The sequence below is a fragment of the Streptomyces sp. OZ13 genome (assembly GCF_052068155.1).
Lineage (GTDB): Bacteria > Actinomycetota > Actinomycetes > Streptomycetales > Streptomycetaceae > Streptomyces.
The window spans coordinates 227,823-282,144 of the sequence record NZ_JBQHCZ010000002.1; the positions used below are offsets into that span (position 1 = coordinate 227,823).

General features: G+C 71.9%; 54 protein-coding genes and 1 pseudogene (1 of these 55 running past the window's edge). 31 read left to right on the forward strand and 24 right to left on the reverse strand.

Annotated features, from left to right (window positions below):
• Positions 1-31: 31 nt before the first annotated feature.
• From ACTMTU_RS04650 to ACTMTU_RS04660, 3 genes are read right to left on the reverse strand one after another with little or no spacing between them, the layout of a single operon-like run.
• The gene (locus ACTMTU_RS04650) at positions 32-1,438 is read right to left on the reverse strand and encodes a lipase maturation factor family protein (protein WP_441262153.1); all 1,407 of its coding nucleotides are present in this window, start codon (positions 1,436-1,438) and stop codon (positions 32-34) included.
• 11 nt (positions 1,439-1,449) lie between these two features.
• A complete protein-coding gene (locus ACTMTU_RS04655) occupies positions 1,450-1,977 on the reverse strand; it encodes a DUF1990 family protein (RefSeq protein ID WP_441262154.1) in 528 nt (175 codons plus the stop codon).
• A complete protein-coding gene (locus ACTMTU_RS04660; RefSeq protein ID WP_441262155.1) occupies positions 1,974-2,801 on the reverse strand; it encodes a YndJ family protein in 828 nt (275 codons plus the stop codon). The genes ACTMTU_RS04655 and ACTMTU_RS04660 overlap by 4 nt, the downstream gene beginning before the upstream one ends.
• Before the next feature lie 143 nt (positions 2,802-2,944).
• Here ACTMTU_RS04660 and ACTMTU_RS04665 point away from each other — a divergent pair, with 143 nt between their 5' ends.
• Both ACTMTU_RS04665 and ACTMTU_RS04670 read left to right on the forward strand, forming a co-directional pair.
• Positions 2,945-4,066 carry a DUF6777 domain-containing protein gene (locus ACTMTU_RS04665; protein WP_441262156.1) on the forward strand — a complete coding sequence of 374 codons (1,122 nt, stop codon included), beginning with the start codon at positions 2,945-2,947 and terminating at the stop codon, positions 4,064-4,066.
• A gap of 52 nt (positions 4,067-4,118) precedes the next feature.
• Positions 4,119-6,191: a SpoIIE family protein phosphatase gene (locus tag ACTMTU_RS04670; protein WP_441262157.1), complete on the forward strand. Its 2,073-nt coding sequence runs from the start codon at positions 4,119-4,121 to the stop codon at positions 6,189-6,191.
• 25 nt (positions 6,192-6,216) lie between these two features.
• On the opposite strand, the gene ACTMTU_RS04675 is transcribed toward ACTMTU_RS04670, so the two are convergent.
• Positions 6,217-7,479 (reverse strand): cation:proton antiporter, encoded by a 1,263-nt coding sequence (locus tag ACTMTU_RS04675; RefSeq protein WP_441262158.1) that lies wholly within the window; start codon positions 7,477-7,479, stop codon positions 6,217-6,219.
• A 51-nt stretch (positions 7,480-7,530) separates the two neighbouring features.
• Positions 7,531-8,151 (reverse strand): DNA polymerase ligase N-terminal domain-containing protein, encoded by a 621-nt coding sequence (locus ACTMTU_RS04680; RefSeq protein ID WP_441262159.1) that lies wholly within the window; start codon positions 8,149-8,151, stop codon positions 7,531-7,533.
• A gap of 271 nt (positions 8,152-8,422) precedes the next feature.
• On the opposite strand from ACTMTU_RS04680, the gene ACTMTU_RS04685 reads away from it, so the two are divergent.
• The 3 genes from ACTMTU_RS04685 (at position 8,423) to ACTMTU_RS04695 (ending at position 11,216) form a co-directional block, all read left to right on the forward strand.
• The gene (locus tag ACTMTU_RS04685) at positions 8,423-9,439 is read left to right on the forward strand and encodes an aldo/keto reductase (RefSeq protein WP_441262160.1); all 1,017 of its coding nucleotides are present in this window, start codon (positions 8,423-8,425) and stop codon (positions 9,437-9,439) included.
• Positions 9,436-10,278, forward strand: a complete 843-nt coding sequence (locus tag ACTMTU_RS04690; protein WP_441262161.1) for an amidohydrolase family protein — start codon at positions 9,436-9,438, stop codon at positions 10,276-10,278. The genes ACTMTU_RS04685 and ACTMTU_RS04690 overlap by 4 nt, the downstream gene beginning before the upstream one ends.
• Before the next feature lie 77 nt (positions 10,279-10,355).
• A complete protein-coding gene (locus ACTMTU_RS04695) occupies positions 10,356-11,216 on the forward strand; it encodes an Fpg/Nei family DNA glycosylase (protein ID WP_441262162.1) in 861 nt (286 codons plus the stop codon).
• 53 nt (positions 11,217-11,269) lie between these two features.
• Here the strand turns inward: ACTMTU_RS04695 and ACTMTU_RS04700 are convergent, their stop codons facing one another.
• The gene (locus ACTMTU_RS04700; protein ID WP_441262163.1) at positions 11,270-11,938 is read right to left on the reverse strand and encodes a zf-HC2 domain-containing protein; all 669 of its coding nucleotides are present in this window, start codon (positions 11,936-11,938) and stop codon (positions 11,270-11,272) included.
• A gap of 184 nt (positions 11,939-12,122) precedes the next feature.
• Here ACTMTU_RS04700 and ACTMTU_RS04705 point away from each other — a divergent pair, with 184 nt between their 5' ends.
• The 5 genes from ACTMTU_RS04705 (at position 12,123) to ACTMTU_RS04725 (ending at position 16,812) form a co-directional block, all read left to right on the forward strand.
• Positions 12,123-12,938, forward strand: coding sequence for a LytR/AlgR family response regulator transcription factor (locus ACTMTU_RS04705; RefSeq protein ID WP_441262164.1), 816 nt, complete (start codon positions 12,123-12,125; stop codon positions 12,936-12,938).
• A gap of 130 nt (positions 12,939-13,068) precedes the next feature.
• Entirely contained in the window at positions 13,069-13,338 is a 270-nt protein-coding gene (locus tag ACTMTU_RS04710; protein WP_441262165.1) for a hypothetical protein, read from the forward strand.
• A 126-nt stretch (positions 13,339-13,464) separates the two neighbouring features.
• Positions 13,465-13,845 (forward strand): hypothetical protein, encoded by a 381-nt coding sequence (locus ACTMTU_RS04715; protein ID WP_441262166.1) that lies wholly within the window; start codon positions 13,465-13,467, stop codon positions 13,843-13,845.
• Positions 13,846-13,867: 22 nt separating this feature from the next.
• A complete protein-coding gene (locus ACTMTU_RS04720) occupies positions 13,868-15,601 on the forward strand; it encodes a sodium/solute symporter (protein WP_441262167.1) in 1,734 nt (577 codons plus the stop codon).
• Entirely contained in the window at positions 15,598-16,812 is a 1,215-nt protein-coding gene (locus tag ACTMTU_RS04725) for a sensor histidine kinase (RefSeq protein WP_441262168.1), read from the forward strand. The genes ACTMTU_RS04720 and ACTMTU_RS04725 overlap by 4 nt, the downstream gene beginning before the upstream one ends.
• A gap of 12 nt (positions 16,813-16,824) precedes the next feature.
• On the opposite strand, the gene ACTMTU_RS04730 is transcribed toward ACTMTU_RS04725, so the two are convergent.
• Positions 16,825-17,340, reverse strand: a complete 516-nt coding sequence (locus tag ACTMTU_RS04730) for a hypothetical protein (protein WP_441262169.1) — start codon at positions 17,338-17,340, stop codon at positions 16,825-16,827.
• A gap of 83 nt (positions 17,341-17,423) precedes the next feature.
• Positions 17,424-18,041, reverse strand: coding sequence for a sigma-70 family RNA polymerase sigma factor (locus ACTMTU_RS04735; protein WP_441262170.1), 618 nt, complete (start codon positions 18,039-18,041; stop codon positions 17,424-17,426).
• Between the two features lie 278 nt (positions 18,042-18,319).
• Here ACTMTU_RS04735 and ACTMTU_RS04740 point away from each other — a divergent pair, with 278 nt between their 5' ends.
• Positions 18,320-19,522, forward strand: coding sequence for a CapA family protein (locus ACTMTU_RS04740; protein WP_441262171.1), 1,203 nt, complete (start codon positions 18,320-18,322; stop codon positions 19,520-19,522).
• A gap of 25 nt (positions 19,523-19,547) precedes the next feature.
• On the opposite strand, the gene ACTMTU_RS04745 is transcribed toward ACTMTU_RS04740, so the two are convergent.
• Positions 19,548-20,009, reverse strand: coding sequence for a universal stress protein (locus tag ACTMTU_RS04745; RefSeq protein ID WP_441262172.1), 462 nt, complete (start codon positions 20,007-20,009; stop codon positions 19,548-19,550).
• Between the two features lie 151 nt (positions 20,010-20,160).
• On the opposite strand from ACTMTU_RS04745, the gene ACTMTU_RS04750 reads away from it, so the two are divergent.
• A complete protein-coding gene (locus ACTMTU_RS04750; protein ID WP_441262173.1) occupies positions 20,161-21,015 on the forward strand; it encodes a polysaccharide deacetylase family protein in 855 nt (284 codons plus the stop codon).
• 6 nt (positions 21,016-21,021) lie between these two features.
• On the opposite strand, the gene ACTMTU_RS04755 is transcribed toward ACTMTU_RS04750, so the two are convergent.
• A complete protein-coding gene (locus ACTMTU_RS04755) occupies positions 21,022-21,675 on the reverse strand; it encodes a class F sortase (protein ID WP_441262174.1) in 654 nt (217 codons plus the stop codon).
• Positions 21,676-22,266: 591 nt separating this feature from the next.
• Here ACTMTU_RS04755 and ACTMTU_RS04760 point away from each other — a divergent pair.
• Together ACTMTU_RS04760 and ACTMTU_RS04765 are read left to right on the forward strand one after the other, a co-directional pair.
• Positions 22,267-22,473, forward strand: coding sequence for a hypothetical protein (locus tag ACTMTU_RS04760; protein WP_441262175.1), 207 nt, complete (start codon positions 22,267-22,269; stop codon positions 22,471-22,473).
• Between the two features lie 151 nt (positions 22,474-22,624).
• The gene (locus ACTMTU_RS04765; RefSeq protein WP_441262176.1) at positions 22,625-22,966 is read left to right on the forward strand and encodes a hypothetical protein; all 342 of its coding nucleotides are present in this window, start codon (positions 22,625-22,627) and stop codon (positions 22,964-22,966) included.
• A 195-nt stretch (positions 22,967-23,161) separates the two neighbouring features.
• Here the strand turns inward: ACTMTU_RS04765 and ACTMTU_RS04770 are convergent, their stop codons facing one another.
• Positions 23,162-23,683, reverse strand: a complete 522-nt coding sequence (locus ACTMTU_RS04770; protein WP_441262177.1) for a hypothetical protein — start codon at positions 23,681-23,683, stop codon at positions 23,162-23,164.
• 550 nt (positions 23,684-24,233) lie between these two features.
• Between ACTMTU_RS04770 and ACTMTU_RS04775 the strand changes: the two genes are divergently transcribed.
• The 4 genes from ACTMTU_RS04775 to ACTMTU_RS04790 all read left to right on the forward strand — a co-directional run bounded on the left by ACTMTU_RS04775 (position 24,234) and on the right by ACTMTU_RS04790 (position 28,864).
• Positions 24,234-24,449, forward strand: coding sequence for a hypothetical protein (locus ACTMTU_RS04775; RefSeq protein WP_441262178.1), 216 nt, complete (start codon positions 24,234-24,236; stop codon positions 24,447-24,449).
• A gap of 216 nt (positions 24,450-24,665) precedes the next feature.
• Positions 24,666-25,634: an SCO0930 family lipoprotein gene (locus tag ACTMTU_RS04780; RefSeq protein WP_441262179.1), complete on the forward strand. Its 969-nt coding sequence runs from the start codon at positions 24,666-24,668 to the stop codon at positions 25,632-25,634.
• A gap of 261 nt (positions 25,635-25,895) precedes the next feature.
• Positions 25,896-26,705 carry an SAM-dependent methyltransferase gene (locus tag ACTMTU_RS04785; protein ID WP_441262588.1) on the forward strand — a complete coding sequence of 270 codons (810 nt, stop codon included), beginning with the start codon at positions 25,896-25,898 and terminating at the stop codon, positions 26,703-26,705.
• Positions 26,702-28,864 (forward strand): putative bifunctional diguanylate cyclase/phosphodiesterase, encoded by a 2,163-nt coding sequence (locus tag ACTMTU_RS04790; RefSeq protein ID WP_441262180.1) that lies wholly within the window; start codon positions 26,702-26,704, stop codon positions 28,862-28,864. Before ACTMTU_RS04785 ends, ACTMTU_RS04790 begins: the two co-directional genes overlap by 4 nt.
• Here ACTMTU_RS04790 and ACTMTU_RS04795 read toward each other — a convergent pair.
• On the reverse strand, positions 28,834-29,754 hold the full coding sequence (locus tag ACTMTU_RS04795; protein WP_441262181.1) for a LysR family transcriptional regulator: 921 nt from the start codon (positions 29,752-29,754) through the stop codon (positions 28,834-28,836). The genes ACTMTU_RS04790 and ACTMTU_RS04795 overlap by 31 nt on opposite strands.
• Positions 29,755-29,837: 83 nt before the next feature.
• Here ACTMTU_RS04795 and ACTMTU_RS04800 point away from each other — a divergent pair, with 83 nt between their 5' ends.
• The 3 genes from ACTMTU_RS04800 to ACTMTU_RS04810 are packed head-to-tail and all read left to right on the forward strand — an operon-like array spanning position 29,838 to position 33,251.
• Positions 29,838-30,563 (forward strand): succinate dehydrogenase, encoded by a 726-nt coding sequence (locus ACTMTU_RS04800; RefSeq protein ID WP_441262182.1) that lies wholly within the window; start codon positions 29,838-29,840, stop codon positions 30,561-30,563.
• Position 30,564: 1 nt separating this feature from the next.
• Positions 30,565-32,508 (forward strand): fumarate reductase/succinate dehydrogenase flavoprotein subunit, encoded by a 1,944-nt coding sequence (locus ACTMTU_RS04805; RefSeq protein ID WP_441262183.1) that lies wholly within the window; start codon positions 30,565-30,567, stop codon positions 32,506-32,508.
• On the forward strand, positions 32,505-33,251 hold the full coding sequence (locus ACTMTU_RS04810; protein WP_441262184.1) for a succinate dehydrogenase/fumarate reductase iron-sulfur subunit: 747 nt from the start codon (positions 32,505-32,507) through the stop codon (positions 33,249-33,251). Before ACTMTU_RS04805 ends, ACTMTU_RS04810 begins: the two co-directional genes overlap by 4 nt.
• Here ACTMTU_RS04810 and ACTMTU_RS04815 read toward each other — a convergent pair.
• The 3 genes and pseudogenes from ACTMTU_RS04815 to ACTMTU_RS04825 all read right to left on the reverse strand — a co-directional run bounded on the left by ACTMTU_RS04815 (position 33,241) and on the right by ACTMTU_RS04825 (position 35,483).
• Positions 33,241-34,248: an MBL fold metallo-hydrolase gene (locus ACTMTU_RS04815; RefSeq protein WP_441262185.1), complete on the reverse strand. Its 1,008-nt coding sequence runs from the start codon at positions 34,246-34,248 to the stop codon at positions 33,241-33,243. The genes ACTMTU_RS04810 and ACTMTU_RS04815 overlap by 11 nt on opposite strands.
• Positions 34,249-34,356: 108 nt before the next feature.
• A pseudogene (locus ACTMTU_RS04820) lies at positions 34,357-34,530 on the reverse strand (alpha/beta fold hydrolase); the annotation flags it as partial.
• A 56-nt stretch (positions 34,531-34,586) separates the two neighbouring features.
• Positions 34,587-35,483 carry a serine hydrolase gene (locus ACTMTU_RS04825; RefSeq protein WP_441262589.1) on the reverse strand — a complete coding sequence of 299 codons (897 nt, stop codon included), beginning with the start codon at positions 35,481-35,483 and terminating at the stop codon, positions 34,587-34,589.
• Between the two features lie 36 nt (positions 35,484-35,519).
• Here ACTMTU_RS04825 and ACTMTU_RS04830 point away from each other — a divergent pair, with 36 nt between their 5' ends.
• Entirely contained in the window at positions 35,520-36,482 is a 963-nt protein-coding gene (locus ACTMTU_RS04830; RefSeq protein WP_441262186.1) for a LysR family transcriptional regulator, read from the forward strand.
• Between the two features lie 114 nt (positions 36,483-36,596).
• Here ACTMTU_RS04830 and ACTMTU_RS04835 read toward each other — a convergent pair whose 3' ends face one another.
• Entirely contained in the window at positions 36,597-37,646 is a 1,050-nt protein-coding gene (locus ACTMTU_RS04835; protein ID WP_441262590.1) for an MsnO8 family LLM class oxidoreductase, read from the reverse strand.
• 140 nt (positions 37,647-37,786) lie between these two features.
• Here ACTMTU_RS04835 and ACTMTU_RS04840 point away from each other — a divergent pair, with 140 nt between their 5' ends.
• Complete coding sequence (locus tag ACTMTU_RS04840) at positions 37,787-38,281, forward strand: phosphatase domain-containing protein (RefSeq protein WP_441262187.1); 495 nt, start codon at positions 37,787-37,789, stop codon at positions 38,279-38,281.
• A 223-nt stretch (positions 38,282-38,504) separates the two neighbouring features.
• On the opposite strand, the gene ACTMTU_RS04845 is transcribed toward ACTMTU_RS04840, so the two are convergent.
• From ACTMTU_RS04845 to ACTMTU_RS04860, 4 genes are all read right to left on the reverse strand, one after another.
• Positions 38,505-38,720, reverse strand: a complete 216-nt coding sequence (locus tag ACTMTU_RS04845; RefSeq protein WP_005308402.1) for a dodecin — start codon at positions 38,718-38,720, stop codon at positions 38,505-38,507.
• A 25-nt stretch (positions 38,721-38,745) separates the two neighbouring features.
• Positions 38,746-39,534, reverse strand: coding sequence for a GntR family transcriptional regulator (locus ACTMTU_RS04850; RefSeq protein WP_441262188.1), 789 nt, complete (start codon positions 39,532-39,534; stop codon positions 38,746-38,748).
• A 94-nt stretch (positions 39,535-39,628) separates the two neighbouring features.
• Positions 39,629-39,805, reverse strand: coding sequence for a hypothetical protein (locus tag ACTMTU_RS04855; RefSeq protein ID WP_441262189.1), 177 nt, complete (start codon positions 39,803-39,805; stop codon positions 39,629-39,631).
• A 58-nt stretch (positions 39,806-39,863) separates the two neighbouring features.
• Entirely contained in the window at positions 39,864-40,694 is an 831-nt protein-coding gene (locus ACTMTU_RS04860) for a GntR family transcriptional regulator (RefSeq protein ID WP_441262190.1), read from the reverse strand.
• Positions 40,695-40,899: 205 nt separating this feature from the next.
• Here ACTMTU_RS04860 and ACTMTU_RS04865 point away from each other — a divergent pair, with 205 nt between their 5' ends.
• The 8 genes from ACTMTU_RS04865 to ACTMTU_RS04900 all read left to right on the forward strand — a co-directional run bounded on the left by ACTMTU_RS04865 (position 40,900) and on the right by ACTMTU_RS04900 (position 50,284).
• Positions 40,900-42,159, forward strand: a complete 1,260-nt coding sequence (locus ACTMTU_RS04865) for an extracellular solute-binding protein (protein WP_441262191.1) — start codon at positions 40,900-40,902, stop codon at positions 42,157-42,159.
• Positions 42,156-43,052 (forward strand): carbohydrate ABC transporter permease, encoded by an 897-nt coding sequence (locus tag ACTMTU_RS04870; protein WP_441262192.1) that lies wholly within the window; start codon positions 42,156-42,158, stop codon positions 43,050-43,052. Before ACTMTU_RS04865 ends, ACTMTU_RS04870 begins: the two co-directional genes overlap by 4 nt.
• Positions 43,049-43,882, forward strand: a complete 834-nt coding sequence (locus ACTMTU_RS04875) for a carbohydrate ABC transporter permease (RefSeq protein WP_441262193.1) — start codon at positions 43,049-43,051, stop codon at positions 43,880-43,882. The genes ACTMTU_RS04870 and ACTMTU_RS04875 overlap by 4 nt, the downstream gene beginning before the upstream one ends.
• 12 nt (positions 43,883-43,894) lie before the next feature.
• Complete coding sequence (locus ACTMTU_RS04880) at positions 43,895-45,451, forward strand: beta-N-acetylhexosaminidase (protein ID WP_441262194.1); 1,557 nt, start codon at positions 43,895-43,897, stop codon at positions 45,449-45,451.
• Between the two features lie 11 nt (positions 45,452-45,462).
• The gene (locus tag ACTMTU_RS04885; RefSeq protein WP_441262591.1) at positions 45,463-46,902 is read left to right on the forward strand and encodes a cellulose binding domain-containing protein; all 1,440 of its coding nucleotides are present in this window, start codon (positions 45,463-45,465) and stop codon (positions 46,900-46,902) included.
• A 173-nt stretch (positions 46,903-47,075) separates the two neighbouring features.
• Positions 47,076-48,323: an extracellular solute-binding protein gene (locus ACTMTU_RS04890; protein WP_441262195.1), complete on the forward strand. Its 1,248-nt coding sequence runs from the start codon at positions 47,076-47,078 to the stop codon at positions 48,321-48,323.
• Between the two features lie 288 nt (positions 48,324-48,611).
• On the forward strand, positions 48,612-49,418 hold the full coding sequence (locus ACTMTU_RS04895) for a GNAT family N-acetyltransferase (RefSeq protein WP_441262196.1): 807 nt from the start codon (positions 48,612-48,614) through the stop codon (positions 49,416-49,418).
• On the forward strand, positions 49,415-50,284 hold the full coding sequence (locus tag ACTMTU_RS04900) for a lysophospholipid acyltransferase family protein (RefSeq protein ID WP_441262197.1): 870 nt from the start codon (positions 49,415-49,417) through the stop codon (positions 50,282-50,284). Before ACTMTU_RS04895 ends, ACTMTU_RS04900 begins: the two co-directional genes overlap by 4 nt.
• Here ACTMTU_RS04900 and egtD read toward each other — a convergent pair.
• The 4 genes in view from egtD to egtA are tightly spaced (each overlapping or abutting the next) and all read right to left on the reverse strand, a layout consistent with a single transcriptional unit that may run on beyond the window.
• Positions 50,179-51,141: an L-histidine N(alpha)-methyltransferase gene (gene egtD, locus ACTMTU_RS04905; RefSeq protein WP_441262198.1), complete on the reverse strand. Its 963-nt coding sequence runs from the start codon at positions 51,139-51,141 to the stop codon at positions 50,179-50,181. The genes ACTMTU_RS04900 and egtD overlap by 106 nt on opposite strands.
• Positions 51,138-51,893 (reverse strand): ergothioneine biosynthesis protein EgtC, encoded by a 756-nt coding sequence (egtC, locus tag ACTMTU_RS04910; protein WP_441262199.1) that lies wholly within the window; start codon positions 51,891-51,893, stop codon positions 51,138-51,140. The genes egtD and egtC overlap by 4 nt, the downstream gene beginning before the upstream one ends.
• Positions 51,893-53,218: an ergothioneine biosynthesis protein EgtB gene (egtB, locus tag ACTMTU_RS04915; RefSeq protein WP_441262200.1), complete on the reverse strand. Its 1,326-nt coding sequence runs from the start codon at positions 53,216-53,218 to the stop codon at positions 51,893-51,895. The genes egtC and egtB overlap by 1 nt, the downstream gene beginning before the upstream one ends.
• Positions 53,215-54,322, reverse strand: partial view of an ergothioneine biosynthesis glutamate--cysteine ligase EgtA gene (egtA, locus tag ACTMTU_RS04920; protein ID WP_441262201.1) — the 3' portion only. The gene runs 164 nt beyond the window's last position; the window shows 1,108 of its 1,272 coding nt (coding positions 165-1,272); the start codon falls outside the window, past its right edge; it ends in the stop codon at positions 53,215-53,217. Before egtA ends, egtB begins: the two co-directional genes overlap by 4 nt.

A 54,322-nucleotide genomic window follows, 5' to 3' on the forward strand; every position in this document is an offset into this window, starting at 1 on the left:
CACACGGATGACGCCCCGTCCTCGCCGTCCTTCACGAAAGCCGTGTGGGCGCCAGGAATTCGCGGACGTATGTGCGGTGCCACCATGCCCCGGTGTCGCGGCGCTCCCGCCCGGTGGTGAACCGGTAGCGGTAGAGCCGCGCCCGGACATGGGCGGGCGGCCTGTCGGGGAAGGGGTTGCGGTGCAGCAGCCGTAGCGTGTCGCGGTCCCCTTCGAGCAGGCGTTCCACGAAGGGCAGGAACCACGACCGCGCGTAGGCGGGGGAGAGCGCGGCGAACCACATCAGCCAGTCCAGCCTCAGGTGGTAGGGCGCGAACTGGCGTGGCAGCCGGTGAACATCGCCCGGCTTGCCCTTGAACTCGTACTCCCTCCAGACGGTTCCCGCCTTGAGGGTTCTCTCGTCGGTGCCCTCGACGATCAGTTCCAGCCGGACCCGGCCCACCGTGCCGAACGCGCCGTAGGTGTTGACCAGGTGCAGCGGGTCGTACGAGCGGTTCATCGCCTGCCGTTTGGAGAGCAGGTTGCGCGCCGGGCGGTAGCTGAGGACCAGCAGCAGCGCGGTCACGGCGATCACCACGATCTCGAACCAGAGCGGTGCTCCGGGAAGTGCGTGCTCTCCCGCGACGAGCGAGCCGTCCAGCGCGGACAGGGCGAGGACCACGGTCACCCAGTTGAGCCAGGCGAAGTTGCCCGACACGACGAGCCACAGCTGGGTCACCACGATCAGCCCGGCGGCCACGCTCGCCACCGGCTGCGGGGCGAAGAGCAGGACGGGGACCCCGAGTTGGACCACGTGGTTGGCCGCCGCCTCCACTCTGTGGGCGGCCTTGGGGAGATGGTGGAAGTACCAGCTCAGCGGGCCCGGCATCGGCTGGGTCTCGTGATGGAAGTACAGACAGGTCAGGTTCCGCCAGCACAGGTCACCGCGGATCTTGATGAGCCCCGCCCCGAACTCCACCCGGAACAGCAGCCAGCGCAACAGCCACAGCACCAGTACCGGCGGCTGGATGTGCTCGTTGCCGAGGAAGACCGCGAGGAAGCCGGCCTCCAGCAGCAGCGTTTCCCAGCCGAATCCGTACCAGGTCTGGCCCACGTTGACGATCGAGAGGTACAGCAGCCACAGCACCGCCCACCAGGCCATCGCGACTCCGAGCGGCAACCGGTCGGCGGCACCGGCGACCAGGGCCGCGGAGAGCAGACAGCCGGTCCAGGCGACGAGTGCGAAGAAACGGTCGGAGTAGTGCAGCCTGAACAGGCTCGGCGAGTCCTTGGCGGGCACCCGGCGCAGGAATTCGGGCACCGGCAGCATGCCCCGCTCGCCGATCAGCGCCCGGAACTGCAGTGCGGCGGCGAGGAAGGCGACGAGATACACGGCGGCGAGAGCCCGCTGGAAGACCAGCCGGCTCAGCCAGTAAGCGTCGTCGCCGAACCATTCCATCCCTTCCAGTATCAGGCCGCGGCGATCCGCCGCAGTGTTTGGCCGAGCCGCCGGGCGTACCAGTGCTGAAGCACGGGCACGACCGGACCGCCGAGCCTGCTGTACCAGGCGGCGGGCCTGCTGAACGCCGTGACGGTGAACCACACGGACCCGTCGTCGTGCAGCTCCACGACGAACGACTCCTCACCGGTCTCCGGGTGCCCGGCCAGGGTGCCGTAGGCGAAGCCGGTGCGGTCCTTCTCGTGCACCGTCCAGATCACCTCGCACGGGGCGCTGATGCGGAGCGGGCCGACGCCGACGGACACCTCGACCCGCACCCCCGGTTCGGCGCGGCCGGCCGAGGCCCGCAGCCCCGCGCCCGACCCGCGGTGCATCCGCCAGGTCGTCACAGCGGTGCCCGCCGCCTCGAAGACGGCCCGGCCCCGGCCGATCCGGGTGGTGTGGTGCAGGTGGTTGTAGCCGGCCGGGAGCGGTCCGTGCCGCGTGGCACCGACGTCCCGGTAGGTGAGCCGTCCGGTGACCCTGTCCGCGCCGTTCATACGGCACTCTCCTTCATGTCCTTGATCCTCCGCCAGGCCAGTACCGAGCAGAGCGCGAAGCCGAGGGCGTTGCCCAGCCCGTGGGTGGCGGCCATCCATGTCAGGCCGGGGTGCGGGATGTCCGCGGCCTGGCCCGCCGCCCAGCTCAGCGCGAGCAGCATCGTCGCCACCAGCACGGCCGCCGAGACAGCAAGCAGTGCCCGGGTGTACGGGTCGCGTTCCGCACCCCGGACGTCGCGCCAGGTCAGCAGCGCCACTGCCCACATCCCCGCGGTCAGCACCAGCGCGCCGGCCAGTTCTGCCCAGTCGTCGACGAAGTACCCCGCGAGGACGGTCAGCGTGCCGAGCGGCACGCTCAGGGCGGCGAAACGGGCGAGCCCCCCGGCGGCCGCGCCGCACACGAGGCCCGCCACGAGCGCGGCGGCGAATCCGGCGAAGTGGAAGTGCGGCACCGTCAGCGCCAGGATCGGCAACGTGAAGCCGAACAACTCGTACCCCGCCCGTTCGGCGACCAGCGCGAGGCCCGCGACGGAGGGTGCGGCCAGCGCGGTGAGCACCGCGATCTCGGTGGGCGCCAGGGAGCGGGTGCGCACCAGCCGCCGCGGCGCCTGTGCGGCGAGCAGCAGTGTGCCGAGCGCGTAGACGACGGCGAGCGCGGTGGCGGGGGAGCCCCGCGGCAGCCACAGCGCGACCGCGCCCGGCACGGCGAACAGCGGCCACGTCCGCCGAACGGGCGCGAGCCGTACGGGGTCCACAAGACGCAGCCCGGCAGGCACGACCACCAGCATCCCGAGCATGACGATCAGGTTGACCAGTACGAACATGCCGCACCCCCCATTGGTTGAACGTGTTCAAACCTTCTGGCGCCGACCTTATGCGGTGAACTGAACGCGTTCAAGTCGCGGCTTCGGTGATGATCCGTCAGAAATTGAGGAACATCTCGAGTTGCGGGAGGCGGGAGATCTTGGTGCGCTCACCGATGCGTGGTCTGTACGCGGCGGCCACCGTGCTGTGCCTGGGGCCGCTGGCCGCCGGCTGCGGCGGCGACAGCAGGGCGGTGGAGCCGGGGGAGATCCTCCTCCAGTCGCTCGCCGCGCCGGGGCCGGATCCCTTCACCGTGTCGACCGCCACGGCCGGGGCGCCTCCCGCGCTGCCGGGTGTCGCCAGTGCGCCGAGGAGCCCCTCCGGGGGCGGGGTGACCCTCCGTACGATGTCCGGGGCGACGCCGGGCCTCTACGCGGGCACCCAGGAGGAGGCCGCCTGCGACATCGGACGCCAGGCCGGCCTGCTCGCTGCGGACAAGCGCAAGGCGCAGGCCTTCGCCGAAGCGGTGGGCGTCGAGCGGTCAAGCGTCGCCGCGTTCCTGCGCGGCCTCACCCCGGTCGTGCTCCGCGCCGACGTCCGGGTCACCGGCCACGGCTTCCGTGACGGTTCCGCCGTCGCCCGGCAGTCGGTGCTCCAGGCCGGTACCGCCGTACTGGTCGACGAGTTCGGGGCCCCGCGGGTGCGCTGTGCCTCCGGAGCGCCGCTGGAGCAGCCCGTGGCGATCAGGACCGCGCTGGTCAACAAGGGGCAGCCCTGGCCCGGATACCGGGCGGACCGGGTGATCGTGATCAAACCGGCGGCACAGGCCGTCAACAACCTCCTGCTCGTCAGCGTCGTCGACAACGGATGGATCGAGCGTCCCGGCGGCACGGAGGGCGAGGACGACGCGAGACCCGCCGTGCTTCCGCCGGTCGACCCCGACGAGGTCTTCGCCGACCCCGGTCGCACGGATCCGGGGGGAGCGGCGGAGTCGGCGGGTGCGGAGCCCGCCACCCCGGAGCCCCGGCCCTCCGTCGCCCCGCCGCAGCAGCCCGCGACGCCCGAAACTCCGGTGGTGCCCGAGGCGCCCGCGGCCCCCCGGCCGGACCTGCCCTCGGACCCGGACCAAGGGGTGCCCGGCTATGTGGAGCCCGAGCCGGCCGACCCCGGTCTTTCCGTGGGATCGGAGGCCGGGGTGGAACAGGATCCGGTCGGCGCGGAGCCGTTCGGTCCTGCCGGCCCGGGTCAGGAATCCCTTCCGGAGGCGGACGTGCTGCCGCGCTGAGCGGTCCGTCCGACAGCTCGTGGAAGACGACAAATCGTGACAGAGTGGCTCCATGGTTGATCGGGCAGCGGGTGCCCTGTCGCTCCCCGACGACTGGCCGGCGCACGCGGACGTGAGCCTGCACCTCAACCGCATGGGCACCTTCGACTGGGACCTTTCAAGCGGGCTCATGCACATGGACGGGCCCGGCCTCGAGGTGTTCGACATGCGTCCCGAGGAGTACGACGGCCGTCCGGAGAGCCTGGGCGTGCGGGTACCGGCCGACGAGGCCGTCCGACTGGACACGATGGTGGCCCAGGCGCTCAAGAGCGGGAACGACAACTACGGCGCCTACTTCCGTATCCGGCGGCGTGACGGCACGCTGCGTTGGACCCACACCCAGGGGTGCGTGCGACGGGACGAGACGGGCCGCCCCGTGCGCATCATCGGCATCGTCCGGGACGCCACACAGGAGCTCGCCGACTCCACGGCCCATGTCGAGGTCGACCTCGAGCGCCGCAGGCAGACCAGCGTCGTCGAGAGCACCACGGCCGCCCTCGCGCACGCCAGGACCGTGCAGGACATCATCGAACTTCTCAAGAACACCCACGGGCTCGAGCACCTCGGCGCCACCAGCCTCGTCATGGGACTGCTCGAGTCGGGCCGGATCCACCTCGTGGCCGAAGGGCCGGAAGGCTCCTTCGTGCCCGGCACCCGCTACACACGGGTCGACGAGCAGTACCCGATGAGCGAAGTCGTGCGCACGCTCACCCCGCGTTTCATCGAGTCCAAGGCCGACTTCGCCCGGTCCTACCCGATCCTGTGGCCGCACATCCGCGGACTCGGCATCACTGCCGCGGCCTACCTGCCCCTGATCGCCCAGGCCCGCCCCATCGGTGCGCTCGGGCTCCTCTACAGCGACAAGACCGGCTTCAGCGCCGAGGAGCGCAATCTCCTCGTGGCGCTCGGCAGCAGCATCGCCCAGAGCCTCCAGCGGGCCATGCTCTACGAGCAGGAGCACGACCTCGCGGAGGGGCTCCAGCAGGCCATGCTCCCGCGCCGGATCCCCCAGGTGCCCGGCGCGCAGATCGCGGTGCGCTACCGTTCCGCGCGGTTCGGGCGGGACATCGGCGGCGACTGGTACGACATCATCGCGCTGCCGGGCGGCCGTGTCGGGGCCGTCATCGGGGACGTACAGGGCCACGACACCCACGCGGCCGCCGTGATGGGGCAGCTCCGCATCGTCCTGCGCGCCTACGCCGCGGAAGGCCACACACCGGCCACCGTGATGGCCCGGGCGTCCGTCTTCCTGCACGAACTGGACACCGACCGCTTCGCCACCTGCACCTACGCCGAGGTGGACCTGTCCACCGGGGTCGTGCAGGTCGTCAGGGCCGGGCATGTCGACCCGCTGATCAGGGAAATCAACGGCAGCTGCCGCAGGCTGGCGCTCCAGGGCGGGCTGCCGCTGGGGCTCTCCGCCGAGTTCGGCCGGCTCGAGTACCCGGTCAGCACCGTCGAGCTCGACCCCGGGCAGACGCTGGTGATGTACACGGACGGCCTGGTCGAACAACCCGGCGCCGACCTCGACGACGGGATGCAGCTGCTCGCCCAGCTCGTGCACGGCGGCCCGCGCGACCTCCAGCTGCTGGCGGACCGGCTCTGTGAAGTGGTCGACGAACGCGGCGGCGACGACGACGTGGCGCTCCTGCTGCTGCGCCGCAAGGGCGCCTACACCGCCCAGGCTGGCGGCCGCCTCCAGCAGCACGTCGGCCAGGGCGACCCGGAGGCGCTGCGCTCGGCCCGCCACATGGTCCGGGCGGCCGTACGCGCCTGGGGCGCCGGCGAGCGGGCGGACGACATCGAGCTGGCCGCCGACGAGATGATCACGAACGCGCTGATGCATACCGACGGCGGGGCGATCGTCACGGCGCGGGTCCTGGCCGGCGCGGAACGGCGGCTCAGGGTCGAGGTCGAGGACCGCTCCAGCGCGCTGCCGCGCCGGCGCGAGGCCGGAGTGGCGGGCGTCTCCGGGCGGGGCCTGATGCTGGTGGACCGGCTCTCCGACAGCTGGGGCGTCGAATCCCGCGGCAGCGGAAAGTGCGTGTGGTGCGAATTCCGTATGCCGGACCGGCTCAGGCCCTGACGAAGCGCCCCGCAGGGCGGTCGGGTCACGGCGGTGGGCCGGACCGGCCGCGGAGCCTGTCCAGACGGCTGATGACCGGGGTGGCCGCGACTCCGTGGAGCATGACGGACGCCAGGACGGTGAAGGCGACGACGGACCACAGCTCCTCGGCGTGCGCGGCGAAGTGGCCCTGCCCCAAGGCGTACGCGAGATAGAACAGCGAGCCGATGCCGCGGATCCCGAACGCGGAGGTGACGAGCCGCTCGCGGATGCCCGTACGGAACCCCACAAGGGCGACCCAGCCCGTGACCGGGCGGATCACGAGGACGAGCAGCACAGCGAGGAGCACGCCCGGCCAGCCGAGCGCGCCGAGCCCGCCGGTGACCAGATAGCCGCCGAGGAGGAAGAGGAGGAAGGCGGTCAGCAGACGTTCGATCTGCTCGGTGAACTCGTGCAGGACCTTGTGATAGCCGTGACTGCGCTCGGCGGACCGGATGGCGCAGGCGGTGACGAAGACCGCGAGGAAGCCGTAGCCGTGCAGCAGCTCGGCCACGCCGTACGACACGAAGGTGGCGCCCAGGGCGACGAAGCCCTCCATGTGCTCGGACAGCCGCAGGGCCGAGACCCTGGCACGGAAGAACATCCGTCCGAGCAGCATTCCGGCCGCCAGGCCCGTCACGGTCCCGATGGCGATCTTTCCGAGCAGGTCGGTCAGCAGCCAGCCGCCGACCCACTCGAAGGGCCGGTCGGAAGCCGCCGCGGAGGCGGCGGCGAGCGCGGCCAGCACGAAAGGGAAGGCCAGCCCGTCGTTGAGGCCGGCCTCGCTGGTGAGGGTGAAGCGCACCTCGTCCTCGTCCTGCTCGGCGTCGGTGGGCTCCCCGACCCGGACCTCCGCCGCCAGCACGGGATCGGTGGGTGCGAGGACCGCCGCGAGCAGCAGGGCGAGCGCGAACGGCCAGTCCAGCAGCAGGCCCGCCGCGAGCGCGGTGCCCGCGACGGTGAGCGGCATGGTGATCCCGAGCAGCCGCCAGGGACCCGCCCATGCGCGCAGCCCGAACGGGCGGTTGATGGCCAGGCCCGCGCCCATCAGGGACACGATCACGCAGACCTCGGTGACGTGCTCGACCCACAACCGGTCCCGTACCGGATCCACCACCGGCACCGGGAGGGGGAGTGCGGCGACGAGCGCGCCCGCCCCCAGAAACACCATGGGCATCGACAACGGGCGCCTGAACACGATCCGCGGCACGACGGCTGCCGCCAGTGCGCCGACCCCCAAGGCCGCGTAGACGGCGTCCGAGAACATCATCCGCACCATCCTCACCCAGGGCTCCGGCGAAGGGGCGGAGCGCGCGCCGACTCAGGAGCCGCTGGACGACGCGTCCGCGGTCACCCCCTTGAGGGTCCGGCCGGTGCGGGCGGACCGGGCCCGGCGGGGCTCCGGCGCGTGGTGCGAGGAGGCGTGGCGGTCGTGCTTCTTCACCAGGAGCCACGTCTCGCGTGTGCCGTCCCGCCCCTCGCGCGTGCGCGTCAGCGCGTAGCCGCCGTGCAGCTTCCTGCCGTGGAGCCAGAACGAGGCGTGGCCCGCCGCCAGGGCGGCGGCGAAGGGGATCTCGTTGCCGCGCCGGTCGGTGGCGAGGCTGCGGTAGGTGCCCTCGTCCCAGATGATGACGGCGCCGGCACCGTACTCGCCGGGCGCGATCACCCCTTCGTAGTCCGCGTACTCCAGCGGATGGTCCTCGGTCGGCATGGCGAGGCGCTTCGCGCCGGGGTCGGCGGACGGGCCCTTCGGGACGGCCCAGCTCTTGAGGACGCCGTCCACCTCGAGGCGGAAGTCGAAGTGCATCGTGCTCGCTTCGTGGATCTGGACCACGAACGAGAGCGCCTCGCGGTCGCGGGGGCCGCCTTGTCCCGAGGGCTCGCTGGTGCGGTGGAAATCGCGCTTGCGGCGGTAGTCCGCCAGGGCGTCGCGGGCGGGCATGGGAACTCCTTCGTTGCGGCCCAGGGTGCGGATCGCGGGTACCCGGCCGCCGGGCGCTCAAGCACCGGCCTCGCGGTTCTCCGTCCGGGCCGGCGGCCGGCGGCCGCCGCCCAACGCTGACTGGGCGGCTGCCGGGACCGTGCTGATAGGTCGGACAGGTGTGCAGGGAAAACCAAGCTTCCCTCCGGTGCGGGGTGTTGACGGCGTCTATTGGTCCGATGAATATGGATCGACGGACGTCCGGATCCACTGGCGAGGGGACAGCAGCCGGATGCGACGCAGCACGCTGGGACACAGCGCGGTCGAGATCACCGAACTGTCCTTCGGGGCGTCCGGCATCGGAAACCTCTACACATCCGTCGGCCCCGAGGACGCGGCCGCCACGGTCGACGCCGCATGGGACGTGGGCATCCGCGCCTTCGACACCGCACCCCACTACGGGCTCGGGCTGGCCGAACGACGACTCGGCGAGGCGCTCCGTGCCCGGCCGCGCGGCTCGTACACGCTGTCCACCAAGGTCGGCCGGCTGCTCGAACCGTGCCCGGTGGCGGGCGACGACCTGGCCCACGGCTTCGCCGTACCAGCCGACCACCGGCGGGTATGGGACTTCAGCGCCGACGGCGTCCTCCGCAGCATCGAGGACAGCCTCCGGCGCCTCGGTCTCGACCGCGTCGACGTCGTCCACCTCCACGATCCCGACGACCACGCGGAGGCCGCCTTCCGGCACGCCTACCCGGCGCTGGAGAGACTGCGGGCCGAAGGCGTCGTCGGCGCGATCGGAGCGGGCATGAACCAGGCGGCGATGCTCGCCCGCTTCCTGCGCGACACCGACGTCGACGCCGTCCTGTGCGCCGGCCGCTACACACTGCTCGACCAGAGCGCCCTCACCGACCTGCTGCCCGAAGCGGCGGCCCGCGGCAAGAGCGTCGTCGTCGGCGGCGTGTTCAACTCCGGGCTGCTCGCCGATCCCCGCCCCGGCGCCCGCTACGACTACACCACCGCGCCGCCGCACCTCGTGGCGCGCGCCCTCCGCCTCAAGGCGACCGCCGAACGCCACGGCGTACCCCTGCGTGCCGCCGCCCTCCACTACTCCCTCGGCCACCCGGCCGTGGCGGGCGTCCTCACCGGCGCCCGGTCCGCCGCCGAAGTACGCGACACCGCCGAGCAGCTCGCGACACCCGTCCCGGCCGCGCTCTTCGACGAACTGCGCGCGGAGGGACTGCTGCCGGACACGCCCCGGCGACCGTCGCCCCGGGCGCCCGGCGGCCTCGGAGCAGCGCGCCGGTGAACGTCGTCGACGCGCACCACCATGTGTGGGACCTCTCGGTACGGGACCAGGAGTGGATCAGTGGCCCGGCGACGGCCGCGATCCGGCGTTCCTTCGGCATCGAGGAGCTCACGCCCCTGGCCCGTGCGGCGGGGGTACGAGCCACCGTGCTCGTCCAGACGGTGTGCGCCGTGGAGGAGACCCCCGAGCTCCTTGCCCTCGCCACCGCCGACAACCTCGTCGCCGGGGTCGTCGGATGGACCGACCTCACCGCTCCCGACGTCGCCGGCAGCCTCGCCGCCCTCCGCGAACTCCCCGGCGGTGACCGGCTCGTCGGTGTCCGCCACCAGGTCCAGAGCGAACCGGACCCCCACTGGCTGCTGCGCCCCGACGTGCTGCGCGGCCTCGCCGCCGTCGCGGAGGCCCAACTCGCCTACGACCTCGTGGTGCTGCCGCACCAACTGCCCGCGGCGGCCGGGGCGGCAGCGAGGGTACCCGGACTCACCTTCGTGCTCGACCACCTCGGCAAACCGCCCGTCGCCTCGGCCGAACCCGGGCCCTGGGCCCGCGCGGTACGCGCTGTGGCGGCGCAGCCCAACACCGTCTGCAAACTCTCCGGTCCGGTGACCGAAGCCGACTGGTCCACCTGGACCGTCGCCGGTCTCCGCCCCTGGGCGGACACGGTGCTGGAGGCCTTCGGACCGGACCGGCTGATGTTCGGCTCCGACTGGCCGGTGTGCAACCTCGCCGCCGGTTACGCGGAGGTCCTCGGCGCGGCCCGGGCGCTGACCGCGCACCTCGGAGAGGAGGAGCGGCGATCCGTCTTCGCGGGCACGGCGACGCGCGTCTACCGCCTCTGAGTCGGGCCCCGCGTGGAGGGCCACCGCGGGATCCGGTCCGGCGCGCGGCGCGCCGCCCGCTGCGGCAGGGTGGGGTTATGCCCGAACTGCCCGAGGTCGAAGCGCTACGGGAGTTCCTCGACGCCCGACTCGTGGGCCGGAGGATCGAACGTGTGCTGCCGGTGGCCATCAGCGTGCTCAAGACCTACGACCCGCCGCTCTCCGCAGTCGAAGGAACGGAAGTCACCGCCGTTCAACGGCACGGCAAGTGGCTCGACATCACCGCGGGCGGCCTCCACCTCGTCGCCCATCTCGCCCGCGCCGGCTGGCTCCAGTGGAAGGACGAACTCCCCGCGCAGCCGCCCCGCCCCGGCAAAGGTCCGCTGGCGCTGCGAACGGTACTGGCCGGGGGCGGCGGCTTCGACCTGACGGAGGCCGGGACCACCAAGCGGCTCGCCGTGCACGTCGTCCGGGATCCCGCCGAGGTGCCGGGCGTGGCGCGGCTCGGACCCGACCCGCTCTCGGACGACTTCGACCGCGCCGCCTTCGCCAGGGTCCTCGAGGGCGAGCGACGCCAGATCAAGGGCGCGTTGCGCGACCAGGGTCTGATCGCCGGCATCGGCAACGCGTACAGCGACGAGATCCTGCACGCCGCCAAGATGTCGCCGTTCAAACCCGTGCAGAACCTCGGTGACGAAGAGACCGACACCCTGTACCAGGCGCTGCGGACCACCCTCGCCGACGCCGTGGAACGCTCACGGGGACTGGCGGCGGGCCGGCTCAAGTCGGAGAAGAAGAGCGGCATGCGCGTCCACGGCCGCACCGGCCAACCGTGCCCCGTATGCGGTGACACCGTCCGTGAAGTGGCCTTCAGCGACTCGTCGTTGCAGTACTGCCCCACCTGTCAGACCGGGGGCCGCCCCCTCGCGGACCGACGGCTCTCCCGGCTGCTCAAGTGACGCCTGCCGCTCTCCCGCCGAACGGGTGAAGCCCGGCCGGAAGCGCGGAAGCGTCAGCCGCCGATCGACAGCAGCCGCTCCCCGCTCTCCGCCCGGACCTCCCAGCGGCCGATCTCCGCAGTGTGCAGCCCGGTGCTCGCCTCGAGGTCCAGCGGCCCCTCCCGGCCGGGTCCTTCCCGTACGCCGTACCCTCCCTCCGGCACCCACCAGCTCAGGACCGGGTGCTCCACCCCGTCCTTGCCGATCGCAACGAGCCGGCAGGTGCGCGGTCCGGCGAGCCCGGTGAGCCGCATCGCGACCGCCGTGCCCCAGCCGCGGTCCTCCAGTGCCACGGAGGCGGTGACGCCCGTCGCCGGATCCGACGCGACGACCCGCGGCGTCGCGGGCTCCCCGGCGCCCCGGACCGTCATCACCGCGGTGGGCAGCGCGACGATCAGCGACGCGGCCACGGCCACCAGCGCCAGCCGCCGCCGACGGTCACGGCGACGCCGCACCGCGACCGCGCCGGTGAGCCGCTCGAGCAGTGCGGGACCGGGGCGGGCGTCGATCCGGCCGGGACCGGCGAGTTCGGAAAGAGCACCGGCGAGGGCGGTGAAGTCGGACAGCCCCACGGCACACGTGACACAACCGGCAAGGTGCTCCTCGAACCGGAACGCGTCGGCCGGTTCCAGGATGCCCAGCGCGTAGGCGGCCACATCCAGGTGCGGCTGCTGCCGGCTCATGGGCGGTCCTCGATTCCTCAGGTGTTACGGGCGGTCACCCTGGAATACGCAGCGGGAAGGCGATGCGCTCAACCCGTCGGCGAGGCGAGCGCGATCGCAAAGCCGGCCGTCCTCCCGCGGCCGGGCCGGCCGCCCCTCCCGGGGCCGTGGCCGCAGCGCGCGGACCACGCCTAGACTCCGCTGCATGCTGCGCGTACTGGCTGTCGACGACGAGAAACCGGCGCTCGAAGAGCTGCTGTACCTCCTGCGTGCCGACTCACGGATCCGCAGCGCCGAGGGCGCCACCGACGCCACGGAGGCGCTGCGCCGCATCGGCCGGGCCCTGGAGGCCGGACCGGACAGTGAGGACGCCATCGACGTCGTCTTCCTCGACATCCACATGGCGGGGCTGACCGGGCTCGACGTCGCCAGGCTGCTCGCCGGGTTCGCCAGGCCGCCGCTGATCGTCTTCGTCACGGCGCACGAGGGTTTCGCGGTCCAGGCGTTCGACCTCAAGGCCGTCGACTACGTCCTCAAGCCGGTCCGCAGGGAACGACTCGCCGAAGCCGTGCGCCGGGTCCGCGACCTGGTCGTCCCCCTGCGCGAACAGCAGCGGCCGGACGCGTCCGCCGCGCCGGCCCACCTCCCTGCGGGCGCGACCGCGCCGGCCGCGCCGAACGGCGGGGGAGCGGAGCAGATCCCCGTGGAACTCGGCGGAGTGACCCGCTTCGTGCCCGTGGACGACATCACCTACGTCGAGGCACAGGGCGACTACGCCCGGCTCCACACCGCCGCGGGCAGCCATCTGGTCCGTATCCCGCTGTCCGCCCTGGAGGAGCGCTGGGCCTCCCGCGGGTTCGTCCGCATACACCGCAGCCACTTGGTGGCCCTGGGCCGCATCGACGAACTGAGGCTGGACGCCGGCACCACGACCGTACGCGTCGGGGACGCCGAACTGGCGGTCAGCCGCCGTCACGCCCGTCAGCTGCGTGACCTGCTGCTGCGGCACGCGCGGGGCTGAGGCGACCGTTCGGCGATCATCGCCGACCGTTCGTCGCCCGGACCGGGCCGCACGGCGACGCGGCACCGTGACCGGCCCCCGGGGAAGCGGCACGCGTCTAACGTTGAACGGGCCGGGAAGAAGGGGCCTGATGCGCGACATCGAAGCACTGCTGGACGAGCTCCGCAGGCTCCCGTCGAGCCGGCCGACCGACGCCGGGGACCTCGAAGCGCTGCTCGCCACCGCCAGGAGTGCCGCCGGCCGCTGGGCGGACGTGCTCTACGAGATCCGGGAGTCGGCGCGGGGCCTCGCGGGCCCGCGCGGGGAAGCAGCCCTCGAGGTCGCGTTCCGCAGGGCCGAGGAGTCCTACGTGGAGCTGGAGATCGCGCTGAGCGACTGCGCCCGGCACACCGGCCGCTGACCGGGTCGAGTACGGCCGGGGCGAGTGTGCCAAGGGCGGGGCCGTTCCTCTCTACCGTCGGTAATCGTCCCTGCGTAGACTCCACCATCTCCCCGAGTTCGCCGAGAGACGCTGGAGCGGACACCTATGTCTGCAGACCAAACGCCACGCCGTGAGGTGGTCACCGGTGTGCCGCGCGGCGCCCGCCGCCCGCCCGGTCATGCCCCGGCCCGCTCCGAGATCAGCGAGCAGACCACCCTCGGCACCACCTACGTGCGGTCGCTGATGCGCAGCCAGCTCCGGGCGGCCCTCTACGCGCTGGGCACCCTCGCCCTGCTCGTCGGCACGCTGCCCCTGCTGTTCGCGCTGCCCGCGGCGCTCGGCGGTTCCCCCGGCTCGCCGGAGCCCTTCGTGTGGATCGCGCTCGGCCTGGGGGTCTACCCCGTCATGTGGCTGATCGCCCGCTGGTACGTGCGCCGGGCCGAGCGCAACGAACGCGACTTCACCAGGCTCGTCGAAGGCCGCTGACGGTGCCGGCGGGAGAATCCACGTGAACCAGACCTACGCGGTGACCGCCGTCACCGTCGTGGTGCTCGCCACCGTACTCGTCGGAGCGCTGGGCCTGCGGATATCCCGCACCACCTCGGACTTCTACGTCGCCTCCCGTACCGTCAAGCCCGCCCTCAACGCGGCAGCCATCAGCGGCGAGTACCTCTCCGCCGCGTCGTTCCTCGGCATCGCGGGGCTCGTGCTCCTCCAGGGCCCGGACATGCTCTGGTACCCGGTCGGATACACGGCCGGCTATCTCGTTCTGCTGGTGCTCGTCGCCGCCCCGCTGCGCCGGTCCGGGGCGTACACGCTCTCCGACTTCGCGGAGGCACGCCTGGAGTCCGCCCAGGTGCGCAGGCTGGCGAGTCTCTTCGTCGTCGGCATCGGCTGGCTGTATCTGCTGCCGCAACTTCAGGGCGCGGGCCTGACCCTGCAGATCCTCACGGGGGCGCCCGACTGGGTCGGCGGCGTCGTCGTCGCGGTCGTCGTCACCGGGGCGGTGGCTGCCGGCGGCATGCGGAGCATCACCTTCGTGCAGGCCTTCCAGTACTGGCTGAAACTCACGGCGCTGCTGGTACCGGCGCTGTTCCTCGTGGCCGCGTGGGTCGGCGACGACGCCCCCCGGGCCAGGTTCGATGCACCCGCCGTCCTCCAGGAGCACACCGCCGTCCGCGTCGACGACACCGTCCGCGTCGACTTCGACGGGCCGCTGACACTCACCGTCTTCGGCACGGTCGACGGCGTGCGGCACGACGGCCGGCCCGTCGCACTCGACGAGGGGACCCACCGAATCGAGTCGGGCACGACCCTCGAGTTCCCCGAAGGCGCCGAGGTGCCCCGGCGGACCACCGAGGGCTCCGACCCGCTGAGCTGGTCGCAGCCGCTGTCCGGCGGCCGTGACGGCTACCAGCTGTACGCCACGTACGGCCTGATCCTCGCCACGTTCCTCGGCACCATGGGCCTGCCGCACGTCGCCGTCCGCTTCTACACCAGCCCCAACGGACGTGCCGCCCGCCGCACCACCCTCGTCGTGCTCGGGCTGATCGGCGCCTTCTACCTGCTCCCACCGGTCTACGGCGCCCTCGGCCGCGTCTACGCGCCCGAACTGGCACTCACCGGAGCCGCGGACGCCGCCGTGCTGGTGCTGCCGGAACGGATCATCGGCGGGCTCGCCGGCGAACTGCTGGGGGCGCTGCTCGCCGGGGGCGCGTTCGCCGCGTTCCTGTCCACGGCCTCCGGCCTGACCATGTCGGTGGCCGGTGTGATCACCCAGGACGTACTGCCCTCGCGGGGAGTGCGGCACTTCCGGCTCGCGACGCTGCTCGCGATGGCGGCGCCGCTGGCGCTGAGCGTGGTGGCGACCAATGTGCCCGTCGCCGACGCCGTCGGACTCGCGTTCGCCGTCTCCGCCTCCTCGTTCTGCCCGCTGCTGATCCTCGGCATCTGGTGGCGCCGGCTCACCCCGCCGGGAGCGGCCGCGGGTCTCGTCGTCGGAGGAGGCGCGGCGCTGACCGCGGTGATGGCGACGCGCACCGGTCTGGCCCCGGAGGGCTGGGCGCACACGCTGATGGCATGGCCCGCGGTCTGGTCGGTGCCGCTGGGCTTCCTGACCATGGTGGGCGTCTCCCTGGCCACCCCACGCCACATACCGGCCGGCGCCGCGGCCACCCTCGCCCGCCTGCATCTGCCGGAGGACCTCGTGGGCCGGCCGCAGACCGAAGGAGTACCGCGATGACCGGGACAGGGGTCGCCGCGCTGGCCGCGGCGGGGATCGTGCTGCTGGCCGTGGGCGTGGTGCTCGGCCGGCTGACTGCCGGACGCGGCGGGCGAGGGGACCTCGATCTCGGGACGCCCGTCGAACGGGCCACCTTCCACACGCTGCACACCGCGTCCCTCGCCGCGCCGCCGCTGCGGGCCGGCCTCACGGAGGACACGGCCCGCAAGGCGGCCCGGCGGCTGCGCCCGCTGCTCGGCACGGAGGCGCTGTGCCTCACCGACCGCGACGCGGTGCTCGCCTGGGACGGGCCGGGCGCCGACCGGCACCGGCAGCAGGTGATGGACCTGGTCGCTGAGATGCTCGACTCCGGACGCAGCCGATGCGTCCACACGGAGTGCGACGAGCTGGAGTGCCCGCTGCGCTGGGTCGTCATCGCGCCGCTGACCGGGGAGGAGGGGGTGCTCGGCGCGCTGGTCGCCTACGGCTCCCGGGAGTCGGCCGTACTGGTGCGGGCCGCCACAGAGGTGGCCCGGTGGGTCTCCGTACAGCTGGAACTCGCCGAGCTCGACCGGTCCCGAACCCGTCTGATCGAGGCGGAGATCCGGGCCCTGCGCGCGCAGATCTCGCCGCACTTCATCTTCAATTCGCTCGCGGCGATCGCGTCCTTCGTCCGTACCGATCCCGAGCGTGCCCGTGAGCTGCTGCTCGAGTTCGCCGACTTCACGCGCTACTCGTTCCGGCGTCACGGCGAGTTCACCCAGCTCGCCGACGAACTGCGCTCCATCGAGCAGTACCTGGCGCTCGCCGGGGCGCGCTTCGGCGACCGGCTCAAGGTCACGCTCCAGGTCGCCCCCGAGGTCCTGCCGGTCACCCTGCCGTTCCTGTGCCTTCAGCCTCTGGTCGAGAACGCCGTCAAGCACGGTCTCGAGGACTCGAGGAACGAGTGCCGCATCATGATCGCCGCGCAGGACGCGGGCGCGGAGGCGATGGTGACCATCGAGGACGACGGCGTCGGCATGGACCCGGAGGTGCTGCGCGGCATCCTCGCGGGGGAGCGCTCCACCGCGTCGGGAATCGGCCTGAGCAATGTGGACGAGCGGCTGCGTCAGGTGTACGGGGACGACTACGGCCTGGTCATCGAGACCGCCGTCGGCGCCGGTATGAAGATCACCGTCCGGATCCCGAAGTACCGTGCGGGGGTCCACTCCTCGGCGGGCCCGCGGCCCTGACCGGGGCCGGGCTCACCACAGATGGACGGCGAGGTGCCCGAGGGGGAGGCCCAACTCCCAAGCAGGCAGCCACACCTGGGCCGCCTCGTCCGGTAACGCGTCCGGAGGGCGGGACGGACGCCACGGCTCGAGGCCGCCGAGATCAGTGGCGAGCAGTTCGGTGTCGCACAGCCGGCGCCAGGCGTCCGCGGCGAGCGCCAGGTCCGGGTCCTCGCCGCCGTGCCGGACCCGTTCGGCCCGCACTCCGAGCTGTTCCCGTACCCACTGCGGCCAGGGGTACCCGTAGGACGTGACCGTCAGCCAGTGGTCGATACGGGCCGCCGTGGACCCGCCGGAGAGCGGTTCCTCGCCGTCGCACAGATGGATCGTGAGCGCGAGCGTCTGCCGCCCGGCCCGGAACTCGAGCGAGTCCGCCTCCACGAGGGCGCCGGTGCGCAGCATCTCGTCGGCGGTGTATTCGGCGCAGAGCCACGCCATGGGGACCGCGAGCCCGCCTCCACTGGTTCCGTTCGTGCTACCCGGCTGCACGCTGCTTCACCTTCTCCCGTACGACTGCGCCGCGCTCGACCACGAGCCTCCACCGTCAGACACGGCAACGAGGGCCGGTTTGCTCAACTGGCGCGTGACGTTTCACATATGGCCGTCCGGCTCCCGTGACCGGTGGGGGACGCGGCCATCACCGAGGCGTCCGGGGCGGAAGTGGTGCCGCGCCTGCTGTACCCGGGAAGGCAGCGGGCGAGCGCCCGGAGCGCGTAGTGCGAGCGTGACTTGACGGTGCCCGGCGGGATGCCGAGCGCCTGGGCGGCCTCGTTGACGCTCAGCCCGTGGAAGTAGATCTGGACGAGGACGGCGCGGTGTTCGGGGCTCAGCTCACCGACCGCGGCACGTACGTCCAGAGCGGCCACCGCGCTCTCGGTGACGTCGGCCGGGTCCGGCGTCGTGGCGAGCACGCCGTCGCCGATCTCCGTGGGGCGTGCCATTCGCGAGCGCCGGGCGTCGATGGCGAGGCGGCGCCCCACGGTGAAGAGCCAGGGCCGCATCGACTCGTACGGTGCGTCGAAGGCCTCGGGGTGCTGCCATGCCCGTACGAGCGTCTCCTGCAACAGGTCCTCGGCGCGCTGCTGGTCCCCGTAGGTCAGTCCCAGCAGGAAGCTCAGCAGTGCGGGGCCGTGCTCGCGCTGGAGCTCCGCCATCGCCTGTTCGTCGGTCGTCGCGGTCGCCGTCGCCATTGCCTTCACCCTTCTGCACCGAGGTCCGCTGCCACGTGGCGTATACGAACGCATCCCGCCACGCGGCGACAGACGGCGTGCGGCGGTCTGTCGGCGAACGGTCGCACCGAGCGGCGAGTGGTGCGATGAACGGTCGACCGGGCCGCCGGAGCCGGCGGAATGCGCAGGTCCGTTGAGGCGACCACGTCGGCTGTGTCGCTTGACTCGGCAGTTCCTCCCCTGTGGATTCAATTCGTCGGATAAGCCGTTAATCACACAAATTGGGAGGTCGGTCGACGATGACACGCGCGCGACCCGCACCACGGGCCACGGCGGCCCTCTGTGCCGTGCTGCTCACGGGAGCCGGTGGATGTGCCGGACAGCAGGACCCCGCTCCGTCGGCACCCCGGAAGGACCCGGACCGCACCGCGCCCCCCGCCGCGGCCGGCGCCTCCTCCGCCCCGCGCGGCTTCACCCTCGTGGCCACCGGGGACGTCCTCCCGCACGCCTCGATCATCCAGCAGGCGCAACTGGACGCCGGCGGCGCCGGCTACGACTTCCGCCCCATGCTCGCGGGCGTCGGCCCGGTTGTCTCCCGCGCCGACATCGCCCTCTGCCACATGGAGACCGTCTACGGCGAGAACGGGAACTACACGGGCTACCCCAACTTCAAATCGCCCCCGGAGATCGCCACAGCGCTCGCCGGCATCGGTTACGACTCGTGCTCCACGGCCTCCAACCACACCCTCGACGACGGCGTCGCCGGTGCGCGCCGCACCCTGGACGTGCTCGACAGTGTGGGCGTCAAGCACGCCGGCTCCGCGCGCACCCCGCAGGAGGCGGACGAACCGGCGTGGCTGACGGCTCGCGGCGCCAAAGTCGCCCAACTGGCCTACACGTACGGGACCAACGCCGAACCGCTGCCCGAGGAGGAGTCCTGGGCGGTCGACCTCATCGACGAGCAGCGCATCGTCGACGACGCCCGCGCGGCGAGAAACGCCGGAGCCGACGTCGTGGTCGTCAGTCTGCACTGGGGCACCGAATGGCAGACCGACCCCGATCAGCAACAGCTCGACCTCGGACGCTCCCTCACCGCCTCCACCACCGACGGACGCCCCGACATCGACCTGATCCTCGGCACCCACGCACACGTCCCCCAGGCGTACGAGAAGGTCAACGGCACCTGGATCGTCTACGGCATGGGCGACCAGATCGCGGGTGACATGATCAACAACGACGGGGTGCAGGACCCGCGCGGGAACCAGGGCACCATCGCCCGCTTCTCCTTCGCGCCGCCCGCCACCACCGGCGGGCGCTGGGAGGTCACGAAGGCCGAGTACATCCCGCAGTGGATGGACACCGGCGCCGGTCGCGTCGTCAATCTGCCCGAGGTGCTGCGCCGCGAAGGACCGCGCGGCGACCGGCTCGAGGCCCAGGCCGCGATCACCTCCGCCGTGCTCAGCCGCGGAGCCGCCCAGGACGGTCTCACCATGGGCCGCTGACCGCGGCGGGACGGGGCCGGGCGGTTCAGGGGACGACGGTCACCGGCCACCGCCCGGCCTTCACCAGCCGGACCGCGACCGAGCCGATGAACCGGTGGCCGGCCGACTCGGAGGCGCCCACCACCACCGCGTCCGCCTTGAGCTCGTCCGCGGCCGTCACCAGGCCGGTGTACGGGTCCCCGCGCACCGTGTGGAACTCCCAGCGCACGTCCCAGATGCCCCGCACCCGCTCGGCGGCGGCCCGGACCTCCGCGACCAACTCCTCCGCGATCTCCCCGGTCGTCTCCGCGACCGGCACGCCGAAAGCGGCGCCCGCCGGCATCACCGGCTGCACGTACACGACAGCGAGCAGCGCGCCCTGCCGCCGGGCGAGGCCGCTCGCGTACGCCGCCGCACGAAGCGAGGAGTCCGAGCCGTCGAGGCCCGCGACGATCACCTTCGGGCCGTCGGTGCCGCGTTCGAACCGGTGGAGCGGGTGCTCTGTCACACCTACGAGGTTATCGGCTCCGGCCCGCCGCCCGGCGGGCCGTCCCGGACCGGCCGCAGCTCCCCTCCGCCACTGCTCCCATCGGGTGCTTTCCCCGCTGGAACCGGTGTTGATCAGGCCGTGGCCGCATGAGCCGTGCGAGCAGTTGGCCATGAAGATGGATCAGCCGCTTCCCGGTCGCCGCTCGATGCTCCGCATCGCAGCATGCCTCGGCGCCGCCGCCGTCGGCGGACTCCTCGTCAGCGAGCGGGCCGAGACCCCGGGACGCGTCCGGGCCGGCGCCGGACCGGTCGGCGAGGGGCCCGCCGCGGGCCCGTCGGCCGCCGCCGCTCCGCCGAAGGCCACGTCCTACCGGTTGCGGCCCATGACGGCCTTCGCCCCGCCGGTCCTGCGGCGGGCGAAGCCGCCCGTGCGCAAGCGGCCCTTCCTCGAGATCCCGGACACGGGCCGCGCCATGGTGCTCACCTTCGACGACGGCCCGGACCCCCGCTACACCCCCGACATCCTCGCCGTCCTGCGCGAGCACGAGGTGCGGGCCATGTTCTTCGTCTGCGGCGAGATGGCGACCGACAATCGCGACCTGCTGCGCGAGATGGCGGCCGACGGCCACGCGGTCGGCAACCACACCTGGTCGCACCCGCTGATCCCGAATCTGTCGCCGTCCAGGATCCGCGACCAACTGGGACGCACCAGCGAGGTGATCGAGAAGACGCTCGGCGAGGCGCCGCTCTGGTACCGCGCGCCCTACGGCGCCTGGAACAGGCACTCGTTCGAGATCGGCGCCGATCTCGGCATGGAGCCGCTGGGCTGGACCGTCGACACCCTCGACTGGATGCGGCCGGGCACCTCGACCATCGTCCGGCGGGTCCTGCGCGGCGCGGCACCCGGCGTGATCGTCCTCTCGCACGACGCGGGCGGCAACCGGTCGCAGAGCGTGTCGGCGCTGCGCCGCTACCTGCCGGAACTGATCGACGAGGGCTACCGGATCACGGTGCCGCTGCGCTGATCGTCCTCAGACGGCCTTGACCTTGACCATACGGGCGAAGACGACGACGTTGCCGTCGTACCCGCCGGCCTTGGAGTAACCGCCACCGCAGGTGATCACCCGCAGTTCCGGCTGGCCGGTGTCCGCGTACACCCGCACGCCGGGGAAGTCGTTCTTGGAGAACACCTCGACGCCGTACACCTCGAAGACGGCGACGCGGCCGTCGAAGCGCGGTACCTCGATCAGGTGGCCCGTCTTGACGGACCCGAGGCCGTAGAAGACGGCGGGGCCGGCCTGGTTGTCGACGTGGCCCACGATGACGGCGGTGCCGCGCTGCCCGGGGGAGATGCCGTTCTGGTACCAGCCGGCGAGGTTGGGGTCGTGCGGCTCGGGAGCGGCCACCCAGCCGTCCTGGTCCAGTCCGACGTGCACGATCGGGGCGTCCACCTTGATGGAGGGGATACGCACCCGGGCCGCGGCGGCGTACGGCAGCGGCTCCAGCGGCACGGGCAGGAACGTCTCGCCCGACCGGTCCTGCGACGCGGCGGCCGCGGGCTGAGGCGGTCCGAGGCCCACGTCCACACCGTTCTTGACCATTGCGATGCCGGTGAGCATCACGAGAGCCAGTACGCCCCAGGGCGAGCGTCTCCTCGGTTCCCTGCCGTACCTGTCCTGGCCCATGGTTCTCCCTTCGCGCGCTTGTGGGCACGCTAAGCGGGGTGCCGCACTCCGGCGAGGGGGGAAGCGCGAACGGGTGGCCGGTGCCACTCGTGATGGCCCATCCGGGTGCTCGGCCCGCAAAAATTTCTGACGGTCTGTGACCTGCGACTCCGTCAGAGCAAGGTGTTCACCGTCGGCGTGTCGTCTCACCGGGGTGGACCAAGGCCGAAATGCGACGAAAGCACCATCCGGTGATCGTTCGTCATGGAAGACGTACTCGTCGACTATCCCGGAGCACGGCTTTGGGGCGTCTTTCCTCTGGAGGTTCAACGATGCGTGCCTCACGCGCTCTCGCAGCGACGGTGACCGCCTTCGCGACCGTCGGACTGTGCGCTCCCATGGCCGCCGCCGGTGGCGGCGACGGCCCGAGGAACGTGCAGGTCCACCCGTCGTCCGTCTTCCCGGGCGGCATTCTGACCATCACCGTCGACGGTTGCCGGCGCGGTGGCGTGGTCAGCTCGAACGCCTTCCCCGACGCCCCGCTCTCCAGTGCAGGCAGGGACCACGGCGGTGACCGGGGGGCCGGTGGCAGCGGTGGCAATGGTGGCAACGGTGGCAATGGTGGTGGCCGTGGCAACGGTGGCGTGGGTGGTGACCGGGGCGACGGTGGTGACCGTGGCAACGGTGGCGTGGGTGGCGACCGCGGCAACGGCGGCGACCGGGGCGACGGTGGCAATGGTGGTGACCGTGGCAACGGTGGCGTGGGTGGTGACCGGGGCGACGGTGGCGTGGGTGGTGGCCGGGGTGACGGTGGCGTAGGTGGTGACCGGGGCAATGGTGGTGACCGTGGCAACGGTGGCGTTGGCGGTGACCGGGGCGACGGTGGTGACCGTGGCAACGGTGGCGTGACCGTGGCAACGGTGGCGTCGGCGGTGACCGTGGCAACGGTGGCGACCGGGGCAACGGTGGCGTGGGTGGCGACCGCGGCGACGGCGGCGACCGTGGCAACGGTGGCGTTGGCGGTGACCGGGGCACGGGTGGCAACGGCGGTGAGTCGGTCGCCACCGCCCGGGTCCGCAACAACGCGACGCCCGGCAACTACAGCCTGACCGTCCGGTGCAACGACTCCCGGGAGACCGCCGGCGCGTCCTTCCGGGTTCTCCCCGCGCGCGGTGCGCAGGGCGGTCTCGGCGGATCGATCGGACCCACCGACGTCGAGATGGCGATCGGTGCGGGTCTGGTCGCCACGGCGATCGTCGGTGGCAGCCTGTTCATCGTCCGCCGCCGTCGTTCGGTCGGCGGTCAGGCCTGACCGGTCGAACCTCCCGGTCCGGCCTGACCGGTCGAACCTCCCGGTCCGGCCTGACCGGTCGAACCTCCCGGTCCGGCCGCAACCGCCCTTCGCCCCGAGTCCTTCAGAAGGACTCGGGGCGAAGGGCGGTTTGCGCCTGTTGCGGTGGGGCGGGCAGGGACGCCCGGGACCGGCCGGGCCGGGGCGGTGCCGTCATCAGTGGTGGCGGTTCGTCGACCGCCTGCGCACGACGAGCACGGTCGCTGTGGCGGCTGCCGCGACAAGAGCGCCGCCCGCCGCGATTTCCGCGGCGTTCATGCCGTCGAAGCTGCCGCCCACGCCGCCGCGCACACCCTGGGGCGGTGCGGTGGTGGCGGTCCTGGTGGAGCTGGCAGTGGGGCTCGAGGTCCCGCCGGCGATGGTGAGGTCGAGGGTGCCGATCCGGCCGATGCAGTTGAACTGCACCGAATACACGGCACCCGGCCTGGCGTCCCAGTCGACGATGGCCGTCGCTGCGCCGTTGCGGGGAATGGTGACGGTGTCGAAGACACCGGAGGTGACGGTGGTGGTGCTGGGGCAGCCACCCGCGGTCAGAGTGACACGACCGCCCGCCGCAACTGTCGAGGGCGTGACGTTGAAGTCGTACGGCGTGTTGTTGACGGCCGCGGCTGTGGGGGCCGTCAGGGCGAGTGCGGCCGCTCCGAGCAGAGCGGCGGATGCGGCACGTATCGCGCGCATGTTGGTCCTCCGGTCCCGAGGAGCAGTCGCGGAACGATTTCCGCGTGGGTCGGGAAATGCACCTCGATCACCGAAACGCTAAGAGCGGTGTTTGGCCCCCGCGATCGCTGTAGGGCAAACGGGTCATTTTTGTCTCCAGCGGATGCGGTTCTCCGGTGATGTGCTGGGGCCCCGTCACCGTCGGCGCGTTCCCGGCGCGGCAGCAGATTCGGCGCGATGCCCGTCGCTGCCGGGGACCGACGGTGGCGAGACCCTCCTTGACGAGTGGGGCGACCGTCCGGCTCGCCGCCGAGTGCGTCAAGCCTGCGATCGTCGTGCACGGGGGGGTCGGGCTCCGTGCAATCCCCGTATGCGCCGGTACTTCGACCCGGAGGCCTACCGAGGAGCGAGGGCCGGGCGGTGCGGGAGAGGGCGGCCTTCGAATGGTGCCGCTGGGAGGACGCCGTGGTGCCGCTCGAGTCGAACGGCGGATCCGGCCCGTACGGTGGCCGGCCCTCGGACGCGCGGATCGCCGCGCATTACTTCGCACCGCGCATGGCTCGAGGAAGGAGTGCTGCTGCGTGAGGCCGGCCGACTGAATGGAATTCCCGGTGCGCTCTTCCACGGCCGTCCGGCTCTCAGCACGCCGCTCGAGACGCCTTGGGAACTCAGTCGCATCTGGACCGAGGCCGAACTCGTGGTGGTGGACGACTCGGGCCACAAGTGGACTGCCACGATGCGGGACCGGGTGATCGGCGCTCTGGAGCGATTCAAGTACACCGAGTGACTGATGTGCCGCAGAGGGCAGTTGAGATCCGGCCAATTCCACGGCGGCTCCACATGGGGTGAATTCACCTGTTGGAAGCGGGATTTCAACCATTCGCGGTTGCGACTCACAAGATTTTTTCGAAGACGTTGAACAGACGCCGCCCTCCCGTCCGTACCTAGGGCCATGAACGGCGCTCCGGGCGCCGGAACCGGATGGATGAACACGGGAGTGGACATGAACACCTGGCGGAACGCCTCGCTCGCGGTGACTGCGGCGGCCGTACTCGCGCTGACGACGGCGTGCGGTCAGGAGACGGGCACCGAGACGCCCAACGGTCAGGCGGTCGGCGCGGCCAACCCCGCGCAGCCCGGGAACGGTTACGGCTCCGACGCCGGTTACGGCTCCGACGCCGGCGGCGAGGCGGCGGCCGCCTCGCCGGCGGGGCAGCTCGCGGTCTGGGAGAGCAAGGAGCTCGGCAAGGTCCTCGCCGACAGCGCGGGGCTCACCCTCTACCGGTTCGACAAGGACACCGCGGAACCGCCGAAGTCGAATTGCGAAGGCGACTGCGCGAAGACCTGGCCGGTCGTCGCCGCCGGCGGCGCCTCCGCGGCCCCCGGGGTCGACCCGTCCCTGATCGGCGAGGTCACCAGGGCGGACGGCACCAAGCAGCTCACCATCGGCGGTTGGCCGATGTACCGCTACGCCAAGGACACCAAGGCCGGTGACGTCAAGGGCCAAGGCGTGGGCGGCACTTGGTACGCGGCCGCCCCCGATGGCAAGAAGGCCGCACCGGGCGCCGGCGGGGAAGCGGGCGGCGACGAGGGCACGGAGCCCGCCGACCTCGCGGGGCTTTCCGTACGCAAGGACCCCAAGCTCGGTGAGATCGTGGTCGACAAGAACGGAATGACCGTCTACCGCTTCATGAAGGACTCCGCCTGGCCGATGAAGACCGCCTGCACCGGCGACTGCCTGAAGAAGTGGCCGGTCGTGGAGCCCGTCGACAAGAACGACACCGTCGGGATCCTCAAGAAGGGCTTCGTCACCTTCGACCGGCCCGACGGGATCGAGCAGCAGACCATCGACTGCTGGCCGATCTACACCTTCGCGGGCGACTCCAAGCCGGGTGACACCAACGGACAGGGCGTCGGCGGCACCTGGTACGCCGTCTCGCCCGAGGGCAAGCCGGTCGGAGCGCCCAAGTAGTCCCCACGCTGCGCCTCCGGCCAGCGTCGGCCCGCCCCACGCCCCTCCGCGTGACGGCGGGCCCGACGCATGCGCGGGAGCGTTTGCCGGACGCATGTGACGACGTCGCGTTCCGGTGGCGCATGACGAACAGGTGTGACCAAGAACGGACCGCTAATTTCCGTTTGGGCTCGCCCTCTTGGCGGGCGATCAGTAGCCTCGGCTCGAACACTGGCCATGGACATGGCCGAACTCCCCCGTGGCGACTTGTTGGAGACATCGATGGAGCGTCCCGCCTGGGCCCCGCAGGGCATCGACATATCGGTGCCGAGCGTGTCCCGCATTTATGACTTCTACCTGGGCGGCTCCCACAATTTCGAGGTCGACAGGGCGGCCGCGCGCAGGGCCATGGAGTTCATGCCGGGACTCCCCAAGATCATGCAGGCGAACCGTGCCTTCATGCGCCGCGCCGTCAATTACGCGGTGGGCGAGGGCATCACGCAGTTCCTCGACATCGGCTCCGGCATTCCGACCTTCGGGAATGTCCATGAAGTCGCCCGCAGGGCCAGCCCCGAGGCGCGGGTGCTCTACGTGGACCACGACCCGGTCGCGGTCGCGCACAGCCGGGCCGTCCTCGACGGGGACACGCAGTCGGACGTCGTCGCCGCCGACCTGCGCAAGCCGCGGGAGATCCTGGAGAGCCCCGAGGCGAAACTGCTGGACCTGGAACGGCCCGTGGCGCTGCTCCTCGTCGCCGTGCTGCACTTCCTCACGGACGAGGACGAGCCGTGGCGGGCCGTGGCCGAGCTGCGGGACGCACTGGCGCCCGGCAGCCTGCTGGTGATCACCCACGCCTCCTTCGAAGGCATCCCCCTCCCGGCCGAGCAGGCCGGAGGCACGGTCGGTGTGTACCGGGACATCCGCAATCCGCTCGTGATGCGATCGCGCGAGGAGGTCGGCCGGTTCTTCGACGGGTACACCATCGTCGAACCGGGCCTCGTTTCCATGCCGGACTGGCGGCCCGACGGGCCCGTCGACCAGGAGGATCCGTACGCCTTCTCCGGCTTCGCCGGGGTGGGGCGCAAAGCGTGAGGCAATCGTCACGGGCGTCCGGGTCCGAGGGGGACACGGACGTGCTGGAGGACCGGCTCAGGCGGTTCGCGACCATCTGGAGCCGTGCCATCTTCCCCGCTACGGCAACGTCGCTCACCCGGCCCGAGTTCGAGCAGCACCTGCTGCCGCTCGCGCGGGAGTTGAACAGCGCGCTCCATGCCCGCCCCTTCACCGCACAGCCCGCGCAGCAGGTGGGGGCCGCCCTGGTCGGCGCGCACTGCACCGACCCGGACGCACTCGGCCGCACCCTCGGCGTCGTCGACGCCTACCTGGTGCTCTACTGCGGCGACCCCGAGCAGACCGCCGAGGAGAACCGGGCCCGCTGCGCCCGCCTCCAGCACGCCCTCGCCGCCGGCTTCGCCCAGGCGCTGCGGGAACGGACGCTGGCCGAGCAGGAGTCCATCGCCCGCTCGTCGCTGCTGGCGCGCAGTGAGGCGCTCCAGGCCATGCATGCCACGGAGGCACGCTTCCGCGCGGTCTTCGAGGGCGCCGCGATCGGCATCGGGATCGCCGACCTCGAGGGCAACGTGCTCGAGGTCAACGACACGCTGACCCAGATGTTCGGAGGTCTGGAGAACCACGTCCGCGGGCGCAAGGTCACCGACTGGGCGCACCCGGAGGACCGGCCGCAGGTCTGGAAGCTGTACCACGAGCTGGTGAGCGGGGAACGCGAGCACTACCGGGTCGAGAAGCCGTTCTACCGCAACGACGGCACCGTCCTGTGGACCAATCTCACCGTCTCGCTGCTGCGCGACGCCGACGGGGAGCCGCAGTACCAGCTGGCGCTGTTCGAAGACACCACGGAGCGGCGGCTGCTCAACCTGCGCCTGCGGTACGAGGCCACGCACGACGCGCTGACCGGTCTGCCCAACCGGACCCTGTTCTTCGAGCGTCTCGAGAAGGCCGTCGGCGCGGCGGCCGGCACCCGCTTCGGGCTGTGCTACCTCGACCTCGACGGCTTCAAGACCATCAACGACAGCCTCGGCCACGCCACCGGCGACCGGCTGCTGGTGGAGGTCGCCGACCGGCTGCAGAGCTGCGCCACCGCGCCGGGCGAGATGGTCGCGCGGCTCGGCGGCGACGAGTTCGTCGCGCTGACGACCGGGCCCGACACACAGAACGCCGTGGACGAGCTGGCCACCCGCATCCTGGGCGCCCTCGCCACCCCGATCCGTGTCGACGGGCGGGAGTTCACCGTCCGCGGCAGCATCGGCATCGTGGAGGGCCCGGCCGGGGAGCGCACCAGTGCGGAGGTGCTGCGCAGCGCCGACATCACCATGTACCGCGCCAAGTCCGCGGGCGGTAACCGCTTCGAGATCGCGGACCCGGAGGCGGACGCCCGCGCGATCACCCGGCACGGGCTGACCAACGCGCTGCCCGCCGCCCTGGAACGCGGTGAGTTCTTCATCGAGTACCAGCCGCTGGTGCACCTCGGCGACGGCAGCGTGCACGGCGCCGAGGCGCTGGTGCGCTGGTGCCATCCGCAGCACGGGGTGCTCGGCCCCGACCGGTTCATACCCCTCGCGGAACGCACGGGGCTGATCGTGCCGCTCGGCCGCTGGGTGCTCCAGGAGGCCGTACGCCAGGCCAGGTTCTGGAGCAGGCGGCACACGGACGGCGGCCCGCTGCGGATCAACGTCAACCTCTCGCCCGCCCAGCTCCAGCATCCCGGGCTGGTGGCCGACACCGTCGACGTGCTCGAGCGCTCGGGTCTGGAACCGGGCGCGCTCTGTCTGGAGGTCACCGAGTCGGCGCTGATCGGCGCCGACGAGGACCGGCTCAAGCCGCTGCGGCAACTGGCGGAGATGGGTGTCGACATCGCGCTCGACGATTTCGGAACCGGGTACTCCAACCTGGCCAACCTGCGCCGGCTGCCGGTGAGCGTGCTGAAGCTGGATCGTTCCTTCACCCAGGGCATGCAGCGTCATCCGGCCGACCCCGTCGACCTGAAGATCGTCGAGGGCATCGTGTCCCTCGCGCACAGCCTGGAGCTGGCCGTCACGGTGGAAGGGGTGGAGACCGGCGCCCAGGCCGAGCAGCTGAGGGAACTCGGCTGCGACACCGCGCAGGGGTGGTACTACGCGCGGCCGGGCGCACCCGACCGGATTCACACGCTGGTGATGGCCGACGCCGTCTGACCTCCCGCGGCGGCCAACGAGTCCAGCAGCACCCGCTGCAGCTCGCGGGCCGCCCGGGGTGGCGCCACATCGCTGCGGTGCGCCAGCGCGACGGTCCGGCGCAGGCCGGGACCGGCGAGCGGGGTCACCCGCAGGTCGCCGCCGGCCCGCTCGGCGACCGTGCGGGGCACGACGGCGACGCCGAGCCCGGCCCGTACGAAGCCGAGCACCGCGTCCATCTCGCCGCCCTCCACCGTGAAGGTCGGCTCGAACCCCTCCGCCCGGCAGGCGGCGACGGTCAGCTCCCGCAGGTCGTAGCCGTGCCGGAACATCACCAGCGGCTCGCCGGCGAGGTCGGCGATCCGCACCGGACGGCGGGGCGCCCGGGCCTGCGGCGACGACACCACGACCAGATCCTCCTTGAGCAGCTCGACGGTGGTCAGCGCGGGGGACGGCGACGGCAGGGGCAGCACGACGAGGGCGAGATCGAGCGAGCCGCGGGCCAGCTCCCGCACCAGGTCGTGCGAGCCGGACTCCTCGATCAGCAGCTCGATACCCGGATGCAGATCGTGGAAGGTGCGCAGCACCTCGGGCAGCAGGCCCGTGCACAGGCTCGGCGTGGCCCCCAGCCGCACCCGCCCGCGGCGCAGCTGGGCCAGCTCCTGGACCTCGCGGCGGGCCGTGTCGGCGTCGGCGAGGATGCGCCGCGCGAGGGGGAGCAGGGTCTCGCCCGCGTCCGTGAGGGCGATGTTGCCGCGGGCCCGGCCGAACAGGTCCGCCCCCAGCTCCTTCTCCAGCGCTCTGATCTGCTGGGACAGCGACGGCTGCGAGACATGGACGCGCTCGGCGGCACGCGTGAAGTGGCGGGTCTCCGCGACGGCGACGAAGTAGAGAAGCTGCTGCAGCTGCATCCGGCTACGATAGACCATGCCTATGGACATGAGCTGGATCATGTCTTGGACCTCTGGACCCCTCCCGCCCTAGCGTCGACGGCATGGCACTGGGAACGAGGACGGAAGAGAAGCAGCGGAGGACGGACGGGCAACCGTCCGGCATACGGCTGTTCTGGCGGTCCACCGTCGGCAAGAAGACGGTCATGGCCGTCAGCGGCCTGATCATGCTCGGTTACCTCGTCGCCCACATGATGGGCAACCTCAAGATCTTCTTCGGGGCGGACGAGTTCAACGCGTACGGGCACTGGCTGCGGACCATGGGCGAGCCCGTGCTCCACTACTCATGGGCCCTGTGGCTCGTGCGGGTGGTGCTGCTGCTGGCCGTCGTCGGGCACGGCGTCGCCGCCTACCAGCTCAGCCGCCGCGACATCGCGGCACGCCCGAACAAGTACGTGCACCGGAAGCGGCGCTCGAGCTACGCCACGCGCACCATGCGCTGGGGCGGGATCATCCTGGCGCTGTTCATCGTCTGGCACCTGCTGGACCTGACGACCCTCACCGTCAACGAGAACGCCCAGCCCGGCCACCCGTACGAGAACGTCGTCGCCACGTTCTCCACCTGGTACGGCAACGTCGTCTACATCGTCGCGATGCTCGCCGTCGGACTTCACATCCGGCACGGCTTCTGGAGCGCCGCACAGACCCTCGGGATGGGCAACGCCACCCGCGACCGCATCCTCAAGACCACCGCCGACGGGCTGGCCCTGCTGCTCACGGCCGGCTTCCTCTCCGTACCCGTCGCCGTCATGACCGGAGTCGTGAGCTGACATGGACTACCTCGACCACACGACCGGCGCGCCCCTCGTCGACACCAAGGCGCCACAAGGCCCCGTCGAACAGCGCTGGGACCGGCGCCGCTTCGAGGCGAAGCTGGTCAACCCCGCCAACCGCCGCAAGCACACCGTCATCGTCGTCGGCACGGGCCTCGCCGGCGGCGCAGCGGGCGCGACGCTCGCCGAACAGGGCTACCACGTCGAGCAGTTCTGCTACCAGGACTCGCCGCGACGGGCGCACTCGATCGCCGCGCAGGGCGGCATCAACGCCGCCAAGAACTACCGCAACGACGGCGACTCCGTGCACCGCCTCTTCTACGACACCGTCAAGGGCGGCGACTTCAGGGCCCGCGAGTCCAATGTGCACCGCCTCGCCGAGATCTCCGTCGAGATCATCGACCAGTGCGTGGCCCAGGGCGTCCCCTTCGCCCGCGAGTACGGCGGCCTGCTCGACACCCGCTCCTTCGGCGGCGTCCAGGTGTCCCGCACCTTCTACGCCCGCGGCCAGACCGGCCAGCAGCTCCTGCTCGGCGCCTACCAGGCACTCTCCCGCCAGATCGCCGCCGGCACCGTCACCATGCACCCCCGCACCGAGATGCTCGATCTGATCGTCGTCGACGGACGGGCCCGCGGCATCGTCGCCCGCGATCTGATCACGGGCGGGATCTCCACGTACTTCGCCGACGCGGTGGTCCTCGCGACCGGCGGCTACGGCAACGTCTTCTACCTGTCGACGAACGCCATGAACTCCAACGCCACCGCCGTCTGGCGGGCCCACCGGCGCGGGGCCTGGTTCGCCAACCCCTGCTTCACCCAGATCCACCCCACCTGCATCCCGCGCACCGGCGACCACCAGTCCAAACTGACGCTGATGAGCGAGTCGCTGCGCAACGACGGCCGCATCTGGGTGCCCAAGGCCCGTGGCGACGAGCGGCCGCCCAACGAGATCCCCGAAGACGAACGCGACTACTACCTGGAGCGGATCTACCCGTCCTTCGGCAACCTCGTCCCCCGCGACATCGCCTCACGGGCGGCGAAGAACGTCTGCGACGAAGGACGCGGCGTCGGCCCCGGCGGGCAGGGCGTCTACCTGGACTTCGCCGACGCGATCAGGCGGATGGGCCGCGAGAAGGTCGAGGAGAAGTACGGCAACCTCTTCGAGATGTACGAGCGGATCACCGCGGAGAACCCGTACGAGGTCCCCATGCGGATCTACCCCGCCGTGCACTACACGATGGGCGGCCTGTGGGTCGACTACGACCTGCAGACCACGATCCCCGGCCTCTTCGCCATCGGTGAGGCCAACTTCTCCGACCACGGCGCCAACCGCCTCGGCGCCTCCGCCCTGATGCAGGGCCTCGCCGACGGCTACTTCGTCCTGCCGTCCACCATCAACGACTACCTCGCCCGAGGCACCTTCGACGCCGTCGGCGCCGGCCACCCCGCCGTCGCGGAGGCCGTCGCCGAGGTGGAGGACCGGCTGAACCTGCTGCTCGCCGTCGGCGGCGACCGCACGCCCGACTCCTTCCACCGCGAGATCGGCGAACTCATGTGGGAGTTCTGCGGAATGGCCCGCACCGACGAAGGACTCCGCAAGGCGCTCGACCGGATCCCGCAGATCCGCGAAGAGTTCTGGCGGCGCATCAAGGTGCCGGGCACGGGCGAGGAGTTCAACCAGTCGCTGGAGAAGGCCAACCGCATCGTCGACTACCTTGAGCTCGCCGAGCTGATGTGCCTCGACGCGCTGCACCGCACCGAATCGTGCGGCGGCCACTTCCGGGAGGAATCCCGGACCCCGGACGGCGAAGCCGCCCGCAAGGACGACGAGTTCGCCTACGCGGCCGCCTGGGAGTTCACGGGCACCGGCGCCCCTCCCGTCCTGCACAAGGAAGACCTGGTCTTCGAATACGTCCACCCCACCCAGCGGAGCTACGCATGAAGCTCAACCTGCGCATCTGGCGGCAGAAGAACGCCGACACCCCCGGCGCCATGGCGACCTACGAGGTGGACGGCATCTCGTCCGACATGTCGTTCCTGGAGATGCTCGACACCCTCAACGAGGACCTGATCATGCGCGGCGAGGAACCCGTCGCCTTCGACCACGACTGCCGAGAGGGCATCTGCGGTGCCTGCTCCCTCGTCATCAACGGCGACGCCCACGGCCCGGAACGCACCACCACCTGCCAGCTCCACATGCGTTCCTTCCGCGACGGCGACACCATCGACGTCGAACCGTGGCGGGCCTCGGCCTTCCCGGTCGTGAAGGACCTCGTCGTCGACCGCTCCGCCTTCGACCGGATCATCCAGGCCGGCGGCTACATCAGCGCTCCCACCGGTTCGGCCCCCGACGCGCACGCCACTCCCGTGCCCAAGCCGGACGCCGACCTCGCCTTCGAGCACGCCGAGTGCATCGGCTGCGGGGCGTGTGTGGCGGCCTGCCCCAACGGCTCGGCGATGCTCTTCACCTCCGCCAAGGTCAACCACCTCAATGTGCTGCCCCAGGGCGCCCCGGAGCGTGAGACCCGGGTGCTCGACATGGTCGCGGCCATGGACGACGAGGGCTTCGGAGGGTGCACGCTCACCGGGGAGTGCGCCACCGCCTGCCCGAAGGGGATCCCGCTGCCGTCCATCGCCGCGATGAACAAGGAATGGCTGCGCGCCACGCGCAAGGTCAGGCGGTGACCGCCGGCCGCATGTCGGCGCCGTAGAGGGTCTCGTAGTCGGGCACGACGATCCTCGAGGCGGGCGAGAGCGCACGGACCAGGTCCGTGAAACCGTCCAGGTCCATGACCGGATCACGCTGCGGCGGCAGGCTCAGCGGCCTCTCGAAGTTGTCCCAGTGGACCGGGACGACGGTCGCGGGGTCGCCGAGTGCGCCCAGCAGCCTCTCGAGGTAGCGGTACGTCGCCGTGCTCGACGGGGTGGCGGCCATCAGCACATCGGGTCGCAGCCCGCTCGCGCCCCGCTCCTCGAAGTCGCTCGCGCCCATGAGGAAGACGGACGGGCCGCCCTTCACGCTCACCTGGAAGGCGAGCGTGTCGCCCTCCGGCAGATCGGAGATCGTCCGCGGCGCGCGGCGCGGCGCGGCGTTCAGCGTGCCCGGCGCGAAGTAGGACCACTTGGCGTTACGGCTGTGCCGGCTCGCGACGACCTCCACCGTGAAGCCGTCGAAGTCGAGCATCTCGCCGCCCTTGACCACGCTGATCTGCCCGGCGTCCACGCCGAGCGCCCGCAGCACGTGGTACGTCGTCTCGGTGCCGATGACCCGGGCGCCCGTCGAACGCGCGATGTGGGGTACGTCGTTGATGTGGTCCCAGTGGGTGTGGCTGACCAGCACCAGCTCCGGGCTGCCCGCGTGCCGTGACACCAGCTCCTCGTCGCAGAGCAGCGGGGTGGCCGCGTCGAAGCTGCCCTTCGGGCCGAACAGGCCGGTCGGGAAGCGCGTGATGTACGGGTCGAACAGGACGGTCCGGTCGCCGATCCCGATGCGCCAGCCCGAGGTGCCGAGCCAGCGCAGGGTCGCGGACGCGGCGGCCTTCCGGGACCCGGCCGTCGAAGCAGCCGCTGCCCCCGCCGGCAGCAGCGGCGCCGCCGCACCGAGCGCCGCTCCGCGGAGCAGGGTCCGCCGCACGAAGCTCCTCCGGCCGCCGTGCTGAGGGCCGTTCATGGGGTCACTCATGTGCTCACTCGTGTGTTCGCTCATGAGTCAGAGGAGATCAGGCACGGGCGGGTCCCGTCCAAGACCGTTGCGGCGCAGCACCGATACCCGAATGGGCATGACTGCTTCTCAGGTCGCCAGCGCCTCAGCGGTGGCGCGGACGAACGCCTCCTGGTTGTCCAGCATGATGTTGTGTCCGCAGTCCGGTATCGGGACGACGGACACCCCGGCTTCGGTGAGTGCGTCGGCGCCCGGGAGGGGGCCGTCGGCCTCGGGCAGCAGGAAAGTGCGGGGAATCCTCAGGTAGCCACGAGAGCCGGGTGCCCCGCTCTCGCCCGCCGATACGGGCCCATCGCGGGTCAGGACCGGTGCTCGGGCTCGAGGCCGCGCAGCAGGTCCACCGCCGTCCGGGCCGCTGCGCCGATCGCCACGTCCGTTTCCGTATGGTTCGCCTGCAGCCCCGGAGTGCGGGCGAACACGGCCACCGCGTACCTGCCTCCGTCCGGGTACTCGGCCACCCCGACCTCGTTGTGCAGTCCCGGCAGGGTGCCCGTCTTGGCCGCGACGCGCACGCCGTCACCGAACCCGGCGGCGAGCCGGTGGCGGAAGACCTGGCGGCCCATCAGGTCCCGTACCTGCGCGCACGCTTCGGGCGGTCCCGCCTCGTCCCGCCACACCATCCGGAGCAGGCGCGTCATCTCGCGCGGCGTGCTCGCGTTCGTACGGGCCGGGTCGTACACGCCGAGGCCGCGGACCTCGGCGGCGGACAGCGTCGGGAAGACCGCGGCGAACTCCCGCTCGTCCCGCGCCCCCACCTCGTCGAGCATCGACTCCAGCACCTGACGGGGCCCGCCCACGATCCGGGTGCTCGCCAGCCCGAGCTCCTTCGCCAGCATCGCCACCGTGTCCGGACCCACCCGCTCCATCAGCAGGTCCGCGGCCGTGTTGTCACTCACCGCCATCGCGAAGTGGGCGAGGTCGCGCAGGGACAGCTCCACGTCGTCGAGACAGCCCCCGGTGCCCCAGCCGCCGAGGCGGCGCTCGGACGTCACCCGGACCCGCTCCCGGGGATCGAGCTGGCGGGCGGCCGACTGGCGGGCGAACTCCAGGACGAGCAGCACCTTGAACACCGAGGCTACGACGACCGGTTCATCGGCGCCGTACCCCGCCTCGCCGGGGCCGTCGATGTCCACGGCGTGCAGGAAGCCCTCGGCTCCCGCCCCGGCGAACACCGCTCGCAGTCTCTCCTCGATCAGCATTCGGCCACCGCTCCTGTCGCCTAGGGTCGTCCCGTGGATCTCCTGCGCCACTTGCGTATCTTCGTCGTTGTGGCCGACGAGTTGAACTTCGGGCGGGCGGCCGATCGCCTCGGCATGGCCCAGCCGCCGCTCAGCCGAGCCGTGCGCAAGCTGGAGGACGAGCTCGGCGCGGAACTCTTCGACCGTTCACGGCGGCAGGTGCAGCTCACCCCGGCCGGGTCCGTACTCGTGGACCAGGCGCGGGACCTGCTGTCCCGTACGGAGCGCACCAGGGCGCTCGTCCGCCGTGCCCGCGACGGCGGCCTCGGCATGCTGCGCGCGGGCGTACCGCCCGACACTTCCGCGGCGGTGCTGGGGGCTCTGGTCGCCGAATGCGGGGAACGGGCCCTGCGCGTCGACCTCCAGGAGCTGACGACGGACGAGCAGCTCCGGCTGCTGGCCTCCGGGGGGCTCGACATCGGTCTCGTCCAGCAGCCTGCGGACGTCAGCGGCCTGGAGCTGGGACCGGAGACCCGGCTCGAGCTGGGTGTGGTGCTGCCCCGCACCTCGCCCCTCGCCCGGCTCCCGGAGGTCGCGCTGGCCGACCTGGCTGGCCAGGACCTCGTCCTCTTCCCGAGGGCCTCGGCCCCCGGCTGGTACGACACGACGCTCGAGATCTGCCGTGCCGCCGGCTTCGTTCCCCGTACGGTGCGGCAGGCCCGTAACCCAGAGTTCCTCATCGGCCTGGTGGCGGCCGGCCACGGAGTCGCCTTCGACCAGGGGCCGGTGGCCCGCAAGGAGCCCAGGGTTGTCTGGCGGCCCCTCGCGGACCGGCCGCTCGCGCAGCGGATCCGCGCGGCCTGGCCGGGTCAGTCGCCGCACAGGGCCGCGGCCGAGTTCGCGGCCGTCGCCGCGGACGTCCTGGCCCGCGACCGCACACCGGCCCTCGGCGCCGCGGCACCGGCCGAGACATCGGGCGGCGACGGGCCGCGCCCCTGGTCGGTGGTCTTCGGGTGAGGCGCGAGCGGGGGGACGAGGGCGGGCCGGGCCGCTGGTCAGGGGCCTTCGGGAGGGCGCGGGTGGACGCGGGCCGCGCCCAGTCCGGTCGGGCACGCGGCGGCGTCCGGCAGGTCAGGCCGCCGCGCCGGTCAGCTCGTGGGAAGACAGGCCGGCCAGCCGCGCGAGATGCCGCAGCGAGTCCAGCAGCGCCACGCGGTCGTAGGTGCTGGTCGTGACGAGTACCTCGTCGGCCCCGCTCTCCTCGACCGCCGCCCCCAGGGCGTCGGCGACCTGGTCCTCGGTTCCCGCGATGTGGCCGCTCAGCCCCGACTCGTAGAGATCGCGCTCCTTGGCGGTCATCGTCAGCGCCTCGATGCGTTCGGACGGCAGGAGCGGCGGGAACGTCCCGTGCGTGCGGGAATACGCCATCGACCAGGCCTCCGGCATCAGCAGCCGGCGCGCCTCCTCCTCGCTCCCGGCGACGGCGACCGTCCCCGCGACGACCACGTACGGCCGCTCCGCCCAGGCGGAGGGGCGGAAGTCCCGCCGGTAGCCCTCCACGGCCCTGAGGAGCCGCTCCCGGCCACGGAGATCGCCGATGACCAGCGGAAGACCGGCACGGGCCGCGATCCCCGCGCCCTCACCGGTGGCGAGCAGGAACGGAGGGACCCTGAGCCCCTCCGAGGGGCGGGCGTGGACGTGCGGATGCGCCGTCCGGTCGCCGGTGAACCAGCCCAGCAGTTCCTCCAGCCGGGCCTCGAAGTCCTCCGCGTCCTGCTTGTCGCGGCCGAGCGCGCGGCGGATTCCGTCCGTGAAGCCGACGGACCGGCCGAGCCCCATGTCGACCCGGCCGGGGAAGAGGGACTCCAGCACGCCGAACTGCTCTGCCACGACCAGGGGTTGGTGGTTGGGCAGCATGACGCCGCCGGTGCCGACGCGGATCGAGGTGGTCGCGGCGGCGACCGCCGCCGCGAGCACCGTCGGCGCCGAGCCCGCGACGCCCGGGACGCCGTGGTGCTCGGAGACCCAGAAGCGGTGGTAGCCGAGGGCCTCGGCCTGCACGGCGAGGCTCACGGTGTCCCGCAGCGCGGCTGGGCCTTCGTACCCCTCACGGGTGCGGGAACGGTCGAGGACCGACAGACGGACGGTGGACGCGGTCAGTGAGCTCACATCACGGTTCAACGCGTTCACCGCGCGAGGATTCCCGATGTGCCGCCCGAGCCACCTCCGCCGGGGCCCGTTCTCCCGGCTCCGGGCCGCCCTCGGTTCCGCCGTGCCCCCGATCCGGCAGGATCCCGCGGCGAGGGCCTAGGGTGACCGGCGTGACCCAGAGCAGCAGGCCGCTGGCCGTATTCGACCTCGATGGAACGCTCTCCGACGCCGGGCACCGCCAGCATCTGCTGGAACGCAAGCCACGCGCGTGGGACGCCTTCTTCGCCGCCGCCCCCCAGGACCCGCCGCTCGCCGAAGGCGTGGCGCTGTGCCTGAAGGCGGCGCAGGAGTGCGAGGTGCTGTACCTGACCGGCCGGCCGGAGCGCTGCCGGAAGGACACGGTGGACTGGCTCGCGGCACAGGGGCTGCCCGAGGGGCGGATCTTCATGCGGCGCAACGACGACCGGCGGCCCGCCCGCAGGACCAAGCTCGAGATCCTGCGGCAGCTCTCCCGCGACCGGGAGATCACGATGCTGGTGGACGACGAGGAACTGGTGTGCCAGGACGCGGAGCGCGCCGGTTTCCGGGTCGTACGGGCGGTCTGGGGCAGGGCGACCACGACGCCTGCCATGCACGAGGCGCAGGAGCGTGAGGGCCGCACCTGAGCGGGGCCGGTCAGCCCCGTCCCTGAGCCGTGGCGACCGGACGCACCCGGGGCCGCGCGGTCGCCCCGCACCTGAGCGGCGCCCGGTCCGCCCCGCACCTGAGCCGCGCCGGTCGTCCCCGCGCTTGAGCCGGGCCGGGTTTGGCTGTTCCGGGACGTGCCGCACGCCGCCCCTGAACGGACGGGGCGGCGTGTCGTCGGTCGCGACTCCTCGTCGCGTGTGCTCAGTCGCCGTCCTCGAGACGGAAGCCGACCTTCAGACCGACCTGGTAGTGCTCGATCCGCCCCTCGACGATGTGCCCGCGGACCTGCGTCACCTCGAACCAGTCGAGGCCCCGCAGCGTCTGCGAGGCCCGGGAGATGCCGTTCTTGATGGCCTGGTCGACCCCGTCGGGCGAGGTGCCCACGATCTCGGTGACGCGGTAGGTGTGGTTCGACATGGGTGTCGTGCTCCTCTCGGTGCGTTCACTCCACCGTGCCCCACCAGTCGGCTTCCCGCGAGGCGTCGGGCGCGGGGCTGCCGTCCCCCGTGGGACCGAGCGAAAGCCGGGAGAGGATGCGGTAGCGGTCCCCGCGGTAGAGGGAGCGCACGTACTCGACCGGACGGCCCTCGGGGTCGGAGGTGACGCGGTCGAAGAGCAGCGCCGGCGACAGGACGGGTACGGCCAGCAGCTCCGCCTCGGCCTCGCTCAGCACGGTGGGCTCGATGGACTGCTCCGCCCGGGCGGCGACGATCCGACGCTCGGCCCTCAGGTAGCGGTAGAAGCCCGACTCCATCCACCGCGGGGTGAGATCGGGGGCGAGCCCGGCCGGGATGTGCAGGTATTCGAGTCCGACGGGGCCGCCGTCGACCAGCCGCAGCCGGGCGACGTGGAAGATCTCCGCGGCGGGGGAGAGCCGCAGCCTGCGTCCGATTCGGGCGCCCGCGGCGGTCCTGCGGAACTCCAGCACGCGGCTCGACCATGTCCCCGGTGCTTGCGGGGCGGCGGCCGGAGCCGAGTCGCCCACCAGCTCCTGGGTGATCTTGGCGGGTGCGACGAACATCCCGCGGCCGTGCTCCCGTACGAGCGCCCCGGTGGCGACGAGTTCGTCGACGGCGGCGCGGAGGGTGGGGCGTGAGACGTCGAGGGCGGCGCAGAGGGTGCGTTCGGAGGGGATGGCGTCCCCGGGGCGCCGGTCGTCCACCAGGCCCAGCAGATACGCCCGCACCCGCTCGCGTTTGAGCGCCGCCCGGGGCGCGCCCTCGTCCCTCATCGCCGTCCCCTCCCGAGAGCCCTAGCCCTGCCCGAGTCCTAGCCAGAGCCAGAGCCAGAGCCCGTGAGCTTGATGGGCCGAGGATACGGCCCTTTCAGGCGGCGGCCCGCTGCGACCGGAAGGCCACCACGGACTGTGGTGCCTGCGTCGGTCCGAGCCGCACGAACTCCCGCACCACCTCGGCGAGTTCCGTGAGGGACGCGGCAGGCTCGCGGCCGGGGCGGGAGCGCGCCTTGTCGAGCCCCCGGGCGGGCGCGGTGCCCCGGGCCACGTTCGTCGCGGGCGCTGTGCCCGGTCGCTGCGGGATGGTCGGGGCGGCGAGGGCAGGTTCAGTACGCGTCGCCGGTCGTCGACGACGTGATGATGTCGCCGTGCGCGAAGTCGCCCGGGGGGATGCCGGGATGGTGGCCCGCCGGGCGGTCGGCAGGTGCGGCGGACGGGCCGAGCGCGAGACGGGAGACGATGCGGTAGCGGTCGCCCCGGTACACCGAGTGGACGTACTCGACCGGGCTTCCCGCGGTGTCCGTCGTCAGGCGCTCGACCAGCAGCGCGGGGGAGAGGACCGGCACGTCGAGCACCGCGGCCTCCGCCTCGTTGACGACGGTCGGCTCGATCGACTGGACGGCCTGGTCGACGTGGACCTGATGGTGCTCGCGCAGATGGTCGTAGAGGTCTCCGGCCTCGAGTTCCTGCGGGGTCAGGGAGGGCACGAGCCGGGCGGGGATGTGCAGGTGCTCGATCGCCATGGGGGCGCCGTCGACGAGTCGCAGCCGGGCGATGTAGACCAGTTCGGCGGCGGGGGACATCCGCAGCTTGCGGCCGATCCGGGCGCCCGCGGTGATGGTGGCGAGCTCCAGGACACGGCTCGACCAGGCGCCCGCCGCGCGAGGGACGGCGAACGCCGCGTCGTCGGAGACGAGTTCCTGGGTGATCTTCGCCGGTGCGACGAACATCCCACGGCCGTGCTCCCGTACGAGCGCCCCGGTGGCGACGAGTTCGTCCACGGCGGCACGCAGTGTGGGGCGGGACACGCCGAGTTCCGCGCAGAGGGTCCGCTCGGAGGGGATGGCGTCGCCGGGCCGGCCGGCCTCGATCAGGCCGAGCAGGAACTCCCTGACCCTTTCCCGCTTCAGTACGGCGCCCGAAGAGCTGCTCTCCATGGACCCTGCCTCTCTGCTCCACGTCGTCGGCAACTGGTCAGATGGTAAACGATGCTGCTTACCAGTGATCTGCACGGCACGACGGCCACTTGCTGAACGAACCAGTGTTTTCAAAGCCCTTGACGTCAACATTGGTCCATGCCACCTTCTAGCCACGCCGTTGGCCAGTTTACCAATTGGTCAACTCACTTCAGAGGTGGATCAGTTGAAGATTCGCTCCATCGCCGCTGCCGCCGTCGTCGCCGTCTCCCTGCCTCTCGCAGCGTGCAGCTCCACGTCCGGCCCGGATTCCGAGGCGGCCGGAGGCACGGAGGAACTCACGGTCTGGATCATGAGGGACAGCGTCTCCGACGCCTATCTCAAGCGCTTCGAGAAGGACTTCGAGCAGCGGCACGAGGGAACCACCCTGGACATCCAGATCCAGGAGTGGGACGGCATCGGCGAGAAGATCACCGCCGCGCTCGCCGGCCGGGACGCGCCCGACGTCATCGAGGTCGGCAACACCCAGGTCGCCCAGTACGCCGCCAGCGGCGGTGTCAAGGACCTCACGGACAAGGTCGGCGAACTGGCGGGCGCCGACTGGCTGCCCGGCCTCGCCGACCCCGGCAGGATCGACGGGAAGCAGTACGGCATCCCCTGGTACGCCGCCAACCGCGTCGTCATCTACAACAAGGACCTCTTCGCCGCAGCCGGCGTCACCGCCCCGCCCAGGACCCGCGACGAATGGCTCGAGATCACCCGGAAACTCGACACCGGCAGCACCCAGGGCATCTACCTGCCCGGCCAGAACTGGTACACCCTCGCCGGCTTCATCTGGGACGAGGGCGGGGAGCTCGCCGAACGCGAGGGCGACACCTGGAAGGGGGCGCTCCACTCGCCGGAGGCGCTCAAGGGCATGGAGTTCTACCAGCGCCTCCAGGCCCTCGGCGACGGCCCCAAGGACTCCGACGAGGCCAAACCGCCGCAGGCCGACGTCTTCGCCAAGGGTGACGTCGCCCAGATCATCTCCGTACCGGGCGGGGCGAAGATCATCGAACAGGCCGCCCCGGCGCTCGCCGGGAAGCTGGGGTTCTTCCCCGTCCCCGGGAACACCGCCGGCCGGCCGGGCGCCACCTTCACCGGCGGCTCCGACCTCATCATCCCCGAGGCCTCCGCCCACCACGACGCCGCCTATCAGGTGGTGAAGGAGCTCGCGGGCGACAAGTGGCAGACCGACCTGGCGAAGACCATGAGTTACGTCCCCAACCGGACCTCCCTCGCCGGGGTCATCGAGGCCAACGAGGGCACCGCGGCCATGGCCGCCGCGGCGGCCCACGGCCGCGCCACGCCCAACTCCCCGCAGTGGGCGGCCGTCGAGGCCACCAACCCCGTCAAGCAGTACATGACGGCGGTGCTCACAGGCAGCGACCCGGCGAAGGCGGCGAAAGAGGCCTCCGACAAGATCACCAAGACGCTCGGGTCATGAGGAGTTCGCCCCGCGCACTCTGGCCGTACCTCCTCATCGCGCCGACCGTCCTCGGCGCGGCCGTCCTGCTGGCCTACCCGGTGGCACGCAACCTGCTGATCTCCTTCCAGCACTACGGGATGGGCGAACTCATCCGCGGCGACGCCGCCTTCACCGGTCTGGACAACTACCGGGAGATCCTCGGGGACGCGGAGTTCTGGGAGGTGGTCCGCCGCACCCTGTGGTGGACCACGGTCAACGTGGTGCTGATCATGGTGCTGGGCACCATGGCCGCCCTCATGCTCCAGCGGCTCGGCAGGAGGATGCGCGTCCTGGTGCTGAGCGGACTCGTGCTCGCCTGGGCCAGCCCCGTGATCGCCACCACGACCGTCTTCCAGTGGCTGTTCTCCTCGCGTCTCGGACTGGTCAACCGGGTGCTGGCCGGGATCGGGTTCGACTCCTTCGAGGGCTACTCCTGGCTCGCGCACGGCCCGGCCGCCTTCACGCTCCTGGTGCTGCTCGTCGTATGGCAGTCGGTCCCGTTCGTCGCCGTCACCCTGCACGCGGCGCTCGCGACCGTCCCCGCCGAACTCTTCGAATCGGCCAGGATCGACGGGGCCGGCGGCGGCCGGATCTTCTGGTCGGTGACGCTGCCCGTCCTCCGTCCGGTCTTCGGGCTGATCCTCTGCCTCGAAGTCATCTGGGTCTTCCGCTGTTTCGCCCAGATCTGGGCCGTGACCAGAGGCGGGCCGGGCGGCGCGACGACCACCCTGCCCGTCTACGCCTACCAGGTGGCGCAGTCACTGCACCGCTACGACCTCGGGGCGGCTGTCGCGACGCTGACCGTGCTGATGCTCGTCGCCGCGCTGATCTTCTACTTCCGGCAGATGTTCAAACAGGAGGCCGAGCTGTGAGACCGACCTCGCCGCGGCGTCTGCTGCTGAACGCGGGAGCGCTGATCGTCTTCGTCCTCTCGGTGTTCCCCGTGTACTGGATGATCCTCACCGCCTTCAAGCCGGCCGCCGACATCCACACCGGATCCCCGGCGCTGCTGCCCACCACACTGACCCTCGACAACTTCGCCAACGCCCTGCGGGCGGACGGCTTCTGGTCGTTCTGGCGCAACAGCCTGACCGTCACCGCGGGCAGTGTGCTGCTCGCACTGCTGGTGGCGACGGGCGCGGCCTTCGCCGTCGCCCGGCTGCGCTGGAAGGGCCGGCGGGGCTTCGTCCTGATGGTGTTCATCGCCCAGGTCGCCCCCTGGGAGGCCCTGCTGATCCCGATGTACATCATCGCCAGGGACGCCGACATGCTCGACAGCCTGGCCACCCTCACTCTCGTCTACTTCATGATCACACTGCCGTTCACCGTCGTGACCCTGCGCAGCTTCCTGGCCGCGATCCCCGTCGAACTCGAGGAGGCCGCCCAGGTCGACGGCTGTACACGGGCCGCCGCCTTCCGCCGCGTCACCTTCCCGCTGCTCGCGCCGGGGCTGCTGGCGACGTCGCTGTTCGGCTTCATCACCGCGTGGAACGAGTTCGCCTTCGCCAACATGCTGATCATCAAGAACCAGGACGACCGCACCCTGCCCGTCTGGCTCTCCTCGTTCTCGAACGTCTTCGGCACCGACTGGGGCGCCACGATGGCCGCTTCCACACTCTTCGCCCTGCCCGTACTCGTCCTCTTCCTGGTGCTTCAGCGCCGGGTCTCCGCCGGGATGACCGGCGGCGCGGTCAAGGGATAGGAGAGCCGACACATGCCCGCACCCCGCACCGGAACCATCCGCACCGGACCACCCCGCACCGGATCGCGCACCGGCCCCGCACTGATCCCCCGTCCGGCCCAACTCGCCGTCGCGTCAGGTGAGTTCGTACTCGACGGCAGTACCGGCATCCGCGCCACCCGCGGAGCCGGACCGGCCGCCGCGCTCCTGCGGGCCCATCTCGCCCCGGCCACCGGCCTGCCGCTGCCCCTCGTGCCAGACGGCCGCGTCGTCCTCGCCCTCGACCCCCAGCTCACCGGGCTCGGGGCGGAGGGCTACGGACTCACCGTCGGGACCGACGCGGTGCTGCTGCGCGCCGGCAGCCCCGCGGGGCTGCTTCACGGCATCCAGACCTTGCGCCAACTGCTGCCCCCCGCCGTCCTGTCGGGCACTCCCGCCCGCGGCGCCCACTGGTCCCTGCCCTGTGTGCAGATCACCGACGTGCCGCGCTTCCCCTGGCGCGGAGCGATGCTCGACGTGGCCCGCCACTTCCTGCCCGTGGCGTTCCTCCGGCGCTTCGTCGACCTGCTGGCGCTGCACAAGCTCAACGTGCTGCATCTGCATCTCACCGACGACCAGGGCTGGCGGATGCCCGTCGCCGCGTACCCGAGGCTCACAGAAGTGGGCGGTCTGCCCCACGGCGGCGCCTACACCCGGGCGGAGCTCGCCGCCCTCGTCGCCCACGCCGCCGACCGCGGCGTCACCGTCGTGCCCGAGATCGAGATGCCGGGCCACGTCCGCGCCGCGCTCGCCGCCTACCCGCACCTGGGCAACCGGCCGGACCGCCGGCTGGACGTGTGGCGGCAGTGGGGCGTCTGCGAAACCGTCCTCGGTGTGCACGACGAGGTCCTCGACTTCTGCCGCACCGTCCTGGACGAGGTCATCGACGTCTTCCCTTCCCGGTACGTCCACATCGGCGGCGAGGAGTGCCCCATCACCGAGTGGCACGCCTCACCCGCGGCGCGACTGCGCGCCGAACAGGAGGGCATAGGCGGCCCCGAGGCGCTGCACGGCTGGTTCATGGGGCGGATCGGCGCCCATCTGCGCGAGCGGGGGCGGCAGCCGCTCGGCTGGACGGAGACCGGTCTCGATCTGCCGTCCTCGTTCACCGCCATGATGTGGCGCGACGAGGCCCACGCTCTGGCCGCCGCCCGCCGCAGCCAGCAGGTGATCATGGCCCCCTACCGCTCCACGTACCTCGACTACCCGCAGTCGGCCGACGCCGGCGAACCGCCCGGCCAGCCCGGCGCGGTCGTCGATCTGCGGGCCGTGTACGCGACGGAGCCGGCCCCCGCCCACTGGGAGGCGGAGGCCGCGGGCCATGTGCTCGGCACCCAGGCCCAGTTGTGGACCGAGTACGTGACCACGGCCGAGCACGCCGAGTACCTCGCCTTCCCCCGGCTGTGCGCCCTCGCCGACACCGCCTGGAGCGGCGGCGGCGACTGGACGGGATTCAGCGCACGGCTGCACCACCACAGAGCCCGGCTCGGAGCCCTCGGCATCCCGGGCCGACCCCCCACGACCACCCCTTCCGAGAGGAAAACCAGGTGACCAGCACCAGCATGAGCACAACAGCGCGTACAGGCCGGACCCGTACCCGCCCCGGCATCCGGGCACGTGCCGCACTGGCCGCCGCCGTGGTGGCCGGTCTCGGCTGCGCCACCCTGTCCGCCCTGCCGGCCGCGGCCGCCGACACCTCGGTGAGGGTCCAGTACCGCCAGAGCTCGAGCGGCAGCGACCAGGCGGAGCCGTGGTTCAAGGTCGTCAACTCCGGCAGCGCCACGCTCTCCCTGAGCGAGGTCCGCATCCGCTACTACTTCAAGGCCGACGCCGGGGCCTCCTACACCTTCGCCTGCTCATGGGCGGTACGGGGCTGCGCGAACATCACCGGCACGTTCGGCACGCTCGCCGCCCCCACCGCCGACGCGGACCGCTACCTGGAGATCGGTTTCCGGGCGGGCGCGGGCAGCCTGGCGCCGGGCGCTGACACCGGTGACATGCAACTGCGCTTCCACCGCTCCGACTGGCGCCCCCTGAACCAGAACGACGACTACTCCTTCGGTCCCGGCCGGACCTCGTACGGCGACTGGACCAAGGTCACCGCGAGCGTCGGCGGCCCGACGGTGTGGGGCACCGCCCCCGCCGGCAACGACCCCACCGACCCGCCGGGCCCCACCGACCCGCCGGCGGACGGTCCTGCTCTCTTCGACGACTTCGACTACACCTCGCACACCGATCCCGCCATCGGCGCCCACGGCTGGAACGTCCGCTCCAACGCGGGCGGCCCCGGCGTGCCCGGGGCGACCTGGGCGCCCGAGAACGTCACCTTCGCCAAGGAGGGGACCAACTCGATCATGAACCTGGAGACCTCCACCGCGGGCAGCGGTGCGACCACCGAGCACACCGAGATCCTCACCAAGGACATGAAGTTCAAGAACGGCACCTACGCGGCCCGGGTGCACTTCTCCGACGCCCCACGGTCCGGCCCGGACGGCGACCACCTCGTCCAGACGTTCTTCACCATCAACGACCTCAAGGCCCCGATGGCGGACGACTACGCCGAGTACGACTTCGAGTATCTGCCCAACGGCGGCTGGGGCGAGCCCGCCAACATCCTGTACACCACCTCGTGGGAGACCTACCGACCCGACCCGTGGGAGGCCGTCAACCAGCACTCCGAGGTCCGGGCGAGCTACGCCGGGTGGCACGACCTCGTCCTGACCATCGACGACAGCAGCATCGTCTACTACGTGGACGGCCAGGAGTTCGGCCGGCACGACGCGCGCTACCTCCCCGAGCGCACGATGAGCATCAACTTCAACCAGTGGCTGATCGACCTGGCGGGCCAGGGCAGCACCACGCCCCGCTCCTACGACCAGAAGGTCGACTACCTGCTCCACGTCAAGGACCAGGTCCTCACCCCCGCGCAGGCCGCCGCGAAGGTCGCCGCGTACCGGTCGGCGGGGGTCGGCTTCGAGGACACCGTTCCGGCCACGGGGTGAAGATTTCGTGAGGGGCGGGTGCGGTTCCCGCACCCGCCCCTCCCGCTGCCCGGCGCGTTCCCGGACTTGACCGGACCTTTGGTACAGACCAAAATCCAGCCACAACCCGTGCGAGCGTCGCTCGCTTCCCCCACGTCGGGTCGATCCTCCGTGCCACACAGAAGGTGACCTACGTGAAGAACCGCTCGCTCGCCCTGTCCGCCGCGCTCGTGTGCGCCGTCACGCTCGTCGGCTGCGGGCTGGTCCCCGGCGGTTCACCCAAGAGCACCGTGGACATATGGCTCATGAAGGACAGCGTCTCCGACGAGTTCCTCGAGCGTTTCACCACCGAGTACGAGAAACAGCACCCGTCCGTCGACCTGAAGGTGACCTTCCAGGAGTGGACCGGCATCGGCAAGAAGGTCATGGCGGCGCTGGAGAGCGACGACGCCCCCGAGGTCATCGAGGTCGGCAACACCCAGGTCGCCCAGTACGCGGAGAGCGACGCGCTGCGCGACCTGACCCTCGAATCGGTCCGTGACCTCGGCAGCGAGGACTGGCTGCCCGGTCTCGCGGAACCGGGCAGCATCAACGGCTCCCAGTACGGCATCCCGTGGTACGCGGCCAACCGGGTCGTCATCTACAACAAGGACCTCTTCGCCCGGGCGGGCATCACCGAGCCGCCCAAGGACCGTGCCGAGTGGCTGGAGATCTCCGAGAAACTGGACGGCCCCGGCCGGCAGGGCATCTACCTCTCGGGCCAGGACTGGTACACCCTCGCGGGCTTCGTCTGGGAAGAGGGCGGGCAACTGGCCGTCGAGCAGGGCGGGAGCTGGGAAGGCGCCCTGCACTCCGAGGCGGCTCTGCGCGGCATGGACTTCTACAAGCGGCTCCAGTCGCACGGGAACGGGCCGAAGGACGCCGACGAGGTGACGCCGCCCCAGACGGACGTCTTCGCCAAGGGCGACGTCGCGCAGATCATCGCCGTGCCGAGCGCGGCGCCCCTCATAGAGAAGGCCAATCCGGCGCTGAAGGGGAAGCTGGGCTTCTTCCCCGTACCGGGCAAGACGTCCGAGGCCCCCGGCGCGGTCTTCATCGGCGGTTCCGACCTGATCGTGCCCGAGAACGCGCGGGAGAGATCCGCCGGCGTCGAGGTGGTGAAGGCGCTCGCGAGCGAGGAATGGCAGACCGAGCTCGCCCTCACGATGAACTACGTGCCCAACAAGACCACGCTCGCCGGTGTCATCGAGGGCAGGGAGGGCACGGCCGCGATGGCCGCCGGCGCCGCGAAGGGCAGGGCCACTCCCAACTCGCCGCAATGGGCCGCCGTCGAGGCCGACAACCCCATCAAGCCGTACATGACGGCCGTCCTCCAGGGGCAGGACCCGGCGCGCGCGGCGCGAGCGGCGTCGGACAGGATCACGGCGGCGCTGCTGCCCTGACGGGACGGGCGGATCCGAGGTCGCGCGTCCACAGCAGCGGTCGACGGCACCCGGATCCACCGGGACTTGGATCGACGGCAGCGGTCGACAGCACCCGGACCGACGGGCGCGTCGGCCCGTGCCGGGGGAGCGGCGGCATCCGCTCCGCCGCGCATTGCCCGGCATTCAGCGTCCTCACATCCGCTCTCCGCCGGGCGGTCATGTCGAATCCAGCCGGCCACGGAAGAAACAAGGAGCCGGGCCGCCGCACCAGCGGTCCGCCCCCTCCGTCCGGCACAGGAGACCGCCATGCCCGCATCGCCGCTCGTCGTCCCCGCTCCGCTGCCCGCACAGCCGACCGCTCCCTTGCCGCCCCAGCACGAGCAACCCCGGTACGTCGTCTCACTCGCCCGCGACCAGGAGGAGGTGCGTGCCGCGCAGCGCCTGCGCCACCAGGTGTTCGCCGGGGAGATGGGAGCCAGGCTCGACGGACCCGAGCCCGGTCTGGACTCCGACGCCTTCGACGCCTACTGCGACCACCTGCTCGTGCGCGAGGCGGACACCGGTGAGGTGGTCGGCACCTACCGGCTCCTGCCGCCCGATCGAGCCCGTGTCGCCGGCCGCCTCTACTCCGAGGGCGAGTTCGACCTCACCCGTCTCGACCCGATCCGCGACGACCTCGTCGAGGTCGGTCGCTCCTGCGTCCACCCCCTGCACCGCAACGGCGCCGTGATCGCTCTCATCTGGGCCGGTCTCGCCCGCTACATGACCCGCACCGGCCACAACTGGCTCGCGGGCTGCTGCTCGATCCCCCTCGCCGACGGCGGCGTCCTCGCCGCGGGGACCTGGGACACCGTGCGGGCCAAGAACCTGGCGCCCGAGGAACACTGGGTCACCCCGCACAAGCTGTGGAACGCGGAGGGCGTCGCACGCCCCGCCGGCCGCACCGAGCTGCCGCCGCTGCTGCGCGGCTACCTCAGGCTCGGCGCGTGGGTGTGCGGGGCGCCCGCCCACGACCCCGACTTCAACGTCGCCGACCTCTACGTCCTGCTGTCGCTGCGCCGCACCGACCCGCGGTACCTGCGGCACTTCCTCTCCCTCGCCCCCGTGCGATGAGCGCCTGGCTGCCCTGCGCGCCCTGCACACCCGAGGGCTGCGCGACCCACCACGGGCCCGTCGCCGGGCCACTCAAGGCCCTCGCCCGGCTGCTGGCGGGCCTGGCGACCGTGGGCTCCGGCCTGCTGCTCGCCCCCGTCGCGGCCCTCCTCGGCGTCCTCCTCGGCGCGGCGTTCCGCCACCGGCTGACCCGTCTCTGGTCGCGCGCCGTGCTGCGGGCGTTCGGCGTGCGGGTACGCGTCGTCGGGCTGCCGCACGACCTGCGGGCCTCGCTGGTCGTCGCCAACCACATCTCATGGCTGGACATCCCTCTGGTCGCCTCGGTCCTGCCGGGACGGATGGTCGCCAAGAGCGAGGTCCGCTCATGGCCGGTCCTCGGGCCGCTCGCCGCCCGCGGCGGCACCTTCTTCCTGGAACGGGACCGGTTGCGCGCGCTGCCCGCCGCCGTGGCGTCGATGGCGGGCGCACTGCGCGGCGGGGCCCGGGTCGTCGTCTTCCCCGAGGGCTCCACCTGGTGCGGGCGGGGCCGGGGACGGTTCCGGCCCGCCGCGTTCCAGGCCGCGCTCGACGCGGGCGCCGCCGTCCAGCCCGTTCGCGTCACCTACTCGCCCACCGGGGCGGCGGCGTTCGTCGGTGACGATCCGCTGCTCGCGTCCCTGTGGCGGGTCGCGGCGGCCGAGGGGCTCAGCGCGGAGGTCCGGCTGCTGCCGCCGATCCTCCCGGGGAGCCACCCCGACCGCCGCTCACTGGCGCTGGCCGCTCAGCTCGCCGTCGCGAGCGACAGCGCGAACCTGCCCTCCCCGTCCGTCCACCAGTGCGTCATATCCATTCCCGCACCCGCGAGTTCGGTCCGCACACCGTCCTGACGGAACTTCGCGGACACCTCCGTCCGCAGTTCCTCCCCCTCCTCGAAGGGCACCACCAGATCCAGCTCGGGAATCTTCACCGTGAGGGCGGAGCGGGCCCGCAGTCTCATCTCGATCCACTCGTTGTCGCGGTCCCAGCGCGCCACATGGTCGAAGTCGCCGGGATCCACGTCCGCTCCGAGCTCCCGCGCCAGCACCGCGAGGACGTTCTTGTTGAACTCGGCGGTGACGCCCGCGGCGTCGTCGTAGGCGCGCACGAGCACCGACTCGTCCTTCACCAGGTCCGTGCCCAGCAGCAGGAAGTCGCCGGGGTTCAGCATGGCCCGCACGGACCGCAGGAAGAGCGCCCGATCGCCCGGCAGGAGGTTGCCGATCGTCCCGCCGAGGAACGCGACCAGCCGGGGCCCCGGCGTCACGGGCAGCTCCGGCCCGCGAGTGAAGTCGGCGATCAGGGCGTGCACGTTCAGGTCCGGATGGTCGGCCAGCAGGGCCTGCGCCGCACCCTTCAGTGCGCTCTCGCTGACGTCCACGGGCACGTAACTGTGCAGCGAGGGCAGGGCGTCCAGCAGGAACCGGGTCTTCTCGGACGAGCCGGACCCGAGCTCCACGAGCGTGCGCGCCCCGGTCGCCGCGGCGATCTCCGGCGCCCGTTCGGCGAGGATCTCCCGTTCGGCGCGGGTGGGGTAGTACTCGGGAAGCCGGGTGATCTCCTCGAACAGTTCGCTGCCGCGGGTGTCGTAGAACCACTTCGGAGGCAGTGTCTTGGGCGTACGGGTCAGTCCGTGCAGCACATCGGCCCGGAGCGCGGCGTTGGTCGCGTCCTCGGGCAGGGTGCGGGTCAGCAGGAACGGGCTCACTGGGTCGGCTCCTTGAGCTCGGTCAGCAGGACGTCGGCGCGGGTCGCGGTGAGCAGCGTCCGGTCCGGCACCTCCTGCCACAGCGGATCGTCGTCGTACGGTTCCGAGGCCACGACCGTGCGCCGGCCGGGCTCGGTGAGGTACCAGAGGGTGTCGCCCCAGGCGGTCGCGGCGATCATCGTGCCGTCCGTCAGGAGCAGGTTCAGCCGGGACCCGGGCGCGGCCGCGGCCGTGTCCCGGACGGTGTCGGCGAGTGCCTGGGCGGGCGAGTCGCCCGCGCGCAGCCGGCGCAGCGCCAGCGCCCACAGCAGCGCCGAGTCGTTGCGCGCCTCCATCGACAGCAGTTCCTCCGCCGGCAGCGCGGCGGAGAGCGGGCCCATCGAGGCCGGCCAGCCGCGCACCGCCCCGTTGTGGCTGAACAGCCACGGCCCGGAGGCGAACGGCGCCGCCGCGGCCTCGCCGTCCGCGCCGGGTGCGGTGGCGTCCCGTACGGCGGCGAGCACCGCGTGGCTGCGCACCACCCGCGCCAGGTCGGTGAAGGACAGGTCCGCCCAGATCGGCCCCGCGCGCCGGTACCTGGCCGGAACCGGGTCGCCGTCCGCGTACCAGCCGACCCCGAAGCCGTCCGCGTTGACCGTGCCGTAGCGCTGCCGGCGCGGCGCCCACGACTGGCGGAACAGGCCGTGCCCGGGCTCGACGAGCAGGGTGGCGAGCGCCTCCGGCCGCCCGACAAAGGCGATATGACGGCACATCAGCGAAGACCCCCGTCCGGTCCGGCGGGCTGCCGCGCGTCCCGGGCGGTACGGAAGCCGGAGAAGATCTGGCGGCGCACCGGCAGGTCCCAGTTGCGGAACGTGCCCCGGCAGGCCACCGGGTCGACGGCGAACGAACCACCGCGCAGCACCTTGTGCTCGCTCCCGAAGAACACCTCCGAGTATTCGCGGTAGGGGAACGCGACGAACCCCGGGTAGGGCAGGAAGTCGCTCGACGTCCACTCCCACACGTCGCCGATGAGCTGCCGTACGCCCAGCGGCGATTCTCCCTGCGGATAGCTGCCCGCAGGGGCGGGCCGCAGATGGCGCTGGCCGAGGTTGGCGTGCGCCTCCGTCGGGTCCGCGTCGCCCCACGGGTAGCGACGGGCCCGGCCGGTCTGCGGATCGTGCCGGGCGGCCTTCTCCCACTCGGCCTCGGTCGGCAGCCGCCGGCCGGCCCAGCGCGCGTAGGCGTCCGCCTCGTACCAACTCACGTGCAGCACCGGCTCGTCGGGCGGGACCTCCTCGGTGACGCCGAACCGGCGGCGCAGCCATGTCCCGCCCTCGCGGCGCCAGAACAGCGGCGCGCCGATGTCGTGCTGCCGGATCTGGTCCCAGCCCTCAGCCGCCCACCAGCGGCGCTCCTGGTAGCCGCCGTCCTCGATGAACGCCTGGTACTCGCCGCAGGTCACCGGGGTGGTGTCGATGTGGAACGCGGGCACGACACGCCGGTGGGCGGGCCGTTCGTTGTCGAGCGCCCACGGCTCGGTGGACGTCCCCATCGTGAACGCCCCGCCGGGCACCAGTACTTCCCGCGGCAGCGGACCGATGGCATGGGCGGGCGGCTCCGGCGCGGCCAGGGCGGGCGGCCCCTTCCGCAGCTGATGGGTGATCAGCATCGTCTCGTCGTGCTGCTGCTCATGCTGGGCGATCATCCCGAAGGCGAAGCCGGCGTCGACGAGCGGACCGCCCTCGAACGCGGTGCGCTCCAGGATGTCCAGCACCCGGCCGCGCACGTCGGCGGCGTACACCCGTGCCTCCGCGGGTGCCAGCAGCGGCAAGGAGGGACGGGCCGCCCGGGGATGTTCGAACGCGTCGTAGAGGGAGTCGATCTCGGGCCGCAGCGCCTCGCCCTTGCCGACCTGGCGCAGCAGCCACTGCTCCTCCTGGTTGCCGATATGGGCCAGGTCCCACACCAGCGGCGACATCAACGGCGAGTGCTGGGCGGTCAGGTCACGGTCGTCGACGCAGGATGTGAGAGCGGCGGTGCGGTCACGGGCACGGGTCAGCGCATCGAGTGCCAGACTCCGCAGCTGGTCGGTCATGTGCCGGGCTCCTTCACCACGGAGGCGATCAGGTCGTCGGCGGGGCACCGGCCCCGCAGTACATGGCGTTCGTTGAAAAGGGCCACCTCGTCGAGCACGGTCGTCGACGCGCCGAGGCGTACCAGCGCCTCCAGGGCCGCGCCGAAGCACGCCACGGCGGCGCTCCGCAGCTCCTCGTCCGCCGGCCCGTGCCGCGCCGCCGCCGTCCACAGCGCGTTGCGCGGCGCGACGCCGGCGCCCATGGACTCCGCCAGCGGCTTGAGGGAGCGGTACACGGTCTCCGCCGCCTCGGGATCGTCGAAGAGCGCGGCGGTCACCGCGAGCGGCACCATCCAGCCGTTCTCGCCGGGCTGCGCGTCGATCATGCGCAACTCCAGGTGCCCGCGCGGCCGCACGGGCGGGAACAGCGTCGTGAGGTGGTAGCGGAGGTCCTCCTGCGTCGCCGGACGCGGTCCGCCGGAGCGCAGCCAGCCCCGGAAGGTCAGGCCCTCGGGGAGCGGCCACGCCCCGTCCGGCATCCGTACGCACATGACGGGTGCGTCCAGCGCGTGCGCGGCCCACGCCGCCCGCGGCTCCGCCTCCAGGGGAGGTGCCATCGGGCGCACGGGATCCAGCACGTTCCACACCGCCTGCCGCGTGGAGCGCCAGCCCGTAGGACGCCCGGCCAGCATGGGCGAGTTGGCGAAGGCCGCCAGCAGGACCGCGCCCAGCAGATGGGCGAGCCGCCAGCGGCGGCCGTGCCCGAGCGGACCCGGCTCCTCCTCACCGGTGTCGAGCGACACCTGGACGGAGGCCGTGCTGCACATCATCGAGCGGCCGTAGGGGCCGGAGCGGTCCAGGCATCTCTCCATCGCGTCGTAGCGCGGTTCATGGAGGATCCGGCGGGGCGGGTGCCAGGGATCGAGTCCCATGCCGTTCAGAGTGAGGCCTGCCGGACGGAGGGCCGTTCGTACGGCGTCCAGATCGGCGGCTGTGGAGTCGATGCACTCCATCAGGGAGGCGGCGGGGCGCGAGCTGAGTTCCAGCTGGCCGCCGGGCTCGAAGGTGAGTACGGAGGTCAGGGGCAGGGCGCGTATGTCGTCGAAGGCGCTCCTGAGGCGGTCG

Bases quoted from the DNA above. Each gene is read 5' to 3' on its own strand.
- ACTMTU_RS04650 (WP_441262153.1), bottom strand. From the start codon at position 1,438: ATGGAATGGTTCGGCGACGACGCTTACTGGCTGAGCCGGCTGGTCTTC.
- ACTMTU_RS04655 (WP_441262154.1), bottom strand. From the start codon at position 1,977: ATGAACGGCGCGGACAGGGTCACCGGACGGCTCACCTACCGGGACGTC.
- ACTMTU_RS04660 (WP_441262155.1), bottom strand. From the start codon at position 2,801: ATGTTCGTACTGGTCAACCTGATCGTCATGCTCGGGATGCTGGTGGTC.
- ACTMTU_RS04670 (WP_441262157.1), top strand. From the start codon at position 4,119: ATGGTTGATCGGGCAGCGGGTGCCCTGTCGCTCCCCGACGACTGGCCG.
- ACTMTU_RS04675 (WP_441262158.1), bottom strand. From the start codon at position 7,479: ATGATGTTCTCGGACGCCGTCTACGCGGCCTTGGGGGTCGGCGCACTG.
- ACTMTU_RS04680 (WP_441262159.1), bottom strand. From the start codon at position 8,151: ATGCCCGCCCGCGACGCCCTGGCGGACTACCGCCGCAAGCGCGATTTC.
- ACTMTU_RS04685 (WP_441262160.1), top strand. From the start codon at position 8,423: ATGCGACGCAGCACGCTGGGACACAGCGCGGTCGAGATCACCGAACTG.
- ACTMTU_RS04695 (WP_441262162.1), top strand. From the start codon at position 10,356: ATGCCCGAACTGCCCGAGGTCGAAGCGCTACGGGAGTTCCTCGACGCC.
- ACTMTU_RS04700 (WP_441262163.1), bottom strand. From the start codon at position 11,938: ATGAGCCGGCAGCAGCCGCACCTGGATGTGGCCGCCTACGCGCTGGGC.
- ACTMTU_RS04705 (WP_441262164.1), top strand. From the start codon at position 12,123: ATGCTGCGCGTACTGGCTGTCGACGACGAGAAACCGGCGCTCGAAGAG.
- ACTMTU_RS04710 (WP_441262165.1), top strand. From the start codon at position 13,069: ATGCGCGACATCGAAGCACTGCTGGACGAGCTCCGCAGGCTCCCGTCG.
- ACTMTU_RS04715 (WP_441262166.1), top strand. From the start codon at position 13,465: ATGTCTGCAGACCAAACGCCACGCCGTGAGGTGGTCACCGGTGTGCCG.
- ACTMTU_RS04725 (WP_441262168.1), top strand. From the start codon at position 15,598: ATGACCGGGACAGGGGTCGCCGCGCTGGCCGCGGCGGGGATCGTGCTG.
- ACTMTU_RS04735 (WP_441262170.1), bottom strand. From the start codon at position 18,041: ATGGCGACGGCGACCGCGACGACCGACGAACAGGCGATGGCGGAGCTC.
- ACTMTU_RS04740 (WP_441262171.1), top strand. From the start codon at position 18,320: ATGACACGCGCGCGACCCGCACCACGGGCCACGGCGGCCCTCTGTGCC.
- ACTMTU_RS04750 (WP_441262173.1), top strand. From the start codon at position 20,161: ATGAAGATGGATCAGCCGCTTCCCGGTCGCCGCTCGATGCTCCGCATC.
- ACTMTU_RS04755 (WP_441262174.1), bottom strand. From the start codon at position 21,675: ATGGGCCAGGACAGGTACGGCAGGGAACCGAGGAGACGCTCGCCCTGG.
- ACTMTU_RS04770 (WP_441262177.1), bottom strand. From the start codon at position 23,683: ATGCGCGCGATACGTGCCGCATCCGCCGCTCTGCTCGGAGCGGCCGCA.
- ACTMTU_RS04780 (WP_441262179.1), top strand. From the start codon at position 24,666: ATGAACACCTGGCGGAACGCCTCGCTCGCGGTGACTGCGGCGGCCGTA.
- ACTMTU_RS04785 (WP_441262588.1), top strand. From the start codon at position 25,896: ATGGAGCGTCCCGCCTGGGCCCCGCAGGGCATCGACATATCGGTGCCG.
- ACTMTU_RS04795 (WP_441262181.1), bottom strand. From the start codon at position 29,754: ATGCAGCTGCAGCAGCTTCTCTACTTCGTCGCCGTCGCGGAGACCCGC.
- ACTMTU_RS04800 (WP_441262182.1), top strand. From the start codon at position 29,838: ATGGCACTGGGAACGAGGACGGAAGAGAAGCAGCGGAGGACGGACGGG.
- ACTMTU_RS04805 (WP_441262183.1), top strand. From the start codon at position 30,565: ATGGACTACCTCGACCACACGACCGGCGCGCCCCTCGTCGACACCAAG.
- ACTMTU_RS04810 (WP_441262184.1), top strand. From the start codon at position 32,505: ATGAAGCTCAACCTGCGCATCTGGCGGCAGAAGAACGCCGACACCCCC.
- ACTMTU_RS04815 (WP_441262185.1), bottom strand. From the start codon at position 34,248: ATGAGTGACCCCATGAACGGCCCTCAGCACGGCGGCCGGAGGAGCTTC.
- ACTMTU_RS04845 (WP_005308402.1), bottom strand. From the start codon at position 38,720: ATGTCGAACCACACCTACCGCGTCACCGAGATCGTGGGCACCTCGCCC.
- ACTMTU_RS04850 (WP_441262188.1), bottom strand. From the start codon at position 39,534: ATGAGGGACGAGGGCGCGCCCCGGGCGGCGCTCAAACGCGAGCGGGTG.
- ACTMTU_RS04860 (WP_441262190.1), bottom strand. From the start codon at position 40,694: ATGGAGAGCAGCTCTTCGGGCGCCGTACTGAAGCGGGAAAGGGTCAGG.
- ACTMTU_RS04870 (WP_441262192.1), top strand. From the start codon at position 42,156: ATGAGGAGTTCGCCCCGCGCACTCTGGCCGTACCTCCTCATCGCGCCG.
- ACTMTU_RS04880 (WP_441262194.1), top strand. From the start codon at position 43,895: ATGCCCGCACCCCGCACCGGAACCATCCGCACCGGACCACCCCGCACC.
- ACTMTU_RS04885 (WP_441262591.1), top strand. From the start codon at position 45,463: ATGAGCACAACAGCGCGTACAGGCCGGACCCGTACCCGCCCCGGCATC.
- ACTMTU_RS04895 (WP_441262196.1), top strand. From the start codon at position 48,612: ATGCCCGCATCGCCGCTCGTCGTCCCCGCTCCGCTGCCCGCACAGCCG.
- ACTMTU_RS04900 (WP_441262197.1), top strand. From the start codon at position 49,415: ATGAGCGCCTGGCTGCCCTGCGCGCCCTGCACACCCGAGGGCTGCGCG.
- egtC (WP_441262199.1), bottom strand. From the start codon at position 51,893: ATGTGCCGTCATATCGCCTTTGTCGGGCGGCCGGAGGCGCTCGCCACC.
- egtB (WP_441262200.1), bottom strand. From the start codon at position 53,218: ATGACCGACCAGCTGCGGAGTCTGGCACTCGATGCGCTGACCCGTGCC.